The sequence below is a fragment of the Amycolatopsis echigonensis genome, from assembly GCF_014174495.1.
GTDB classification, from domain to species: Bacteria; Actinomycetota; Actinomycetes; order Mycobacteriales; family Pseudonocardiaceae; genus Amycolatopsis; species Amycolatopsis echigonensis.
Map to the genome: position 1 here is coordinate 1 of NZ_JACJHR010000058.1, position 55263 is coordinate 55263.

At 69.5% G+C, this 55263-nt stretch carries 59 protein-coding genes and 1 pseudogene (1 of these 60 only partly in view); 23 read left to right on the top strand and 37 right to left on the bottom strand.

Features of this window, described 5'->3' with window-relative positions; genetic code table 11:
- Positions 1-22 precede the first annotated feature (22 nt).
- Together H5411_RS31560 and H5411_RS31565 are read right to left on the bottom strand one after the other, a co-directional pair.
- Entirely contained in the window at positions 23-595 is a 573-nt protein-coding gene (locus tag H5411_RS31560; RefSeq protein ID WP_183125925.1) for a TetR/AcrR family transcriptional regulator, read from the bottom strand.
- A 113-nt stretch (positions 596-708) separates the two neighbouring features.
- A complete protein-coding gene (locus tag H5411_RS31565) occupies positions 709-1980 on the bottom strand; it encodes a CynX/NimT family MFS transporter (RefSeq protein WP_183125926.1) in 1272 nt (423 codons plus the stop codon).
- A gap of 48 nt (positions 1981-2028) precedes the next feature.
- Here H5411_RS31565 and H5411_RS31570 point away from each other — a divergent pair, with 48 nt between their 5' ends.
- Positions 2029-2703: a FadR/GntR family transcriptional regulator gene (locus H5411_RS31570; RefSeq protein ID WP_167441859.1), complete on the top strand. Its 675-nt coding sequence runs from the start codon at positions 2029-2031 to the stop codon at positions 2701-2703.
- Here H5411_RS31570 and H5411_RS31575 read toward each other — a convergent pair whose 3' ends face one another.
- The 4 genes from H5411_RS31575 to H5411_RS31590 all read right to left on the bottom strand — a co-directional run bounded on the left by H5411_RS31575 (position 2704) and on the right by H5411_RS31590 (position 6257).
- Positions 2704-2967, bottom strand: coding sequence for a hypothetical protein (locus H5411_RS31575; RefSeq protein WP_143271359.1), 264 nt, complete (start codon positions 2965-2967; stop codon positions 2704-2706). It abuts the gene before it with no gap.
- Positions 2968-3004: 37 nt separating this feature from the next.
- Positions 3005-3862 carry a type I methionyl aminopeptidase gene (map, locus tag H5411_RS31580; RefSeq protein WP_037366779.1) on the bottom strand — a complete coding sequence of 286 codons (858 nt, stop codon included), beginning with the start codon at positions 3860-3862 and terminating at the stop codon, positions 3005-3007.
- A gap of 42 nt (positions 3863-3904) precedes the next feature.
- Positions 3905-4759, bottom strand: a complete 855-nt coding sequence (locus H5411_RS31585; protein WP_037366776.1) for a GNAT family N-acetyltransferase — start codon at positions 4757-4759, stop codon at positions 3905-3907.
- A gap of 172 nt (positions 4760-4931) precedes the next feature.
- A complete protein-coding gene (locus tag H5411_RS31590) occupies positions 4932-6257 on the bottom strand; it encodes a glycoside hydrolase family 27 protein (RefSeq protein WP_246369487.1) in 1326 nt (441 codons plus the stop codon).
- Between the two features lie 235 nt (positions 6258-6492).
- Between H5411_RS31590 and H5411_RS31595 the strand changes: the two genes are divergently transcribed.
- On the top strand, positions 6493-9102 hold the full coding sequence (locus H5411_RS31595) for a fibronectin type III domain-containing protein (RefSeq protein ID WP_183125928.1): 2610 nt from the start codon (positions 6493-6495) through the stop codon (positions 9100-9102).
- Positions 9103-9147: 45 nt separating this feature from the next.
- Here H5411_RS31595 and H5411_RS31600 read toward each other — a convergent pair whose 3' ends face one another.
- Positions 9148-10086, bottom strand: coding sequence for a GlxA family transcriptional regulator (locus H5411_RS31600; RefSeq protein WP_101435086.1), 939 nt, complete (start codon positions 10084-10086; stop codon positions 9148-9150).
- A gap of 71 nt (positions 10087-10157) precedes the next feature.
- On the opposite strand from H5411_RS31600, the gene H5411_RS31605 reads away from it, so the two are divergent.
- Complete coding sequence (locus H5411_RS31605; RefSeq protein WP_101435087.1) at positions 10158-10493, top strand: cupin domain-containing protein; 336 nt, start codon at positions 10158-10160, stop codon at positions 10491-10493.
- Here H5411_RS31605 and H5411_RS31610 read toward each other — a convergent pair.
- Entirely contained in the window at positions 10490-10882 is a 393-nt protein-coding gene (locus tag H5411_RS31610) for a VOC family protein (protein WP_101435088.1), read from the bottom strand. The two genes, H5411_RS31605 and H5411_RS31610, sit on opposite strands and share 4 nt — an antisense overlap.
- Positions 10879-11703, bottom strand: coding sequence for a helix-turn-helix domain-containing protein (locus H5411_RS31615; protein ID WP_101435089.1), 825 nt, complete (start codon positions 11701-11703; stop codon positions 10879-10881). Before H5411_RS31615 ends, H5411_RS31610 begins: the two co-directional genes overlap by 4 nt.
- A 74-nt stretch (positions 11704-11777) precedes the next feature.
- Here H5411_RS31615 and H5411_RS31620 point away from each other — a divergent pair, with 74 nt between their 5' ends.
- Positions 11778-12032, top strand: a complete 255-nt coding sequence (locus H5411_RS31620; protein ID WP_101435090.1) for a hypothetical protein — start codon at positions 11778-11780, stop codon at positions 12030-12032.
- 284 nt (positions 12033-12316) lie between these two features.
- On the opposite strand, the gene ispG is transcribed toward H5411_RS31620, so the two are convergent.
- The 3 genes from ispG to dxr form a co-directional block, all read right to left on the bottom strand.
- Entirely contained in the window at positions 12317-13468 is a 1152-nt protein-coding gene (gene ispG / locus H5411_RS31625) for a flavodoxin-dependent (E)-4-hydroxy-3-methylbut-2-enyl-diphosphate synthase (protein WP_167441860.1), read from the bottom strand.
- 118 nt (positions 13469-13586) lie between these two features.
- On the bottom strand, positions 13587-14789 hold the full coding sequence (locus H5411_RS31630; RefSeq protein WP_183125929.1) for a M50 family metallopeptidase: 1203 nt from the start codon (positions 14787-14789) through the stop codon (positions 13587-13589).
- Between the two features lie 171 nt (positions 14790-14960).
- Positions 14961-16157 carry a 1-deoxy-D-xylulose-5-phosphate reductoisomerase gene (gene dxr, locus H5411_RS31635; RefSeq protein ID WP_183125930.1) on the bottom strand — a complete coding sequence of 399 codons (1197 nt, stop codon included), beginning with the start codon at positions 16155-16157 and terminating at the stop codon, positions 14961-14963.
- A 93-nt stretch (positions 16158-16250) separates the two neighbouring features.
- Here dxr and H5411_RS31640 point away from each other — a divergent pair, with 93 nt between their 5' ends.
- The 3 genes from H5411_RS31640 (at position 16251) to H5411_RS31650 (ending at position 17530) form a co-directional block, all read left to right on the top strand.
- Positions 16251-16505 carry a DUF2631 domain-containing protein gene (locus H5411_RS31640; protein ID WP_037366742.1) on the top strand — a complete coding sequence of 85 codons (255 nt, stop codon included), beginning with the start codon at positions 16251-16253 and terminating at the stop codon, positions 16503-16505.
- Between the two features lie 41 nt (positions 16506-16546).
- On the top strand, positions 16547-17221 hold the full coding sequence (locus tag H5411_RS31645) for a peptidylprolyl isomerase (RefSeq protein ID WP_183125932.1): 675 nt from the start codon (positions 16547-16549) through the stop codon (positions 17219-17221).
- Positions 17222-17314: 93 nt separating this feature from the next.
- Positions 17315-17530 (top strand): DUF1737 domain-containing protein, encoded by a 216-nt coding sequence (locus H5411_RS31650; RefSeq protein WP_183125933.1) that lies wholly within the window; start codon positions 17315-17317, stop codon positions 17528-17530.
- Here the strand turns inward: H5411_RS31650 and H5411_RS31655 are convergent.
- Both H5411_RS31655 and H5411_RS31660 read right to left on the bottom strand, forming a co-directional pair.
- Positions 17496-19262 (bottom strand): MFS transporter, encoded by a 1767-nt coding sequence (locus H5411_RS31655; protein WP_101435095.1) that lies wholly within the window; start codon positions 19260-19262, stop codon positions 17496-17498. The two genes, H5411_RS31650 and H5411_RS31655, sit on opposite strands and share 35 nt — an antisense overlap.
- Before the next feature lie 146 nt (positions 19263-19408).
- Positions 19409-20782: an FAD-binding oxidoreductase gene (locus tag H5411_RS31660; protein WP_183125934.1), complete on the bottom strand. Its 1374-nt coding sequence runs from the start codon at positions 20780-20782 to the stop codon at positions 19409-19411.
- 103 nt (positions 20783-20885) lie between these two features.
- On the opposite strand from H5411_RS31660, the gene H5411_RS31665 reads away from it, so the two are divergent.
- Both H5411_RS31665 and H5411_RS31670 read left to right on the top strand, forming a co-directional pair.
- The gene (locus H5411_RS31665) at positions 20886-21137 is read left to right on the top strand and encodes a hypothetical protein (RefSeq protein WP_183125935.1); all 252 of its coding nucleotides are present in this window, start codon (positions 20886-20888) and stop codon (positions 21135-21137) included.
- A 41-nt stretch (positions 21138-21178) separates the two neighbouring features.
- Positions 21179-21673 (top strand): MarR family transcriptional regulator, encoded by a 495-nt coding sequence (locus tag H5411_RS31670; RefSeq protein ID WP_183125936.1) that lies wholly within the window; start codon positions 21179-21181, stop codon positions 21671-21673.
- 58 nt (positions 21674-21731) lie between these two features.
- Here the strand turns inward: H5411_RS31670 and H5411_RS31675 are convergent, their stop codons facing one another.
- The 7 genes from H5411_RS31675 to H5411_RS31705 form a co-directional block, all read right to left on the bottom strand.
- The gene (locus H5411_RS31675) at positions 21732-22313 is read right to left on the bottom strand and encodes a class F sortase (RefSeq protein ID WP_101435099.1); all 582 of its coding nucleotides are present in this window, start codon (positions 22311-22313) and stop codon (positions 21732-21734) included.
- Positions 22310-23143: a choice-of-anchor P family protein gene (locus tag H5411_RS31680; RefSeq protein WP_183125937.1), complete on the bottom strand. Its 834-nt coding sequence runs from the start codon at positions 23141-23143 to the stop codon at positions 22310-22312. The genes H5411_RS31675 and H5411_RS31680 overlap by 4 nt, the downstream gene beginning before the upstream one ends.
- A 1079-nt stretch (positions 23144-24222) precedes the next feature.
- The gene (locus H5411_RS31685) at positions 24223-24453 is read right to left on the bottom strand and encodes a hypothetical protein (RefSeq protein ID WP_183125938.1); all 231 of its coding nucleotides are present in this window, start codon (positions 24451-24453) and stop codon (positions 24223-24225) included.
- A 28-nt stretch (positions 24454-24481) separates the two neighbouring features.
- Positions 24482-24928 (bottom strand): GreA/GreB family elongation factor, encoded by a 447-nt coding sequence (locus H5411_RS31690; RefSeq protein ID WP_183125939.1) that lies wholly within the window; start codon positions 24926-24928, stop codon positions 24482-24484.
- An 88-nt stretch (positions 24929-25016) separates the two neighbouring features.
- The gene (locus H5411_RS31695; RefSeq protein WP_183125940.1) at positions 25017-25193 is read right to left on the bottom strand and encodes a hypothetical protein; all 177 of its coding nucleotides are present in this window, start codon (positions 25191-25193) and stop codon (positions 25017-25019) included.
- Positions 25194-25200: 7 nt separating this feature from the next.
- Positions 25201-26463: an NAD(P)/FAD-dependent oxidoreductase gene (locus tag H5411_RS31700; protein ID WP_183125941.1), complete on the bottom strand. Its 1263-nt coding sequence runs from the start codon at positions 26461-26463 to the stop codon at positions 25201-25203.
- A gap of 118 nt (positions 26464-26581) precedes the next feature.
- Positions 26582-28120, bottom strand: a complete 1539-nt coding sequence (locus H5411_RS31705; protein ID WP_183125942.1) for a PucR family transcriptional regulator — start codon at positions 28118-28120, stop codon at positions 26582-26584.
- 49 nt (positions 28121-28169) lie between these two features.
- On the opposite strand from H5411_RS31705, the gene H5411_RS31710 reads away from it, so the two are divergent.
- On the top strand, positions 28170-28577 hold the full coding sequence (locus tag H5411_RS31710) for an MmcQ/YjbR family DNA-binding protein (RefSeq protein ID WP_101440702.1): 408 nt from the start codon (positions 28170-28172) through the stop codon (positions 28575-28577).
- Between the two features lie 53 nt (positions 28578-28630).
- Positions 28631-29245 carry a VOC family protein gene (locus tag H5411_RS31715; RefSeq protein ID WP_183125943.1) on the top strand — a complete coding sequence of 205 codons (615 nt, stop codon included), beginning with the start codon at positions 28631-28633 and terminating at the stop codon, positions 29243-29245.
- Positions 29246-29296: 51 nt separating this feature from the next.
- Here H5411_RS31715 and H5411_RS31720 read toward each other — a convergent pair whose 3' ends face one another.
- Both H5411_RS31720 and H5411_RS31725 read right to left on the bottom strand, forming a co-directional pair.
- Positions 29297-29701: a nuclear transport factor 2-like protein gene (locus H5411_RS31720; protein WP_183125944.1), complete on the bottom strand. Its 405-nt coding sequence runs from the start codon at positions 29699-29701 to the stop codon at positions 29297-29299.
- A gap of 54 nt (positions 29702-29755) precedes the next feature.
- Positions 29756-31291 carry an HD domain-containing phosphohydrolase gene (locus tag H5411_RS31725; RefSeq protein ID WP_183125945.1) on the bottom strand — a complete coding sequence of 512 codons (1536 nt, stop codon included), beginning with the start codon at positions 31289-31291 and terminating at the stop codon, positions 29756-29758.
- Positions 31292-31373: 82 nt separating this feature from the next.
- Here H5411_RS31725 and H5411_RS31730 point away from each other — a divergent pair, with 82 nt between their 5' ends.
- Positions 31374-33545, top strand: a complete 2172-nt coding sequence (locus H5411_RS31730) for a molybdopterin-containing oxidoreductase family protein (RefSeq protein ID WP_183125946.1) — start codon at positions 31374-31376, stop codon at positions 33543-33545.
- On the opposite strand, the gene H5411_RS31735 is transcribed toward H5411_RS31730, so the two are convergent.
- Entirely contained in the window at positions 33542-34117 is a 576-nt protein-coding gene (locus H5411_RS31735) for a TetR/AcrR family transcriptional regulator (protein WP_183125947.1), read from the bottom strand. The genes H5411_RS31730 and H5411_RS31735 overlap by 4 nt on opposite strands.
- Positions 34118-34202: 85 nt before the next feature.
- Between H5411_RS31735 and H5411_RS31740 the strand changes: the two genes are divergently transcribed.
- Both H5411_RS31740 and H5411_RS31745 read left to right on the top strand, forming a co-directional pair.
- A complete protein-coding gene (locus tag H5411_RS31740; RefSeq protein ID WP_183125948.1) occupies positions 34203-35114 on the top strand; it encodes an alpha/beta fold hydrolase in 912 nt (303 codons plus the stop codon).
- Positions 35115-35169: 55 nt separating this feature from the next.
- The gene (locus H5411_RS31745; RefSeq protein WP_101435109.1) at positions 35170-35775 is read left to right on the top strand and encodes a TIGR03086 family metal-binding protein; all 606 of its coding nucleotides are present in this window, start codon (positions 35170-35172) and stop codon (positions 35773-35775) included.
- Here H5411_RS31745 and H5411_RS31750 read toward each other — a convergent pair.
- The 7 genes and pseudogenes from H5411_RS31750 to H5411_RS31780 form a co-directional block, all read right to left on the bottom strand.
- Complete coding sequence (locus H5411_RS31750; protein ID WP_183125949.1) at positions 35762-36034, bottom strand: hypothetical protein; 273 nt, start codon at positions 36032-36034, stop codon at positions 35762-35764. The two genes, H5411_RS31745 and H5411_RS31750, sit on opposite strands and share 14 nt — an antisense overlap.
- A gap of 28 nt (positions 36035-36062) precedes the next feature.
- A pseudogene (locus H5411_RS31755) lies at positions 36063-36251 on the bottom strand (dual-specificity RNA methyltransferase RlmN); the annotation flags it as partial.
- Positions 36252-36581: 330 nt separating this feature from the next.
- Positions 36582-37385: an alpha/beta fold hydrolase gene (locus H5411_RS31760; protein ID WP_183125950.1), complete on the bottom strand. Its 804-nt coding sequence runs from the start codon at positions 37383-37385 to the stop codon at positions 36582-36584.
- Positions 37382-38653, bottom strand: coding sequence for an LLM class flavin-dependent oxidoreductase (locus H5411_RS31765; protein ID WP_183125951.1), 1272 nt, complete (start codon positions 38651-38653; stop codon positions 37382-37384). Before H5411_RS31765 ends, H5411_RS31760 begins: the two co-directional genes overlap by 4 nt.
- A 24-nt stretch (positions 38654-38677) precedes the next feature.
- Entirely contained in the window at positions 38678-39283 is a 606-nt protein-coding gene (locus tag H5411_RS31770; protein WP_220817763.1) for a flavin reductase family protein, read from the bottom strand.
- Positions 39284-39304: 21 nt separating this feature from the next.
- Positions 39305-40219, bottom strand: a complete 915-nt coding sequence (locus H5411_RS31775; RefSeq protein ID WP_101435113.1) for a catechol 2,3-dioxygenase — start codon at positions 40217-40219, stop codon at positions 39305-39307.
- A gap of 14 nt (positions 40220-40233) precedes the next feature.
- Positions 40234-40575 (bottom strand): 2Fe-2S iron-sulfur cluster-binding protein, encoded by a 342-nt coding sequence (locus H5411_RS31780; protein ID WP_183125952.1) that lies wholly within the window; start codon positions 40573-40575, stop codon positions 40234-40236.
- Between the two features lie 211 nt (positions 40576-40786).
- On the opposite strand from H5411_RS31780, the gene H5411_RS31785 reads away from it, so the two are divergent.
- Together H5411_RS31785 and H5411_RS31790 are read left to right on the top strand one after the other, a co-directional pair.
- Positions 40787-41617, top strand: coding sequence for an alpha/beta fold hydrolase (locus tag H5411_RS31785; protein ID WP_183125953.1), 831 nt, complete (start codon positions 40787-40789; stop codon positions 41615-41617).
- 50 nt (positions 41618-41667) lie between these two features.
- On the top strand, positions 41668-42663 hold the full coding sequence (locus H5411_RS31790) for an AraC family transcriptional regulator (RefSeq protein ID WP_183125954.1): 996 nt from the start codon (positions 41668-41670) through the stop codon (positions 42661-42663).
- 748 nt (positions 42664-43411) lie between these two features.
- Here H5411_RS31790 and H5411_RS31795 read toward each other — a convergent pair.
- On the bottom strand, positions 43412-43678 hold the full coding sequence (locus H5411_RS31795) for a hypothetical protein (RefSeq protein WP_183125964.1): 267 nt from the start codon (positions 43676-43678) through the stop codon (positions 43412-43414).
- Between the two features lie 33 nt (positions 43679-43711).
- Positions 43712-44818, bottom strand: a complete 1107-nt coding sequence (gene rlmN, locus H5411_RS31800; protein ID WP_101435118.1) for a dual-specificity RNA methyltransferase RlmN — start codon at positions 44816-44818, stop codon at positions 43712-43714.
- A 390-nt stretch (positions 44819-45208) separates the two neighbouring features.
- Here rlmN and H5411_RS31805 point away from each other — a divergent pair, with 390 nt between their 5' ends.
- Together H5411_RS31805 and H5411_RS31810 are read left to right on the top strand one after the other, a co-directional pair.
- Entirely contained in the window at positions 45209-45784 is a 576-nt protein-coding gene (locus H5411_RS31805; protein WP_183125955.1) for a papain-like cysteine protease family protein, read from the top strand.
- Between the two features lie 3 nt (positions 45785-45787).
- Positions 45788-46555, top strand: coding sequence for an LPXTG cell wall anchor domain-containing protein (locus tag H5411_RS31810; protein ID WP_183125956.1), 768 nt, complete (start codon positions 45788-45790; stop codon positions 46553-46555).
- Between the two features lie 245 nt (positions 46556-46800).
- Here H5411_RS31810 and H5411_RS31815 read toward each other — a convergent pair whose 3' ends face one another.
- Complete coding sequence (locus H5411_RS31815) at positions 46801-47529, bottom strand: SDR family NAD(P)-dependent oxidoreductase (protein WP_183125957.1); 729 nt, start codon at positions 47527-47529, stop codon at positions 46801-46803.
- 15 nt (positions 47530-47544) lie between these two features.
- On the opposite strand from H5411_RS31815, the gene H5411_RS31820 reads away from it, so the two are divergent.
- Positions 47545-48114: a TetR/AcrR family transcriptional regulator gene (locus H5411_RS31820; protein WP_281377442.1), complete on the top strand. Its 570-nt coding sequence runs from the start codon at positions 47545-47547 to the stop codon at positions 48112-48114.
- 6 nt (positions 48115-48120) lie between these two features.
- Here H5411_RS31820 and H5411_RS31825 read toward each other — a convergent pair whose 3' ends face one another.
- Positions 48121-49023 (bottom strand): LysR family transcriptional regulator, encoded by a 903-nt coding sequence (locus H5411_RS31825; protein WP_183125958.1) that lies wholly within the window; start codon positions 49021-49023, stop codon positions 48121-48123.
- 86 nt (positions 49024-49109) lie between these two features.
- Here H5411_RS31825 and H5411_RS31830 point away from each other — a divergent pair, with 86 nt between their 5' ends.
- Positions 49110-50375, top strand: coding sequence for an aspartate aminotransferase family protein (locus H5411_RS31830; RefSeq protein WP_101435122.1), 1266 nt, complete (start codon positions 49110-49112; stop codon positions 50373-50375).
- Between the two features lie 109 nt (positions 50376-50484).
- Here the strand turns inward: H5411_RS31830 and H5411_RS31835 are convergent, their stop codons facing one another.
- On the bottom strand, positions 50485-50883 hold the full coding sequence (locus tag H5411_RS31835) for a hypothetical protein (protein ID WP_101435123.1): 399 nt from the start codon (positions 50881-50883) through the stop codon (positions 50485-50487).
- 217 nt (positions 50884-51100) lie between these two features.
- Here H5411_RS31835 and H5411_RS31840 point away from each other — a divergent pair, with 217 nt between their 5' ends.
- Both H5411_RS31840 and H5411_RS31845 read left to right on the top strand, forming a co-directional pair.
- Positions 51101-52309 carry a sensor histidine kinase gene (locus H5411_RS31840; protein ID WP_312878660.1) on the top strand — a complete coding sequence of 403 codons (1209 nt, stop codon included), beginning with the start codon at positions 51101-51103 and terminating at the stop codon, positions 52307-52309.
- Positions 52294-52938, top strand: a complete 645-nt coding sequence (locus tag H5411_RS31845) for a response regulator transcription factor (RefSeq protein WP_101435125.1) — start codon at positions 52294-52296, stop codon at positions 52936-52938. Before H5411_RS31840 ends, H5411_RS31845 begins: the two co-directional genes overlap by 16 nt.
- A 43-nt stretch (positions 52939-52981) precedes the next feature.
- On the opposite strand, the gene H5411_RS31850 is transcribed toward H5411_RS31845, so the two are convergent.
- Complete coding sequence (locus H5411_RS31850) at positions 52982-54634, bottom strand: glutamate--tRNA ligase (RefSeq protein ID WP_183125960.1); 1653 nt, start codon at positions 54632-54634, stop codon at positions 52982-52984.
- A gap of 172 nt (positions 54635-54806) precedes the next feature.
- On the opposite strand from H5411_RS31850, the gene H5411_RS31855 reads away from it, so the two are divergent.
- Positions 54807-55263, top strand: partial view of a PadR family transcriptional regulator gene (locus H5411_RS31855; RefSeq protein ID WP_183125961.1) — the 5' portion only. It continues 200 nt past the right edge of the window; only the first 457 of its 657 coding nucleotides appear in the window; the start codon lies at positions 54807-54809; the stop codon falls past the right edge of the window.

Genomic DNA, 55263 nt, shown 5'->3' on the forward strand with positions numbered 1-55263 from the left:
GGGAAGGCCCGACCCGCTCGGGTCAGGCCGGAGAAGGCGCGGAGCCGGTGAGTGCTCCGCGGGTGATCATCTGGACGCCGGCCGCGAGTTCCGCTCGGACGGCGTCGACGTCGCGCAGGTCGTCCTCCAGGCCGCGGGTGAAGGTGAGCAGAACGGCTGCGGCCTGCCGCGCGGTGTCCGGGACCACCTCCGCCAGGGCCGAGGCCAGGAGTTCGGCCAAACCGTCGGTGTAGGACGTGACCAGGCCGGGCGCCTGAGCGGTGGCGGCCGACAGCAGTTCCTGGGCGTGCGACGGACTGTCCTGCCACAGCCGGATGGCGACCTCGAGCTTCACCGTGAGCACGGCGAGGACCTTCTCCCCCGGTGTGCTCGCGGCCTCGGCCGCCGTCCGCGCCGCCGCCGCGGCCTGCTCCAGCAGGGACTCGACGACCTTGACTATCGCGTCTTCCTTGCTCCCGACGTACTTGTAGACCGTCGGGCGCGACATCTGCGCCTCTTCGACGAGGTCGGAAATCGTGGTGCGGCGATAGCCGTTGCGGCAGAAACACCGGTAGGCGGCGTCGAGGACGAGCTGTGCGGAGGAGACCTTCGGCATGCCTACATTTTTAACACGATTACGCAAAAGTGTAAAGCACGCGGTGCCTCAGACCACACCCTGAAACGACAAATGGGCGGCCGGCAGAGCACCGGCCGCCCACTCTTCCCAGGTCAGACGAAGCGACGCCGCCCGGCCAGCGCGCCGAAGACCATCTGCGTCACCATCACCGCGAGCAGCACGATCAACGACACCGTCCAACCGCCCGTCGCGTCGTGCAGCAGGCCGAACACGAACGGCCCCACGGCCGCCAGCAGGTACCCGATGCCCTGTGCCATCCCCGACAGCCGCGCCGTTTCCGCACCGGTCCGGGCTCGCAGGGCGATCACCGTCAGGGCGAGCGAGAACACGCTCATCCCGATTCCCAGCAAGAGGCTCCACAGCAGCGGCGAGAACGCGGGCGCGATGACCAGTCCGAGCATCCCGGCCGCGCCGAAGACGCCCATGCCGACGATCCACGGGCTCTGGCTCTTCTGCCGCGCCGCGATCGGCGGGATCACCAGGCTGATCGGCACCGCGATCACCGAGATCAGGCCGAGCAGCAGGCCGGCGTCGCCCTTGCTGACGCCCGCGTCGATGAAGACCTGCGGCAGCCAGCCCATCACGACGTAGGCGATGAACGACTGCAGGCCGAAGAAGATCGTGACGATCCACGCCAGCGGGCTGCGCATCAGCGACCGGGCGGGTGCGGAGCCCGCGGCCGGACGCGGCGGACGGCCCGCGCCGCGCGAAGCGATCAGCCACGCGACCAACGCGATCGCCGACAGCACGCCCCACGACCCGAGCGCGGCACGCCAGCCGCCGAGGGCCGATTCCAGCGGCGGGCTCAGCGCGGAACCCGCCGCGCCGCCGCCCTGCAGCGCCGCGGTGTAGACGCCGGTCATGAGCCCGACGCGAGCCGGGAAGGAATCCTTGATCACCACCGGGATCAGCACGTTGACCAGCGCGATCCCGGCGGTGGCGACGAGCGTGCCGCCGAGCACGACGTACGGTCCGTCGAGTACCCGGACCACCAGGCCCGCGGTCAGCACCGTCAGCGCGAGGCCGATCGCCGGGCCGATGCCGAGGCGGCGCGACAGCACGGGAGCGGCCAGGCCGGCCCCGGCGAAGCAGAGGCCGGGCAGGGTCGTGAGGATGCTCGCCCACACCGTGGACGCGCCGAGGCTGCCCCGCATTTCCGCGAGCAGCGGGCCGACGCTCGTGATCGCCGGCCGCAGGTTCATCGCCGTCAGCACCACCGCGATCGCCAGCAGCACGCCGCCGGCCACCACACCCGGCCGCCGACCGGCGGGCGCCTCCTCGAGGCTGCCTTCCAGCTCGAGCTCGAGCCGGTCGGAATAGGTGGCGGTGGACACGGCTGCGGCGTCTCGGGAATCGGCGGACATGTGCGCTACTATTCCATACGTAGGATGATTGGATGAAGGGATCAGGCTGTGCCGTTGGCCACCACCCGCCGCGCCGGACTCGTCGACCAGGTCATCGACCAGCTGCGCGAGGCGGTCACCGCAGGAGAATGGCCGATCGGGCACCGGATCCCGACGGAGCCGGAGCTGTCCGCGCAGCTGGGCGTCGGACGCAACACGGTCCGCGAGGCCGTGCGGGCGCTGGCGCACACCGGGATCTTGGAAGTCCGCCAGGGTGACGGCACGTACGTGCGCGCGACGAGCGAGGTGTCCGGCGCGATCCGCCGCCTGTGCGGGACGGAACTGCGCGAGGTACTGCACGTACGACGGCTGCTGGAGGTCGAGGGCGCCCGGCTGGCCGCGACCGCGCGGACTGACGAAGACCTCGCCGAACTGCGTGTCCTGCTCAACCGGCGCGACACCGACTGGGACGAAGGCCGCCTCGACGATTTCGCCCGCAGCGACGCGGAATTCCACCAGGTCGTGGTCCGGTGCGGGCACAACGGGCTGCTGCTGGAGCTCTACCGCGGCCTGATGGAGGCGATCACCGCGAGCGTGGCGTCCACTTCGGACAATCCGGAGCACGCGGAGATGATCCGGCACCGGGAACTGGTGGACGCGATCGAAGCCCGCGACGCCGAACGGTCCGCCGCCGAAGCGGCGGGATTCCTGGACGAGCTGATCGCGCGCGCCGAAGGCTTGTGATCAGTCGACCGGGGCGAGCGCGTCAGCCAAGCGTTCCGCACCGCGGCGCGTCGCTTCGGCAGCGTTCTTTTTCAGCGCCTCGCACTCCCGCAACGCCGCGTCCGGTTCGTCGGTGCACAGCACGAACACGTCGTCCACCGCGGTATAGATCCAGTCAGCGTGGTCCGGGTCGGCGTCGGCAAAGGCGGTCGCGACCACCTCGAGCCCGGCCGAATCGTCGCGGCCGAGCAATGCCTCCGCTGGTGACGAACGTGTCCGCCGCACCCAGCACGAGCCGCAGCAGTGGCCCCGGGGAGAAGCCTTACGGCAGCGTCAGGATCTCCGCGCCGTCCGCAGTCACCACGAGCGTGTGCTCGAACTGGGCGGTCCACTTCTTGTCCTTCGTGGTGACCGTCCAGTCGTCGTCCCACAGGTCGTACTCGATGGTGCCGAGCGTGATCATCGGCTCGATCGTGAAGGTCATGCCCTCTTCGATCAGCGTCTGCACCGAGGGCTCCTCGTAGTGCAGCACCGTCGGCGCGGTGTGGAACGCCGGGCCGACGCCGTGGCCGGTGAAGTCGCGGACCACGCCGTAGCCGAACCGCTTCGCGTACGCCTCGATCACGCGGCCGATCACGTTGAGCTGACGGCCGGGCCGGACCGCCTTGATCGCGCGCGCGGTCGCCTCGCGGGTGCGCTCGACCAGCAGCCGCACCTCTTCCGAGACGTCGCCGGCAAGGAACGTCGCGTTCGTGTCGCCGTGCACGCCGCCGATGTAGGCCGTCACGTCGATGTTGCAGATGTCGCCGTCCTCGATCACGGTCGAGTCCGGGATGCCGTGGCAGATCACCTCGTTCAGCGAGGTGCAGCACGACTTCGGGTAGCCGCGGTAGCCGAGCGTCGACGGGTACGCGTGGTGGTCGAGCAGGAACTCGTGCACGACCTTGTCGATGTCGTCGGTGGTCGCGCCCGGCTTGACCGCCTTGCCGCCCTCCTCGAGCGCCTGCGCGGCGATCTTCGACGCGACCCGCATCGCCTCGATGACCTCGGGCGTGCGCACTCCGTTGCCGGTGTCCCGTTTCGGCGCCGGACGGTCCACGTACTCGGGACGGGCGATGTCGGCGGGGACGGCACGGCGCGGCGTCTGGACGCCGGGCTTCAACGGGGCGCGAACGGACATGTCCCCCAGCCTACGACCTCGTCCGGCCGCGGCGCAGCCAGCTCAGAACAGCACCGTCGCGTACTGCCCGACCTGTTGGAACCCGATCCGCCGGTACGCCGCGAGCGCGGGCGCGTTGAACCCGTTCACGTACAGGCTCGCGGTCCGGCCCAGGCCGTGGACCAGGCGATTCACCACCGCCGCGGTGCCCGCGGTGCCGAGCCCGCTGCCGCGCCGGTCCGGATGCACCCAGACGCCCTGGATCTGGCCGACCCGCGCCGACATCGCGCCGATCTCGGCCTTGAACACGACCTCGCCGTCCTCGAATCGCGCGAACGCGCGGCCGGTGGAGATCAGCTCGCTGACCCGGGCCCGGTAGCTGGCCCCGCCGTCGCCCGCGCGCGGGTCGACGCCGACCTCCTCGATGAACATCGCCACCGCCGCGGGCAGATAGCGGTCCAGTTCGTGCGGGCGGACGGTGCGGACCTGCGGATCAGCGGGCACCAGCGGGTCGCCTTCGAGCGCCATCAGCGGCTGGTCGCCGCGTACCTCGCGGGCCGGTCCCCATTCCGGCGACAGCTCGTCCCAGAGCCCGAGCACCTGCGGCGCCGGTCCGACGAGCGAAGAGCAGGTGCGCTGGCGGCGCAGCGCCCGGTCAGCGAACGACCGCAGCGCCGAAGCGTTGCCGCGCAACGGGATCAGGTTGGGGCCGGCGAAGCACAAACCGGTGAGCCGTCCGGCGCGCACCGGACGGGAATCGGCCGCCCACAGCTCGCCACCGAGCCGCCACGGGTCGAGACCGGCCGCCTCGACCCGGGCGCTGACCATGCAGCTGCCCACCGGGTCGGCGGCGAGTGCAGCGCGCACCGCCGGATAGTCCCGATCGTCGAGCAGCCGTGCACCTGCAAGCCGCAACACAGGGTCCAGAGTGCCAGATGAACCGGGTGAACGGAACGCGAGCCGGCCGACACGCTGAGATGAACGGCCCTCGCACCCGAACGGCGGAGCCTCTTGCCCAGCGGTCCGTGAAGGGCTCCTTGAGGGAATCAGATTCCCTCAAGGAGCCCTTCACGGAGCTTCAGTCGTCGGCTCAGTGCTGCCGCGGGACCAGGTGCAGCAGCCGCGAAGCGTGCGGGGCCAGTGTCGCGGTGAAGCTGTCCCGGCTCACGCCCAGGTTCCGGTGCGTCCACAGATCCCGCACCGCCGCCGGGCCACGCAGCCCTAGGTCCTGCCACGACGCCGTGACCGGGGCTTCCGTCGAACCGAGGTTGAACAGCGCGACCGTCACCCCGCCCCGGCCGTCGGGGCTGAACCACACCTGCTGCTGCGTTTCCTGCGAGACCGGACGCGCTGGTCGGCCCGCCTGGTCAACGGCCAGCACTTCGCGGTTGGTCAGCAGCTTCAGGTCGTCCGGGTCCAGCTTGGTCAGGTCGGTGCCGAGCAGCAGCGGCGAGGCTTCGATCGCCCACAGCGTCATCACGCTCTGCCGCTCGTCCGGGGTGATGCCGTTCGCATCACCGTTGCCGACCTCGATGGAGTCCAGGTCGTTCCAGTGGCCGGGGCCGGCGTATTGCGTCCACTGGGGAGCGTCGGCGAAGCGGAGCTTGACCCGCACGTCCCAGTTCGTGAGGCCGACGCAGTGCGAGTAGCACTCGATGTCGCCCTCGATCCGCCAGCCGTTGCTGTAGCGCTGCCAGGTCGCGGCCTCGGCGATGCTGAGCGAGTTCGACAGTTCCAAGTGGATCGGCCGGCCGGTGGCCTGGATCGCCGCGTGCCACTGCCGGATGTCCTCCCGGTTGTCCGCGGGGATCTTTCCGCCGCCGGGGCCGACGAAGTCCATCTTGACGTAGTCGACGCCCCACGAGGCCAGCTGCCGCGCCTGCGAGCGGACGTACGCGGCCGCGCCGGGCTTGCTGAAGTCGAGTTTCGCGGATTTGTCGTCCGCGGTGTTGCCCGCGCCGGGCATGACGATGTCGTGCACCCGGTACGGCGTGCCCTCGACCGGCGAATCGGCCGCGACCGCTTGCGCCGGGACGCCGGGCACCAGGTAGATGCCGAATTTCAGGCCGCGCTGGTGCAGGTACCGAGCCAGCGAGGCGATGCCGCTGGGGAATTTCGCCGGATCCGGCGCGACCCGGCCGAACTCGTCGACGTGGTCGGTCCAGCCCGCGTCGATGTTGAGGTACCGGTACCCGTAGGCGGCGAGCCGGTCGTGCAGGACGTCGGCCTGGGCCTTGAGCGTGTCCTCGGTGAACTTCCGGCGCAGCGAGCTCCAGCTGCTCCAGCCCATCAGCGGCGTTCTCGCCACCGGCGTCCAGGACTCGATCGACTGATCGTCCGCCGCCGCGGTACCGGCGAGCGCTCCGAAGAGCACCGCTACCGCCGAGGCCAGCACACCGATCCGACTTCGCTTCATCGCGACCACCTCTCCCGGGGATCGCTTCGTTGTACGCGCGCCAGAGCTCCGACAGCAATGATTCATCGGATCAATGACCGCTAGCCGGGACGGAAGCCGCCGACCGGATCAACCCTGTTCACCACCGTGAATGCGGAGAATTCTCGCCAGCGGCCTCTCGACACGACGGCGAATAGATCCTATCTTTCTCTCGGCGCGGACTCGCGTCGTTCACTGGCGAACACGGAGGTCCCGGATGAAGCTCAGACCAGCGCGCTCCCTCGGGTTGGCCGCGGCGGTGGTGGCCGCGACCGCGCTGCTGCCCGCCGGTGCGGCCGCGGCGTGGCCGGGCAGCCAGGACGTGTACGTCTCGCCGTGGGGCAACGATTCCGGGTCCGGCGCCGTCTGGTCGCCGGTGCGCACTCTCCCCCGCGCCCAGCAGCTCGTCCGGCAGCGCGCCGCGCACCTGAACTCCGACCTGACCGTGCACGTCGCGTCCGGCACCTACCGGCTCGACAACCCGCTCGAACTCGATGCGACCGATTCCGGCACGAACGGCCACCGGGTGGTCTGGCAGGGCTCGCCGGGCACCGTGGTCAGCGGCGGCAAGCAGGTCACCGGCTGGCGTCCCGTCGCCGGACGTCCTGGTCTCTACTCCGCGCCCGCGCCCGCCGGGCTGGACAACACTCGCCAGCTGTACGTCGACGGCGTCCGCGCGCAGCGAGCGTCCGGACGGCTTCCGGTGAGCGTGCAGGCGACCGACACCGGGTACACCGCTTCCGCGGACACCATGGCGCACTGGCGGAACCCGAGCGACCTCGAGCTCGTGTACACCAGCGGCGAGGCCTTGTGGAACGTCGAACGCAACGGCCTCGGCCAGTGGACCGAGCCGCGCTGCCCGGTCGCTTCGGTGCAGGGCACGACGATCACCATGGCGCAGCCGTGCTGGGACAACTCGACCCGCCGCGTGATGTTCGCCGACATCCCCGGCCGTTCGGTCAACATGGTCGGCCCCGGCGATCTCACCAACGGACGCCAACCGTCCTATGTGGAGAATGCCTTCGAGCTGCTGGACACCCCCGGCGAGTGGTATCTCGACCGTTCCGCGCACACCGTGTACTACCTGCCGCGCAAGGGCGAGAACCTGCACCGGGCCGACGTCGAGATGCCCGCGCTGGAGAAGCTCGTGGACGGCCGCGGCACCGCCGAAGCGCCGATCCACGACATCTCCTTCCGCGGTATCCAGTTCTCCTACGCGACCTGGCTCGAACCGTCGTCGCCGGAAGGCTTCTCGGAAATCCAGGCCGGCTACCGGATCACCGGCGACCGCGGCTGGGCCACGCAGGGCCTGTGCCAGTTCACGCCCGGCGGCACCTGCCCGTACGCGGACTGGACGAAGGAACCCGGCAACGTCTCGATGTCGCACGGGCAGCGGATCGAGTTTCAGGACACGGTCTTCGCACACCTCGGCGCGGCCGGGCTCGACCTCGGCGAAGGCGCGCAGGACAGCAGCGTGTCCGACAGCGTGTTCACCGACATCTCCGGCAACGGCGTCGAGATCGGCGGGGTCAGCAAGCCCACCGCGGCCGGCGCGGACCTGACCGCGCGGGTCAAGGTGACCAACAACCACCTGTACGGCATGCCGCGCGAATTCACCGGCGGGGTCCCGATCGTCAACGGGTACTCGCAGGACAACGTCGTGTCGCACAACCAGATCGACCACGTCGCGTACTCCGGCATCTCGATGGGCTGGGGCGGCTGGCCGGACAAGATCAAGCAGGCCGCGACGCCGAACGTCTCGCGCAACAACGTGGTGTCGGACAACCTGATCCACGACTACATGCTCTCGCTGGACGACGGCGGCGGCGTCTACACCCAGGGCATCACCGGTCCGTCGCAGGCCGAGGGCGAGAAGGTGACCGGGAACGTCATCTACGACCAGTGGGGCCTCGGCAAGTCCGTCTACACCGACAACGGCTGCACCTACGAAACCGTTTCCGGCAACGTGCTCTACCACGCGGCGTACGCCAACGTCGCCTCCACGCACGTGGACTACCGCGACTCGCTCGGCAACAACGACCCGACGGTCATCTCCGACAACTACTGGGAGCAGGGCGATCCGGACGGCGCCAAGAAGGGCGTCCTCACCTCGGGCAACCACCTGCTGAACAACCCGGCCGCCGCACCTAAGTCCATTGTGGACAACGCAGGCATCGAACCGGGCCATCGTTCGGTGCTGAACCGCCGGATCGACGGTGACTCCACTCCGCAGGCTCCCACGCGGATCGGCACCTTCTCGGTGTCCGGCCAGCTTTACGCGACCTGGAACCCGACGGTCGCGGAGAACGGCGCGCCGGTGCAGGACTACCTGCTGACCGCTTCGGACGGCAAGAACAGCGTGACGAGTTCGGTGTCCGCCAAGGACTTCGCGCGCACTGGATATGCCGTGATCCCGGAGCTGACGGACGGCCAGACGTACACGGTCACGGTCGCCGCGCGCAACCGGTTCGGCACCGGTCTGCCGTCGCTGCCGTCGGCGCCGATCACCGTCGGACAGCCGGGCACCCAGCTCGCTGCCGCGCCGACCGGGGCGAAGGTTCTGCCGAGCGCGGACGCGGCGAGCATCCACTGGACGCCGCCGAAGGAAACCGGGTCCACCCCGGTGATCGGCTACCGGATCACCGTGTCCGACGGCCGCATCATCGAGGTCACCGGACGCGACACGATTGTCAGCCAGCCCACGCAGAAGGGCATGACCCGCGTCGTGGACGGGCTGAAGTCCGGCACCGCGTACACGTTCACCATCGCCGCCGTCACCGGAACCGGCGTCGGCCCCGCGGTGACGGTGCAAGCCACCACCGCGTAACCCGGTGATCGGCGCGTACCGGACCTCCCTGCCGGTGCGCGCCGATCATCCCAGGCGGAACGCCCTCCGGTACGCCCCCGGAGTCGTCCCCACCTGCGCCCGGAACCGGCGGCGCAAGTTCACCGCGGACGCCAAGCCGACTCGCACCGCGATCGCGTCCACCGGCAGGTCCGTCTCCTCCAGCAATCGCCGCGCCTCGGCCACTCGCCGCGACAAGAGCCACGCACCCGGACTCGTCCCGAGCTGACCGGCGAACCGGCGGGCCAGCGTCCGCGGGGAAATCCTCAAGCGGGCAGCCAAATCCTCGACCGACAGCGGCGTGCCCAGACGTTCTCCCGCCCACTCGAGCAGCCCGTCCAAGGACGCGTCCGCGGACACCGGCCGCGGCACGTACTGCACCTGGCCGCCCTCGCGGTGGGTCGGCATCACCATGTGCCGCGAGATGAGCGCCGCGTGCGCCGCGCCGTGATCGCGCCGGACCAGGTGCAGGCACAGGTCGATGCCCGCTCCCGCACCCGCGCTCGTCGCGACGTCGCCGTGGTCCACGTAGAGCACATCCGGTTCGACCCGCACTTCCGGGAAATCCCGGCGCAACTGGTCGATCCGCGCCCAGTGCGTCGTCGCGGTTCTGCCGTTCAGCAGCCCGGTCTGGGCCAGCGCGAATACGCCCGAGCAGATCGTGACCAGCCGCGCGCCTCGTTCGTGCGCGCGCAGCAATGCCCGGCGCACCTTCGGCGAAAGCGGCGTTTCGACGGGCGTCCAGCCGGGGATCAGCACCGTGTCGGCCTTCGAGAGCGCGGAAAGCCCGCTGGACACGTGGATCTCATATCCGGCCGTGGTCGGCACCGGACCGGGGTTTTCCGTGCACACCTCGAATTCGTAGTGCTGCGGCACGCCGTCCCTGACCGTGCCGAACACCTCCATGCCGCAGCCGAGTTCGAACGTCGACTGCGCCGGCCGGACGAGAGCCACCACGCGATGCATGGCAAGAAAGTACTCTATGACGTCTTTCCTGACACTGTCCCGCGTTCGCCGGGGAAGCCAAGCTGGGGCCCATGCACTCCGAAATCCTTGCCCAGCCGGGCTACACCTCGGTCCCGGTCGGCGAAGCACCGGTGAAGCACCTGTTCCCCGGCATCCGCCTCCGTCCGCTGTGGAAGGGCGAAAACGGCGCGCACGCCAACGTGGTCGAGTTCGATCCCGGCAGCACCTGGCCCGAACGCGACGTGCACGAGCCCGGTCCCGAAGAGGTCTTCGTCGTCTCCGGCACCTTCAACGACGGCGCCCGCGACTACCCGGCCGGCACGTTCATCCACGCCCCGGCCGGTTCGTGGCACGTCCCGGCGACGGAGACCGGCTGCACGTTGTTCGTCTTCTACCCCGAGGGCTAAGCGCCGCGGTAACTCCCGACCGTCCAGGCGTTCCCCTCAGGGTCGCGGACGGTGAACGTGTGCGAGCCGTAGCCGGTGTCGTGCAGCTCCAGGCTGATTTCGGCACCGGCTTCGCGCACGCGGGCGTAGATCTCGTCCACGCGATCGGAGACCACGTACGCCGCGCTGGCACCGGGTTTCATCTCGTCGTGGACGCCGTCCGCGGGGCCGCCGCAACTGCCCAACATCACGGCCCCGCCTTCCGGCCACCGGAGTTCAGCGTGCGCGACGCCGTTTTCGCCGGGTACCACGAGGGTCTCTTCGAAGCCGAGAACGTCCGTGAGGAAACGGATCGCGCCGCGCGCGTCGTTGTAACGGAAGGCGGGCCATACCGTCGGTTGTGGTGTCATGCCCCAGATTCTGCGGCGGCGGACTTCGTCTCGTCTTGGAGAAACGGGAGCTCCTCCGCCATCCACGTCCGCGGCGAGCAACCCGCCAGCGCGCGCCACTCGTTCGAGAAGTGCGCCTGGTCGTAATACCCAGCGGCGTAAGCGATTCCGGCCAGATCACGGTGCCCGGCACGCAGCAAGCGGACCGCGCGCTCGAACCGCAGCACGCGCGCTGCCTGCTTCGGGGCCAGCCCCAGCTCGGCGCGGAACCGCTCCCCCAGATGCCGTCGGCTCCAGCCGACCTCGTCCGCCAGCTCGCCGACGCGCAACTGCCCGCCGCTGCGGCGCAGCTCGTGCCACGCGCGGTCCAGCTCCGGCGGCGTATCAGCGGGTTCGACCGCCCGCGCGGCCAGCACCTGGTCGACGATCGCGAACCGGGCGCGCCAGTCCTCGGCCTCGGCCAGCCGGTCCGGCAGACGAGCGAGGTCGCCGCCGAAGTCGGCGAGGTCGGTCACCCGGCCGGTCAGCTCGGCGGCCGTGACACCCAGCAGCGTCCGCGCTCCGAGCGGATCCAGCTCCAGCTGCACGCCGCGCTGCACACGGTCCTGCGTGATCAGCGCGGGTTCGGTGTGCAGGCCGCCGACCACGCTCTGCAGCTCTCCGGGCCCGGCGAGCCCCGCGTACCGGATGGGCTTCTCGAGGCTGATCACGAGCGTGAGATGCCGCGACGGCAGCCCGCGGTGCACTTCGAGGGTGACGTTCTCCTGTGCGTAGCCGACGTAGCGCGTGACCAGCCCCCGCAACACCGGATGCGGCGGACGGGCGGCCCAGCTGTGACTCACGCGACCAGGCTAGCCCGGACCGGCCGGGATTCTGCTACCACGGGAGAGCGGTCCCCACGATGAGGAGAAGCCCGATGACGATCCAGGAACAGGCGCAGCAGCTCGAACTGCTGGCCGACCAGGTGCCGACCGGAATCGCCCTCGCCACCAAAGGCGAGCTGGAAGATCTGCAGGCTCAGGTCGTCGGCCTGCTCGGCGAAACCGGCAGCGCGACGGCGATCCAGGGCTCGGTGCAGATCGCGATCCGGCAGATCGACGAGGTCGCGGCCTCGCTGGAAAACGTGCGGATCCAGATCCGCGAAGCCGCGCAACATCATTTGCGCGGCTGAGTCGGTGTCCGGCGGCGACTGGCTGTTCCCGTCCGGCAACGCCTCCCGAGGCTCCGCCCGCCGATTCTCGCGCACCACGTCGGGGCCCAGTTGTCGCACCGCAATCTCACGGCGAATCCGCGGACCGTCGCCACGGCGGCGCGGAACAGATCGCGCGGGGCCTCGAAATCGGCCGAGCCCGAGGCCGCTTCCGGACGCCAGATCCCCGTCGTCCTGCTGGAACGCCGCTCAACCAGCGAAGGGCTCCCCGGCCAAAACCGAGGAGCCCTTCCGCACCCCAAAACTCAGCCGACGGTGACGCTCGGCGAACCCTCGCCGATCGACTCGCCGGATTCCTCGGCGATGCGCATGGCCTCTTCGATCAGGGTCTCCACGATCGCGTGCTCCGGCACGGTCTTGATGACCTCGCCCTTCACGAAGATCTGGCCCTTGCCGTTGCCGGAGGCGACGCCGAGGTCGGCCTCGCGGGCCTCGCCGGGGCCGTTCACGACGCAGCCCATCACCGCGACGCGCAGCGGGATTTCCATCCCCTCCAGTCCGGCGGTGACCTGGTCGGCGAGCGTGTACACGTCCACCTGCGCGCGCCCGCACGACGGGCACGACACGATCTCCAGCTTCCGCGGCCGCAGGTTCAGCGACTGCAGGATCTGCGTGCCGACCTTGACCTCCTCCACCGGCGGCGCGGACAGCGACACCCGGATGGTGTCGCCGATGCCCTGGCGCAGCAGCGCGCCGAACGCGACGGCGGACTTGATCGTGCCCTGGAACGCGGGCCCGGCCTCGGTCACGCCCAGGTGCAGCGGGTAATCGCACTGCTCGGCGAGGATCTCGTAGGCACGCACCATCACGACCGGGTCGTTGTGCTTCACCGAGATCTTGATGTCGTGGAAATCGTGCTCGGCGAACAGCGAGGCCTCCCACATCGCCGATTCGGCGAGCGCTTCCGGGGTGGCCTTGCCGTGCTTCTCGAGCAGCCGCTTGTCCAGCGACCCGGCGTTGACGCCGATCCGGATCGGCGTGCCGTGGTCCTTCGCGGCCTGCGCGATTTCCTTGACCTGGTCGTCGAACTTGCGGATGTTGCCCGGGTTCACCCGCACCGCGGCACAGCCTGCCTCGATGGCGGCGAACACGTACTTGGGCTGGAAGTGGATGTCGGCGATCACCGGGATCTGCGACTTCTTCGCGATCGCGGGCAGCGCCTCGGCGTCGTCGGCCGACGGGCACGCGACGCGCACGATGTCGCAGCCGGCCGCGGTCAGCTCGGCGATCTGCTGCAGGGTGGCGTTGACGTCGGAGGTCAGCGTCGTGGTCATCGACTGCACCGAGATCGGGTGGTCGCTGCCGACTCCCACCGATCCCACCATCAGCTGGCGGGTCTTGCGGCGCTCGGCGAGAACGGGCGGGGGCAGAGCGGGCATACCTAGCGCGACGGTCACGCTTCCAGCGTACCCACCTCGCCCGGGTCCGGTTCAACGAAGTCAGCCGACGCGGTGAGCAGCGTTACCCCCGGTCGGGCGGCCGGGCACGGACGCGTGACCCGGCCGATGCGCGCGGTTACTGCAGGCGGATCGGGTTGACGATGTCCGCGGTCACCGTGAGCAGCGTGACGCCGCCGCCGATCACGACCAGCACCATCGTGATCGCGGACAGTTTCGTGTAGTCGACCGGGCCGCCCGCGGGTTTGCCGCGCAGGCCGCGCAGCCAGTCGCGGACCCTCTCGTACCAGACGATCGCGATGTGCCCGCCGTCCATCGGCAGCAGCGGGAGCAGGTTGAACACGCCGATGAAGAAGTTCAGGCTGGCCAGCAGCAGCAGGAAGACCTGCCAGAGCCCGGCCTCGACCGCCTCGCCGCCGAGCCTGCTCGCGCCGACCACGCTGACCGGGGTGTTCGGGTCGCGCTCGGCGCCGAAGATCGAGTTGAAGACCGCCGGGATGCGCTTCGGGAAGGCCATCAGCCCGTCCCACGTGCGGGCGAACATGTCGCCGGTGAACGAGGCCGCGCCGCCGAACGCGCCGACCGGGCTGTAGTGGATGGTCTTGGCCACCCCGACGCCGACCGCGCCGACCGATTCGGTGCCGCCGTTCGCGGCGGGGCGGGTCACCTTCGGCACGTCCACAACGAACGTCTGCTGCTTCCCGCCGCGCTCGACGACCACCGGGACCGGTCCGGAGACCGCCTTGACCTGGGTCACCATCTCGTTCCAGGTCGGGGTGGGCTTGCCCGCCACCGAGACCACGACGTCGCCGGGCAGCAGGCCCGCCTTCTTCGCCGGGGCCGGGTCGCCGGGCTGGCAGACCGGGTTGTTGACCTGGTCGACCGTGGTGCCGCCGCGCACGCAGTCGGAGATGGTCGAGACGATCGGCTTCTGGTCCACGTTCGGCAAGCCCATCGTGGCCGCCATGGCGAACAGCACGACGAAGCCGAGCAGGAAGTGCGTGATGGAACCGGCCGACATCACGACGGTCCGCTTCCACGCCTTGAACCGCCACATCGCGCGCGGCGCCTCTTCCGCGGTGACCTCGTCGAGCGCGGTCATGCCCGCGATGTCGCAGAAGCCGCCGAGCGGGATCGCCTTGAGGCCGTACTCGGTCTCGCCGCGCCGGAAGGAGAACACCGTCGGCCCGAAGCCGACGAAGTACCGGCGGACCCGCATCCCGAACATCCGGGCGGTGACCATGTGGCCCGCTTCGTGCAATGCGACCGAAACACAGATCGCGAGCGCGAAAAGCACCACGCCGATCACATAGGCAAGCACGGGCCTTGCACCTCACCCCTCAGCCGCGGCCCGCGATGCGGTGGCGGCAGGTTCGTCGTCTTCCACGGCTTCAGGCGGTGAGACCACCCGGGAAGTTCCGGGTTCGAGTATCCGCCGCCAGCGTGAAACCAGTGTTGCATCGACCGGCGCGGCTCCGCGCACCGGTCGCGCTCATCCCAGCAGCTCGGCGGCCCGCGTGCGAGCCCACTGCTCCGCGGCCAGCACGTCCGCGACGTCGCGGGGTTCGCGCCGCCATTCGTCCGCGTCGGACACCACCTGCGACACGGTGTCCACAATCGACAGGAAACCGGCCTTGCCCGCCAGGAACGCGGCCACTGATTCCTCGTTCGCCGCGTTGAAAACGGCGGGAAGGCAACCGCCCGCGGTACCCGCTTCGCGAGCCAGCTCCACGGCCGGGAACGCGTCGTTGTCGACCGGCTCGAACGTCCAGCTCGCCGCCTTGTCCCAGGAGCACGCGGCGGCCGCGCCGGGCACGCGGTGCGGCCAGTTCAGCGCCAGCGCGATGGGCAGCCGCATGTCCGGCGGACTCGCCTGGGCGATCGTGGAACCGTCGGCGAAGGTGACCATCGAGTGCACGATGGACTGCGGGTGCACCGTCACGTCGATCCTCGCCGGTTCGATGCCGAACAGCAGCGACGCCTCGATCAGCTCCAGGCCCTTGTTCACCAGCGTCGCCGAGTTGATGGTGACCAGCGGGCCCATCGACCACGTCGGATGCGCCATCGCCTGCTCGACGGTGACCTCGCCGAGGTCCGCGCGCTGCTTTCCGCGAAACGGCCCCCCGGACGCGGTGAGAACGAGCCGGGCGACCTCGTTGTCCTCCCCGGAACGCAGCGCCTGCGCCATCGCCGAATGCTCGGAGTCGACCGGCACCAGCTGTCCCGGCTTGGCCGCGGCGAGCACCAGCGGGCCGCCCGCGATGAGGGATTCCTTGTTGGCCAGTGCGAGCGTCGCGCCGGTGGCGAGCGCGCGCAGCGTCGGGTCGAGGCCCTGGGAACCGGGCACCGCGTTGAGCACGACGTCGACCTGCACCGATTCGATCAGCTCGGCCACCGCGTCGGTGCCGGCGAGGATGCGCGGGAGGCGGAACTCACCCTTCGCGTATCCCCTGCGCTGGGCCTCGGCATACAGCGCGAGCTGCACGTCTTCGACCGCCGTGGGCTTCGTCACGGCGATAGCCGCTACTTCGTGCGCGATCGCCTGCTCGGCGAGCGTCGCCGGGTCGGATCCGCCGGCGGCGAGGCCGGCGATCGTGAACAAATGCGGGTTACGTGCGGCGACGTCGAGCGCCTGGGTCCCGATCGACCCGGTGGAACCCAGCACGAGGACGCTTCGCGAAGTAGTCATCAGCAAGCATTATGGCCCGGGTCCTGTCCGTGCGGCGGCCAGCGGTGTGGGATCATGCGGGGGCACAATGTCAGGCGGTGTGAAGGAGTGGTCGTGGCAGGCAAGGCGGTCGAGAAGCGCCCCGAGGTCGACCCGCGCGACGAGCCGTCGGCGGAGTGGGGCTGGCACGGCTCGTTCCCGAAGGCCACCCGCATCGCGGGCTGGGTCTCCGCGGTCATCCTGCTGCTGATGCTCAAGGGCAACCACGAGAACAACACCGAGAACGTGTGGCTCGTCGGACTGGCCGCGTTCATCGTCCTGCTCCTGCTGCTCGACCTGCGCAAGAGCCGCACCGCCTGGCGCAAGTAAGCAGTGGTGCCCGGACCGCGCTTTCGCTAGTTTCCGGGCCCATGAAGCCACGCTGGGCCGCACTCGCGGCCGCCGTCACCGCCGGTTTTTCCCTGTGCGCCGCGGCCCCGGCCAGCGCTGCCCCTTCGGCGAAGCCGCCAGTGGTGAGCTGCACCTTCACACCGACGCCGGACAACCCGGCCGCGCGCCCGGTGCTGCGTCCGCTGCCGTTCGCGCTCACCCGCGGGACGGTCGACGTCACCTTCCACTACAACTACGGCCCGGTCACCGTGCGGCTCAACCGCGCCGGGGCGGCCCCGTGCGCCGTCGCGAACATGACCAGCTTGGTGCTGCAGCACTTCTACGACCGCTCGCAATGCTGGCGGCTGACGAACTCGGCACGCCTCGGCGTCCTGCAGTGCGGCGACATCTACGAGGTCGAAAAAGGCGGTCCGGGCTACAAATTCCCGGACGAGGTGACCGGCGCGGAGACCTATGAGCGCGGCACCGTCGCGATGGGCAACCAGGGTCCGGGCACCAACGGGTCCGAGTTCTTCATCGTGCACTCGTTCGCGCACATCCCGGCGAAGTACTCGGTGCTCGGCAAGGTGGTGCGCGGCATGGAGGTCCTCGACCGGATGGTCGCCGACGGCATCATCCCGACCGACCCGAACGGCCCGCTCGACGGCGCGCCCAAGCATCCGGTGAAGATCCGCTCGGTCAGCTTCGGCTGGTGACTGCCGGCCCGTAAGCGTGGACTCGCCGGGGCGGCGGAAGTCCGTAGCGATCTTCGTAGCCGCGACAGCGGCACCCCTGGAATCATGACCGGCATGAGCACACCCCCGGACGGGCTGCCCGTCTACCGAGTCCTCACCGGCCCCGACGACGCCGCCTTCTGCCGCCGGGTCAGCGAAGCCCTCGCGCTCGGCTACCGCCTGCACGAGGGCCCCGCATTGACCTTCAACGGCGAGAACGTGATCGTCGCTCAGGCCTTGCTGTGGCCGGAAGGGGCTAGCGGTCGCTCCGCGGAGAAACCAGCTCGCTAGGGCCGCCACCGGATTCCCCGGCCACCGCGGCCAGTTCCTCGCCCACCGACTCCGACGACTTCTTCTTGTCCTTCGTCAGCAGCGACGCCACCGCGCCGATCAGGCACACCACGATCGCGAAGCCGAACGCCACCGCGAGGCCGTCCTGGAACGGGCCCGAGATCAGGTTCGGGAAGAAGCTGCGTCCGGTCAGGAAGTTCGCCTGGTCCGCGGGCAGGTGTGCGAGCTGGCCGCCCAGCAGCTGCTGGATCGGGTTGTAGCCGAGGAACGCCGCGAACAGCACCGCGACCGCCGGCAGGTGGGCGACCTGTTGCGCGGCCGCCGCGGGGACGCCGTGTTCGGTCAGGCCCTGCGACATCGCGACCGGCAGGTGGTCCGACAGACCGGCGATGATCAGGCTGAAGAAGAAGCCGATCGACAGCACCATCGCCGCGTTCTGGAAGGTCGTCATCATGCCCGCGCCGGACCCTCGCGCGTCGGCGGGCAGGCTGTTCATCACCTCGGCCCGGTTCGGCGAGGAGAACATGCCCATGCCGATGCCGTTGAGCAGCAGGATCCCGGCGAACGCCCAGTAGTCGAAGTTCACCGGCAGCAGCGTCAGCAGGAGGAAGGTCGCCGCGGTGATGACGAGGCCGCCGGAGGCGAGCGCGCGGCTGCCGATCCGGTCGGACAGGACGCCGGACGTCGGCGCGGCCACCAGGAAGCCGATGGTCAGCGGCAGCATGTAGATCCCGGCCCACAGCGGCGTCTGCTCGAAGGTGAAACCGTGCTGCGGCAACCAGATTCCCTGCAGCCAGATGATCAGCACGAACTGCAGCCCGCCGCGGCCGAGCGACGCCGTCAGGTTCGCCAGGTTGCCCCAGCTGAACGAGCGGATCCGGAACAGCGACAGCCGGAACAGCGGGTTCGGCACCTTCGTCTCGATCACGACGAACGCGATCAGCACCGCGGCCCCGCCGATCAGGCAGGACAGCACCATCGGGCTGCCCCAGCCGGTCTGCGAAGTGCCGTACGGCTGGATTCCGTAGGTGATGCCCACCAGCACCGCGATCAGGCCCGCGGCGAAGGTGATGTTGCCCCACCAGTCCATCTTCGCGTGCTGACGGACGCCGGTGTCGTGCAGTTTGACGTACGCCCACACCGTGCCGATGAGGCCGAACGGCACCGAGACGAGGAAAATCAGGTTCCAGTTCACCGGTGCGAGCACGCCGCCGACCACGAGGCCGAGGAACGAGCCCGCGATGGCCGCGACGCCGTTCATGCCGAGCGCGAGCCCGCGCTGGTTGGCCGGGAAGGCGTCGGTGAGGATGGCCGACGAGTTCGCCATCAGGAACGCGCCGCCGACCCCCTGCACGATCCGCCAGCCGATCAGCCACAGCGCGGCCGCGTCTCCGCCGAACCAGGTGATCGCCAGCATGATCGAGGAAACGGTGAACACGGCGAAGCCGAGGTTGTACATCCTGGCCCGGCCGTACATGTCGCCGAGCCTGCCGAACGCCACCACCAGCACCGCGGTGACCACGAGGAAGCCCATGATCATCCACAGCAGGTAGCTGGTGTTCGACGGTTCCAGCGGGTTGATGCCGATGCCCTTGAAGATGTCGGGCAGCGCGATCAGCACGATGGAGGAGTTGATCGTCGCGATCAGCATCCCGAGCGTCGTGTTGGACAGCGCGATCCACTTGTACCGCGGACCGAGTTCCGCGATCGAGTACGTCCTGCGCTCCGCCACTGTCGAAAACCCCTCTCTCAGCTGTTCCCTTAGCTAGGCTAAGCAAGTTGCTTGCGGTAGGCAACCAACAAATGAAAACGACTGGGAGACAAGGGTCACAAACGGATGACTATCCTTTGTGGACTGTTTACTTTCACTCGGTCGAGTTACCGCTGGACGGGACCGCCGACGACCTTTCCGGGATTGAGGATCCCGTGCGGGTCGAGGGCGTTCTTGACCGCGCGGTGCAGGTCGAGCACCGCCGGTCCCAGCTCTTTCTCGAGCCCGGGCCGCTTCAGCAGGCCGACGCCGTGCTCGCCGGTCACCGTCCCCCCGAGTTCGAGCGCGTCGGCGACGATGTCGTCGAACGCGGCCTGCGCGCGGCGCTGCGCGTCGTCGTCCCCGCTCGGCGTAATCAGCAGCGGATGCAGATTTCCGTCGCCGATATGCGCGATATTGGCGATTTGCGTATTATGCCGCTGCGCCGCCAGATCGATCCGGGCGAGCATTTCCGGCACCAAATGCGTCGGCACGCAGACGTCCTCGGTGAGCACCGGGCCGAGCCGTTCGAGCGCCGGGTACGCCAGCCGCCGGGCAGCGAAGAGCGCGTCCGCTTCGGCCTCGTCGGTCGACTGCGCGGCCCAGGTCGCGCCCGCTTTTTCGAAGCACTCCACCATCACCGCGGCCTCCTGCCCGCCCGGCACGTCGCTGCGGCCGAGCAGCACGACGTTCGCGTCGGCGGACAAGCCCATGTTCTTCCAGGCGTCCACCGCGGCCAGGCAATGCCGGTCCACCAGCTCCAGCGCCGAGGGCACGATCCCGGCCGCCCGGATCGCCGCTGCCGCCTCCCCCGCCGCGACCGTCGAGTCGAAGTACCCGGCGACGGTCGCCTCCGGTGCGCGTTTCGCCCGGAGCCGCACGGTGATTTCGGTGATGACGCCGAGCGTTCCCTCCGATCCGACCATCAGCCCGGCGAGGTCGTAGCCGGCCACGCCCTTGGCCGTACGGCGGCCGAGCCGGACGAGTTCGCCGGTGCCGGTGACGACCTGCAGCCCGAGCACGTAGTCGCGCGTCACGCCGTACTTCACGCAGCACACGCCGCCCGCGTTGGTCGCGACATTGCCGCCGATGGTCGACCACGGCGAGCTGGCCGGGTCCGGCGGGTACCACAGCCCGTGTTCCGCACACGCCGCGCGCAGATCGTCGTTGACCACGCCGGGTTCGACGACGGCGAGCCGTTCCACCGGGTCGATCTCCTTGACCGCGGTCATCCGGTCGGTCGCCAGCACGACGCATCCGCCCAGCGCGTTCGCGCCGCCGGACAGTCCGGTCCCCGCGCCGCGCGGCACCACCGGCGTGCCGTGTTTGAGGCACTGCCGCACGATCGCCTGCACCTCGTCCGCCGTGCGCGGGCGGACCAGAACCGCAGGTTCGCCGTACGGGGCCCACTCCGCCTCGTCGTGCGCGTAGCTGCGCAGCACGTCGGGATCCCGCACGATCCGGTCGTCCGGCAGGACGGTGTGCAGGTCGTCGATCAGCATGGGGGCTCCCGCGTTGTTCCGGTGTGCTTTCCCCGTCAGGTTAGGTCGAAATCCGGGCTGCTCGTTCGACGTATCAGTGAGAGCGAGCTTCGAGGAGGCAGCCATGGACAGCACCGTCACCACCGTCACCCGTCGCGGGATCTCGATGCTGCGTGCCGTCGCCGCCGGGCGCGGACGGCTGACCTGCAGTTGCGAGCCGGATCTGTTCGTGGACGGCCTGCCGTGCAGCGACCAGTTCACCGCGCACGCACTGGCGCACGCCGGTCTGCTGCGTGCGAAGGAATCGGGGCCGTTCGGGCAGCCGGTGCCCGCCGTGCTGACGCCGGCCGGGGAAGCGCTGCTCGCCGCTGCCTGACCCGGCTACGCTGACCAGCGAGAAACGGGAGGGCGGAGCAGATGGCGTCCGGAGCATCCGGAACGGAGTCGGCGCGGCGCAGGCGGCGCACCACAGTGGCCCTCAAGGAGTCGCTGCGGGAACTGCGCAATCAGCTGTCGCTGCTGAACCATCAGGTCGGCGGACGGCTGAACCTCAAGGACGTCGACCTCGACTGCCTCGAACTGATCTCGACCGGCGGACCGCTGAGCCCGAGCGCGCTCGCCCGCCGCGCGGGCCTGCACCCGGCGACCGTGACCGGCATCCTCGACCGCCTGCAGCGCGGCGGATGGGTGGTGCGGGAACGCGATCCCGACGCGGCCGACCGGCGCGCGGTCACCGTGCGGGCGGTGCCGGGACGCACGCTGGAACTGTTCCGCGTGTACGGCGGGATGAACTCGGCGATGGACGAACTGTGCGCCGGCTACACCGAAGACGAACTCGTGCTGATCGCCGGATTCCTGCGCCGCACCGCCGAAGCGGGCCGGGCCGCGACCGACGAACTCTCCGCGGAATGACAGAAGGGCCCCGCCGCTTCGCCCGAGCGCGAAACGACGAGGCCCCGGTACCAGTCGCTCAGCTGTCGAGCGTGCCGTACACGATGATGTTGTCGAGATAGCTCTTCTTTTCGGCGTCGAACGCGCCGCCGCAGGTGATCAGGCGGATCTCCGAGTCGGCGGTGTTGCCGTAGACGGCCTCGGTGGGGAACGTCTTCTTCGCGATCTGATCCACCTTGGTCACCGTGAACGAGGCCTTCGACCCGTCCTTGCGCCCGATCAGGACCTTGTCGCCCTTCTTCATCTCGTGCAGCCGCCAGAAAATGCCCTTCTGGTGGTTGCCGTCGATGTGGCCGAGGACGACCGCCGGTCCGACCTGGCCCGGTTTGGGGCCGAAGTGGTACCAGCCCGCCTGCAGCGGCTGGTCCACCGGCGGCACCTGGACGGTCTTGTCGTCGTTGAGGCCGAGCGGCACCAGCGACGAATGCGCGTCGATGCTGGGAACGTCGAGCGAGACCGGGTCCGCGACGTCCTGCACGGCCGCCGCGGAACTCGCCGGGGCCGCGGCGGGCGGGGTATCCGCCGAACCGCAGCCCAGCAGGGCGAAGTTCGCGACGAAAGCCAGCAGGAGCGCGAAAAGCCCGAACCGGGAACGCGTCACCGGGCGGTCACCGCGGCCAGCGTGCCGTCGCCGGTCTCCGGCGCGCCGACCGGCACGACCTTGACCTGGCCGGGGCCCTGCGCGGGCGGGGTGCCCGGCTTGCTCGGCTCGGTGGGCTGGGTGGTCGGCGGCGCGGTGGTCGGGTTGCCCGCGACCTTGGCGCAGGTGGCCGAGGCGAGGACGATGTCGCCCTTGCCGAGCGCGCCGGTGACGTCGCCGCCGAGGAGCTTGATGTGCAGCGCGTTCACGGTGAGGCTGCCGTCGGAGTGCTTGATCTGCTCGTTGACGATCACCTGCACCACGCCGTCGATGCCGAGCTTCTGGTTCGGGTTGGCCGAGACCGGGAGCTTGAGCTTGCCGATCTTGCCGAGGTTGAGGTCGGCCAGATCGGCCGAGGCGGTGATGCCGTCCGGAGTGGACTTGCACTCGGAGCTGATCACGCGGGCCGTGGGGGTGGAGCCGGCGAGCGGGGCGAGCACCGGGAGCGCGGCGTCGACGATCGAGGCCTTCGCGTCGACCGGGCCGCTGCTGCCGTCCTGCTTCGAGGAGCTGCTGATCGCAGTCGCCGTGACGAGGCCCTTCAGCGGCACGTCCGCCACCTGAGCGGACGCCTGGCCCTCGGTCGAGGAGGACGCGAGCTTGCCGGTGTCGACCGTGATCCCCTTGCCGCCGAGCACGCCGGGCAGGAGCGAGACCGACGCCGACGCGCCGTAAGCCGAGCCGGCGGGCGACTGGGCGGCGAACGCCGACGGGGCGACGGCGGTGGCGAGCAAAGCCAGCGCGGGCACGGCGACCGCGACGGTCCGTCCGCGCAGCAGGGCAGAACGCATGAATTGTCCTTCCGAACATCAAGAATGAAGCCGCCGCACGGATCCCCGAATCCACGCGCGACCGAGCACAACTGTCGGTCACCGGCAGGCCGCGACATTATCAAGCCGCCCGGGAAACGCAAAGCAAGATCCGTCGCACAGAGCGCCCACCCGACGGTTCAGTGACCACAATTATCGCAATTTCACCACTAAAGAGTGATGTAACGCGGCGGCCTCCCGGCCGCTATCTCACGCTGAGCTACCGGAACCGGGGCCCCGATGGCGGATTGCCCCGCGCTCCACCCAGAGGGGTGATCCTTCGGAGGGTTCCCACCGGGCACCCGCCGTAATGTGACCGCTACGACAGTACGGCAACCATTCCACGGTTCGCCAATTCGTCCCGCAACCGGCGCCCGCGCGGACGGAAATTGTCCACAATGGAATCAGCGGGAGCTGAACGAGCGAACGGGAAAAAGGGTACGGTTCTCTTTCCCACGTCGGTGACCAGGGACAATGCGCGATTGCGGACAGTCCGAAAAGGACTCCGGGCGCGTTCTGGCGCTTCCTCGGCCACTCCACGGTGCCGGTGACCTGAGAGAAAATCCCGTTCCGGTCCGGAAACCCCGGCGCGCGCCCCGTTCGTCGACCATCTTCCACAGCACGCGGCAGACGCCGGTGCCGGTCGGCGTCGCCGGGACGCTCATCTCGACCAGCTGCCCCGGTTCGACATCCGGAACCGGCACGCGCGGCGGCGACGGGCACAGCACCGTGGTGCCGCCCGCGACCTGCAGACAGCGGCACCACGGGACCGAGCCGGTGTTCTTCAGCCACCCTTCGACCGCTCCTGCCCAGTGCGCTGGGCCACTCGCGTCGCTGCCGACAGAGCGGATTTCGACGCCGCCACACCGACTTCCGTGCGCATGCGGTAGTAGGACGGGTCCCCCGCTTCCCGCTTCAGGTCCAAGAACGCGCACCAGAAACGGGAGCCAGGGGCGGCGCAACCCCGGCCAGCCCGCCGGTTCTGCGCTCATCCCAGCGCGCCGTCCGTTTTGCCCTCAACCGATCGCTGTCCACGGTCAAGAGCAGGCGTTGACCACGGCTCAGTCAGCCGGACCGCGCAGGGTCAGGACGACCCGTAAGACGTGTTCGACGGCCGACTCGAACATCGCGCCGCGCAGTTCGCCGCGCGTCTCGAGGTTGCGCGCGGCGAAGCCGAGCATCTGGTCCGGTCCCACGCGGCGGACGAGGAGAGCCGCGACCTCCTCGAGGTCGAGGCTCGGGTTGTCGAGCCGGGCGAGGGCGAACTCGATGATGAGCTCTTCGTCGGTCACACCTGCCAGGATAATCGCGAACCGGACGTCAGCCGTGGCTCTGATAGCGCCCGTACGGATAAGCCTCGACCAGGGTGACGCGCACGAGCGCGCCGCTGGGCACCTCGTACTCCCGTCGCTCCCCCGGTTTGGCGCCGTGCAGCGCCCGCCCGAGCGGTGAGTCCGGCGAGCAGACCTCGATGCCGGTCCCGACCTCGTCGCGCGCGGCCAGCAGGAATGTATCGGTGCTTCCGTCGTCGTAGCGGACGGTCAGAACCATCCCGGGCTCGGCGATCCCGTCGTCGGGCGGGTCCTCGCCGACGACGGCGTTGTGCAGCAGGTCTTCCAGTTGCCGGATCCGTGCCTGACGGTGCTGGTCGCGCACGAAACGGTCTTCGTCACCGAAGTCGGGTTCGCGTCGCAGGGCGGCGAGTTCCGCGACGAGGCGGGCGTGCGCGTCGGCGGTCAGCCAGGGACGCGAAGAGGTCGTCGACATGAAGGGGTGCCTTTCGGAGGACGTCCGTGGGGGCCGGGCAAGCGGGAGGCTTCCGGCCCCCACGGACTTTCGAGGAGTCCCGCGGCGGTCAGCGGGGCTCGGGCTCGGTGCGGCGGTCGAGCACGCCGGCGTCGGCGGCGAACCAGCCCGCCGCTTTCACCAGGATGTCTCTTTCGGTGCGCAGCAAGGCGTTCTCCGCGCGGAGGAAGAGCAGTTCCGCGTGCTCGTCCTCGCTCAGCGGCTGCCCCACGGGCTCGGCGGACATGCGCGGGTCACCGCAGCGGGTCGAACGGCCGCAGCGCTTCGGGCTGCCTGCCGGTGACGATCTGCTCGGCGAGCAGCTTCCCGGTGATCGCGCCGTGGGACAGGCCCCACATGCCGTGCCCGCCCGCGACGTACATCCCCGGCGCGCCGGTCTGGCCGATCACCGGCCGCCCGTCGGCGCTGACCGGGCGCGAACCGACCCAGGCGTCGGTGCGCTGGTCCCAGCGCAGGCCCTTGAGCAGCGGCCGGGCCGAGGCGACGATCGCGTCGACGCGCGCCGGGTACAGCGGGTCGTCCGGCTTGCGGAACTCCATCGTCCCGGCCACCCGCAGCCCGCCTTGGTACGGCGTGCACGCGACCCGGATGTCCGGCAGGTACATCGGGCCCGGCACCGGCTCGTCGGTCGGCACGGTGAAGGAGTACCCGCGGCCGGCGCGCACCGGGACGCGTACGCCCCACTTCTGCGCCAGTTCGCCCAGCCACGCGCCGGTGGCGAGCACGACGGCGTTGGCGTTGACGGTCTGCCCGTTCGCCGACAGCACGGTGTAGGCGTACTCGTGCCGGCGGATCGCGGCGACCTCGAACCGATGCCGGATCGTGCCACCGCGGCTGACCACCGCGCGGGCCAGCGATTCGACGAACCGGCCCGGGTCGACATAGCGCTGGCCGTCGATCCGGAGGCCGGCCCCGATCCGGTCGGTGACCTGCGGGAAATGCTCCCGCAGTTCCGGTCCGGCGAGCTGGGTCCAGGACACCTTCTGGCCGGCGTCGCCGAGCCGGTCCAGCTCCTTGACCAGCGTTTGCGCTTTCGCGGAGGTCTCGAAGAGGGCGGTGATGGGCGCGTCGACGGTCGGTGCTTCCACGCCGTTCGCGGTCAGGATGTCAAACGCTTCAAGGCATTCCTCGTTGAACGGCAGGTTCGCGCGCACTGCCCGGGTCCAGGACCGGTGCGTGCAGTTCGCCGCGAAACGGGCCAGGAACTGCCACAGCCGCGGGTCCGGGCTGGCCGGGACGTGCAGCGGTGCCTGCCGGTCGAGCAGGGTGCGCAGGCCGTAGCGGAGGACGGCGGGTTCGTTGAGCGGAATCGACAACCCGGGCGAAAGCCAACCGGCATTGCCCCACGACGAGCCCGCCGCGATGCCCTCGCGGTCGACGACCGTCACCCGCACACCGCGTTCCTGCAGGAACCAGGCAGTCGACAAGCCGACGATGCCCGCGCCGACCACGATCGCCGAACGCGGTCCGCCGTCCAACCGGTCGAGATCGCCCATGTGTTCCTCCGCCGAAGCCGTGCCGCTGGTGGTGCTGCTGCGGCCAGGATGACCCGGATCCGGCGGCCGGTCTTTGTCGAGTTCGGCCAAACGGGGCAGGCCGGTTTGTCCGGATCGGTCAATCCTGCGGATCGGCGACGGCCAGCTCGATGATCATCGCCAGCCGCTTCGCGGGCAGATCGAGCCGCAGCGGCGTCACGTCGGCCATCTTCCGCAGCCGGTAGCGGATGGTGTTGGGGTGCACGCCGAGCCGTTCGGCCGCTTCGGTGAGGTCGCCTTGGGTCTCGAGCCACGCGCGCAGGGTCGCGACGTAGCTGGTCGAGTGGGCCGCGTCATGCCTGGCCAGGTCCGCGATGGGACCGCGGGCCGGGGCTCGTCCCGCTGCCGCCGCCGCGCGCAGGCGGAGGATCAGGATGTCGTCCCAGGACTCGTCGTACGCGACGGTCGCGCCGGGTTTCGGACGGACGTCGTGCAGCGCGAGGCACTCGTCGGATTCCCGCCTGCTGGCGGGCAAATCCGCGGTGGACGCGGGCGCGCCGATGCCGGCCGCGACCGTGACGTGCGCGGGCAACGCGTCGCGGATCCCGTCGATCCACGCGCGGGCGGTCTCGACGTCCTCGCCGGGCAGGACGGTGTAGACGGTGTTGCTGAACAACGTGCTCCGGCCCGGCCGCGACCAGCCGAACCCGGTGGTCGCGCGCTCGAACGCGAGCAACAGCGCGGCGTGCCGTTCGTCGGCGATGTGCGCCTGGAGCGCGACCACGCGGAACCGCCCGGGCGGCAAGCCCAGCCTGCTCAGCACGGCCGCCGCGTCCGGAGTGCCTTCCAGCAGCCGGATCACCAGGTCCGACTCGACCTGCCGTTCGAGGTCAGCACTCGCCCGTGACCGCAGCAAATGCAGCCCGACCGTGCGGGAACTGTCGTGCAGGACAGTGCGCCGGACGTCCGACAGCGGCTCCTCGCATTCGACCCAGATCGACCCGAGCGTCTCGCGCCCGGCCCGGACCGCGACGACCATGCGTCCGGTGAGCCCGTGCTCGGGATCGGGTTCGACGAACAACGGCTCGTCCGAAACGGCGAGATGCGCGAACACTCCGCGGCGCTCGAACAGGTCGCGCACCTGGTCCGGCACTCGCCGCCCGAGGATCGTCTCCAGCCGCACCCGGTCCGCGCCCTGCTGACGGCTGGAGTACGCGAGCACCCGAGACAGCTGGTCCTCGATGGTGACCGCGCTGCCGAGTGCGTCGGCGAGGCTGTCGGCCAGCGCGAACAGGTCAGTCGGGCCGCGGCCGGATTCCGTCTCGCGCCCTTCGAGCACCAGGCCGTAAACCACACCCGCGAGCTGGCCCCACGACACTTCCGGGTCGACGAGCAGCACCGCGACCGGGCCGTTCTCCGCTTGCGCGACCTCCTCCGGCCCCGGCGGCGTTGCTCCCCGCACCAACACGACCGACGCCCGCGCCGAGGTGGCCCGTTCGATGGCTTCCAGCATCGATTCGACGCCCACCGCCAGGTAAACGTCGCCGCGCAGCCCGCGCGGATCGGCGGGGTCGTCCATCACCACGTCCCGCAACGCCGCCTCGCGCGCGACGGGACAGCAGCACAACCGCGCGCCGTACCCGCCGAGGACGTTGACGAGCCGATCCAGCGTGACCATGCCCTGTTCATACCTGACGCGGCGCGCCCGGAGTCGTATCGTGCAGGTCATGCGGGCGCGGGTCGAGGACGTGCACGAGCTGGCGCTGGGGATGCCCCACGTCACGGTGGTGCGCGGCTCGCAGGAGAACCCCGTCTACCAGGTCGGCGGCAAATCGTTCGTGTTCTTCCGGACACCGCGGCCGGACGCCTTCGACCCGGAAACCGGCGAACGGTATCCGGACGTGATCGTGTTCTGGGTGCCGTCCGAATCGGACAAGCAGGCGCTGGTCCAGGACCCGGACAGCCCGTTTTTCACCACCCCGCACTTCAACGGCCACCTGTCGGTGCTGGTCCGCGCCTCCCGCCTCGGCGAACTGACGCGGCAGGAGCTGGCCGAGGTCGTCGAGGACGCCTGGCTGTCCCGTGCGTCACCGCGCCGTCGCGAGGCGTGGCTGGCGGGGAACCGGTCTCGGTAAGCGATCAGGAATCAAGAAGCATCCGGGCTGGCGCCCGACTTAGCGTTTACGGCATGACTTCCTTCGACTTCGTCACCCTGGACGTTCCCGATGTCGCCGCCGCCGAACGCTTCTACACCGCCGCGTTCGGTCTGGGCGACCGTCTCCGCTTCCGGCAGGCCACCGCGCCGAGCACCGGCTTCCGCGGATTTACCTTGTCGCTCACCGTTTCCCAGCCGGCCAACGCCGTCGCTTACCTGGACGCCGCTCTCGCCGCGGGCGCTACTTCCCTGAAACCGGCCGCTAAGTCGTTCTGGGGTTTCGGCGGAGTGGTGCAGGCCCCGGACGGCGCGATCTGGAAGGTCGCGACGTCCACGAAGAAGGACTCCGGCGCGGGGGTCCGGGAATACGACCAGATGGTGTTGCTGCTGGGCGCGTCGGATGTGGCGGCGACCAAACAGTTCTACGTCTCGCACGGGCTCGCGGTCGGCAAGAGCTACGGGCGCAAGTATGTGGAATTCGAGACCAGCCCGATCAAGCTGGCCCTTTACGGCCGGAAGGCGCTGGCGAAGGACGCCGGGGTGCCGGAGGCGGGTTCGGGCTCGCATCTCCTGACCATCGGCGGGAACGCCGGACGGATCACGGACCCGGACGGATTCGCTTGGGAGACTTCGGTTCTGGCCTCGTGAGTGTTTGTCCCGGTTAGAACCGGGACAAACTCACTAGAAGGTAACCGGCGTTCAACGAGCCCCGTCCTCCGGGCAATAGCCGGAACACAGCAGCACCATCCGCGAAAACCGCCCGTCCGCGTCATCGTCTACATACGCCTGTTGTTCCACCGCGAACCAGCCGTCGCCGAGCCGTTCCGCGCGCACTCGCGCTCGCCAGCGCAGGTGCAGGCGCGGGCCGACCCGGTCCACCTCGCCCTCGGCGAGTTCGAAATCGTCGACCTCGCCGAACCAGTGGGTGAACGCGGCGGTGATCTCGGCCGGTCCGTGGAACTCGCGCAATCCCGGCGGCAACAAGGCCGTCAGCTCCACCGCACTGTCCATTGCGGACGACATCCGCGCGAAATCCTGCCTGCTCAATGCTTCGATGAAGGCGCCCGCCCGGGAGATGCGGGAGGCCTGGAGTTGTGTGGTCATGCCTCAGGTTTACGGCTCGACCCAAGCCGCCGGATCGGGTAACTGCCCGATCTTTCACCCGGTCAGACCGCGGTGCATCGCGACGAGCGCGGCCTGCGTCCGGGTCGTCACGCCGAGTTTCGCGTAGATGTGTTCCAGATGCGTCGAAACCGTCTTTCGGGAAACAGTGAGCGCGGCGGCGATCTCCGGATTCGACAGCCCGCGAGCCAGGTGCAGCAGGACCTCGGTCTCCCGGGCGGTCAACCCGGCCGGCGTGCGGCGGACTCGTTGCCCCGCCGCAACCAGAACCGCGCTCACCGCATCGGCATCGAGGCGTCCGGAGTGGGCTTCGGACGTGAGCAGCCGCGCGGCCGCGTCGGAAGCGAGCGCGGCGCGGTGCGGGCGCGGTTCGCCGAGCGCGTGGTAGACGTCGGCGGCGGCGAGGACCCGCGACGTCATCGGCAGGGCGTCGCCGGAAAGTCCGTGCGGGTAGCCGGAACCGTCGAGTCGTTCGTGGTGCTGGGCCGCGCAGCGGGCGACCGCGGCGAGGCCGGGCATTCCGGCGAGCATCCGTTCGGTCAGGTACGGATGCGTGCGGGCACGTTCGGCCTGCGCGAGCGTCCACGGCTGGGTCGCGTTCCAGATCGCGCTCGGAACCCCGATCATCCCGATGTCGTGCACCCAGCCCGCGCGGCGGACCAGCCGGACGTCCGGCGCGGGGAGGCCGAGCCGGGTCGCGCCGTCCGCGGCCAGCGAAGCGACTCCGCGGGAATGCCCGAGCCGCGGCGGCGATTTGAGGTCGGCGAAGTCGGCGAACGCCTGCAGGGCGCGGTCGAGCTCGTCCTCAGCCAACGCCGCGCCGAGCCGCGGGTCCAGGGCGATCACCTCGTCCCATGCCCTGATCCGGTCCAGCCCGGCCAAGATGTCGCCGCGGTGGTTCAGGAAGCAGTCGACCAGCGCCGGGTCGAATTGGGTGCCCCGGCGTTCCCGGGCGACGGCGACCGCGCCGTCGACGCCCGCGGTGTCGTGGAAAGCCTCGACGTTGTCGGCGAGCTGGACCAGCCGGATCGCCAGGTCGAGGTCCGCGCCGCCGGCGTCACCGGGGACCCCGCGGCCGTCCCAGCGTTCGAAGGACTGCAGCAACGGACGGCATACGTCCTCGCCGAGGTCGAGCCGTCCGGCCAGTTCGCTCGCGCTTTGGCAGTGCGCCTGCATGATCTGCTGCACCGACCGGCCGGCTGTGGCGAGAAACCGGCCGACGAGCGCGGCGCGGCGGAGTCGCGGACCGCCCCGGCCGAGATGCCGCAAGACGAACATCGCCATCGCGACCCCGGCGAGGTCGCCGTCGTGACTGTCGGCATACAGCTCGGTCTCGTCGCCGAACAGGGCGGCCAGTTCGCTGGTGTCGGCGGCGCAGCCCACCCAGGTCAGCAACGACGTGTAGTAAGCCGCCGCGCGCACGCTGTCGTCGGCACCCGCCGCGTCGGCCAGTCGCAGGGCGATGACGGTCTGCCGCAGCACGCGCTCCATCGGGCGGCCCATGCCGAGATCGGCCACCAGAGACAGCGTGGCGACCAATTCGGACAACCGCACCGGCGCGGCTCTGCTCACGCCGGGAAGGTCGCCGTTGAAATTCCGGTTGTTACGCCGGACCGCACAGTCCCGACTTCCAGGCAGAGTCCGGAGGTGCGCGATGGCGACCGAAGTGCCGACGTTCTGCCCGCTGTGCGTGTCGAAGTGCGGGGCCACCGCGACGGTCGAGGACGGGCGGCTGCTCGCGCTCGGTCCGCTGCCCGGCCATCCGACCGGTGCCGCGATCTGTGTCAAAGGCAAGGCCGCGCCGGAGATCGTCGCGCATCGGGACCGGTTGCTCCATCCCCTTCGCCGCACCGCTCCGAAAGGCGCGGCCGACCCGGGCTGGGAGCGCATCAGCTGGGACGAGGCAGTGGCGACGATCGCGTCCCGGCTGACGACGATCGCGGAGGAATCGGGGCCGGAAGCGGTGGTGTTCGGCACCGCCTCGCCGTCGACGTCGGCGATGTCGGACACCATCGAATGGCTGACCCGGCTCCGGCGCGCCTTCGGCAGTCCCAACTTCGCCGTCTACATGGAACTCTGCGGCTGGGGCCGGCACCTCGGCACGCTCTACACCTGGGGCGAGCCGGTCCCCGGCGCGTACCTGCCCGATCTCGAGAACGCGCAGTGCATCCTCTACTGGGGCTACAACCCGTCGGTCTCCCGGCTCGCACACGCCACCGCGACCACCGCCGCGCTGCGCCGCGGAGCCAAGCTCGTCGTGGTCGATCCCCGGCGCGCCGGGCTGGCGAGCAAGGCCGACCAGTGGCTGCGCGTCCGCCCGGGCACGGACGCGGCGCTGGCGTTGTCGCTCACGCACGTGATGATCGACAACGGTTGGTACGACAAGGAGTTCGTCGAACGGTGGACCAACGCGTCTCAACCGGTCGGCGAGTCCCGGCGGGTGTGGGACCTGATTGCCGAGGAGTGCGCGAAGTACCCGCCCGAGACCGCTGAGGAAATCACCGGCGTGCCCGCGGACCAGATCGTCGCCACGGCTCGACTGCTGTGGGAGCAGCGTCCGGTCGCGTTCTACACCTGGAGCGGGCTGGAGCAGCACAGCAACGCGACCCAGACCGTCCGCGCGATCGGCCAGCTCTACGCGCTCACCGGATGCATCGACGCACCCGGCGGGAACGTGCTGTTCACGCCGGTGCCGACCAACCCGGTCGACGGCCGGGAGCTGCTGGCGCCCGAACAGCGCGCCAAGACCATCGGGGTGCAGGAGCGTCCGCTCGGTCCGGCGAGGTTCGAGTTCGTCACTGGCGAGGATTTCTACCGCGCGGCGCTGGACGGCGTGCCCTACCGGGCCCGGGCGCTGGTCAACTTCGGCGGCAACCTGGTCATGGCGCACGGCGAAAGCGCACGAGGCCGCGACGCTCTCCGCGCACTGGATTTCTTTGTCCACACGGATTTGTTCCTGAACCCGACGGCGGAGCAGGCGGACCTCGTGCTGCCCGCGGCAAGCGCGTGGGAAGCCGAAGCGCTGCGGATCGGTTTCGAGACGAGCCAGGCCGCGCAGTCGACTGTCCAACTGCGACAGCCGTTGGTCGCCGCACGCGGCGAGGCCCGGTCGGATCTGCGGATCGTCTTCGATCTCGCCGTCGCGCTCGGCCTGGGCCATCAGTTCTTCAATGGAGACATCGAGTCGGCCTGGCTCCATCAACTCGCGCCGAGCGGTATCACGCTCGACCAGCTGCGCGCCGCACCGGGAGGAATCCGGCTGCCGCTGGAAACGGTGTACCGCAAATACGAACAACGCGGCTTCCGGACGCCGTCCGGCCTGGTCGAGTTGTACTCGCAACCGTTGCTGGAACACGGATATCCGCCGCTGCCGACCTTCACCGAACCGTCGATCAGCCCGCTGTCCCGACCGGATCTGGCGACGCGGTACCCGTTGATCCTCACCTGCGCGAAGTCGCTGTTCTTCTGCGAAACCCAGCATCGGGAAATCACCAGCCTGCGCAAATCCGCGCCCGAACCCGCCGTCGAACTGCATCCCGAAGCCGCCGCGGCCCGAGGAATCGGCGCCGGGGATTGGGTGCGGCTGGAGATGCCGTTGGGGAGCGTCCGCGCCAAGGCGAAGTTCAACGTCAACCTGCGGCCGAACGTCGTATGCGGACAGCATGGCTGGTGGCAGCCCGCCGGTGAACTCGGCCTGCCTGGCTATCCGCCGTTCGGCGACGGCAGCGCGAACCTCAACCTCGTGCTGGGCCAAGGCCCGAGCGATCCGGTCAGCGGCAGCTCGCCGTTGCGCGCTTCCCTCTGCGAGATCGCCAAAGACGGCTAGTTCCGCGTCTGCGAAAGGGCATTCAGGCTGACGTCGACGATCGCGCGGAGCTGTTTCGGACTCGTCCCCGCCCGGCTCATCACGGCCAGCGACTGATTGACCGCCGCGAGATGAACGGCGAAGTCGTCGGCCTCGGCCACCTTCGCGGCGCGCAAGGCGGTCCGCAGCCGCGCACGCTGAAGGCCCAGAGCTTCGGTCGCGCGCGCCGCGATGTCCGGGCTCAGCACCGGTATCGCCATCGCGGTCTGGGCGACTAAGCAGCCATCCGGCACGCCGGGGTCGGCGATGCGGTTCAGGGTGACTTCGAAGAACTCCCGGATCGCCCGCAGCGGGTCCTCCGCCGCCTTCGACAGGGCTTGCTCGTACCTCTCTCCGTAGCGGGTGGCGTAGCGGTCCAGGCAGCGCAGGTACAGGGAATCCTTGTCGCCGAGCGAAGAGTAGATAGAGCTGCGGTTCAATCCGGTCGCCTTGGAGAGGTCGTCCAGCGAGGTGTCCGCGTACCCGGCTCGCCAGAATTGGACCATCGCCGCGTCGAGCACGACGTCCATGTCGAACTGCTTCTTTCCGGCCATCGCGTTCGCCTCTCGTGAGCCCTGCCGTCGTGACCAGCCTAACTCATCTTGAACTGATCGGTTCAAGATGAGTTAGGCTCGAGCCATGACTGACGCCGCGAACCCTCTCCCCGAGTTGCCGCTGCCCGACCTGCCGGGATTCACTCACCGCTGGGTCGACGCGGAAGGCATCCAGCTGCACGCCGTGGAAGGCGGCAACCCCACCGGCCCTGCTGTCGTCCTGCTCGCCGGATTCCCGCAGACCTGGTGGGCCTGGCGCAAAGCGATGCCAGGCCTCGCCGAGCGGTTCCGCGTGCTCGCCATCGACCTGCCCGGACAAGGCCACTCCGACCGTCCGCACGACAGCTACGACACGCACACCGTCGCTTCGCGGGTCCAGGCCGCGGTGAGCGCGCTCGACGTGCCGCAGTACTGGCTCGTCGCGCACGACATCGGGGCCTGGGTCGCCTTCTCGCTGGCCCTGAAGTACGAAGAGCGCCTGCACGGTGTCGCGCTGCTGGACGCCGGCATCCCCGGGATCACCCTCCCGGACTCCGTCCCCACGGATCCCGAGCGGGCCTGGAAGACCTGGCATTTCGCGTTCCACCTGGTGCCGGAGCTTCCCGAGACCCTGCTCTCCGGTCGCGAACGCGACTACGTCGACTGGTTCCTGAACGCCAAAGCCTTGTCCCCGGACACGTTCGACAGCGCCGAAACCGAGCATTACGCCGCCGCCATCGCAGCTGAGGGCGGTCTCCGCGCGTCTCTCGCCTACTACCGCGATGCCGCGGAATCAGCGCGGAAGAATCGGGACGCTCTCGACCGGCAGCGTTTGACTGTCCCCGTCCTGGGAATTTCCAGCTCCCACGGCTCGATCCCCGACATGGGCGCTTCCCTCAGCCCGTGGGCGGACCAAGCGACCGGCGTCGTCCTCCCGGACGCCGGACACTTCATTCCGGACGAGCAGCCCGACGCGGTCGTGGCCGCCGTGACCTCGTTCATCGACCACGCGGGGTAATGCCACGTCGGATTTGCGCCAGCGAGAACGTCCTCGCGGCCAAAGACTGGCGGACATGATCCTCGGCCGCTTCCTCGCCGCCAGCACCGAATTCGACCAGCGCCTGACGTCCGTCCGCCCCGACCAGTGGACCGCCCCGACGCCCTGCACGGAATGGAACGTGCGTCATCTCGTCAACCACATGGTCCGAGGCAATCTCAACTACGTCGACCTACTGGCCGGCGGCACCCGCGAGCAGTTCCTGCACCTGCGCGACACCGACGCCCTTGGCGACGACCCGCTCGCCGCCTACACCGCGTCGGTGCAGCTAGTCGCCGAGGCCTTCAGCCGCCCCGGCGCGCTGGACCAGGTGCTCGACTACCCGCTCGGCAAGGTGACTGGCCGCCAAGCGCTGGCCGTGCGTGCCACGGATTCCGTCATCCATGCCTGGGATCTCGCCCGAGCTGTCGGTGCCGACGACCGTCTCGACCCTGATCTGGTCGCGTGGATCAGCGACAACCTCGAGACGATCTACGCCGGACTGGCGGAATCCCCCATCGCCGCGGACACAACGCACCGGTTCTTCGCCGAGCCGGGGACAGCGGTCAGCGAATCGGCCACGCGGCAGGACCGGTTGCTGCGGTTGATGGGCCGGGATCCGCGGCGATTCAGCGAGCGGTGAGCCAGGGGGCGAGGAGCTTCTCCAACGCGTCGTCCGGCAGCGCCGCCGCTCCGCCGTGGAATTCGTGCCACCGGGAGGCCTCGCGGTAGTCGACTTCGAAGGCGCGCATCAGGACGTACATGAAACTTCCCGAATCGAACCGCTCGCCCAGCAGGGTGCGGGCGGTCCGGGCCACGTCCACGGCGGTCTGGCGGCCGTTGACGTCAGCCAGCTTCAGTTCCTCAGCCGCCGGATCGAGCAGGCTCGGCGCACACAACAAGACAACTACTCCACTCTGAACTGTTCGCTCAACCCTCGGCGGCGAGCTGTCCGCAGGCCGCCGCGATGTCCTGACCACGGGTATCCCGCACGGTGCACGCGACCCCGCCCGCATTCACCAGCCGCACGAACTCCCGCTCCACCGGCTTCGGCGACGCATCCCACTTCGAACCCGGCGTCGGGTTCAACGGGATCACGTTGACGTGCACCAGCTGGCCCGAGCCGAACGTGTCAAGCACCTGCACGATGCCGCTGGCCCGCAGCGGCAAGCAACTCTTCCGGATCGTGCAGCGGCGTTGTGACCGGCAACGCAGGCGAACGTGGTTCCAGGGCGGGCAGGCCTGCCGCGGGTGGTTCTGGCCGCCCGCCCCGGGGTTTTCGGGACCTCCGCTTGCCTAGCAAGCCTCACGGCGCGTCGCGCGGTCAGGCTGTTTCCCGCTGCGTCGGGAAGTCCGGCATTCCGCTTGCACATCGCGGCGGTGATCTGACCCCGCGACAAGCCGATCCTTTGCGATCACGGTACGTGTCCCGGGCGGTCGAGGGATCAGTCAGTGCAGGAATCCGTTGACGAGGGCGAAGGTGGCGTCAGTGGCTTCGACCTGGGGGATGTGCCCGGCACCGGGCACGATCGCGACTTTGCTTCCGCTGATCCGGGCGGCGAATTCGTCGGCGTAGACGGCCGGGACGAGTTTGTCTTCCTCGCCCCAGACGATCTGCGTGGGCGCGCTGATCCGGTGCAGGCGCCGTTCCAGTCCCTTGTCGGGGATGGGCCAGACGAACTTGCCGGTGCAGCCGAGCGCCCAGACCAGGCCCGCGCCCGCGGCGATCGCCTCCTCGGGGTCTTCGGGCGGGGTCAGCATCGCTTTCGCGGCGTCCCCGTCGGGGTCGGCGAACAGCAGTTCGGGGAGCGCGGCGGGCGGGGCGGCGATCCAGTTCGCGACCGGGTGCTCGTCGCGCCAGAGGCCGATCGGGTCGAGCAGGACCAGCCGGGAGAACCGGTCTGGGTAGGCGGCGGCTAGTTCCGCCGCGAGCATTCCGCCGAAGGACTGTCCGATGAGGACCGGGGTGCCGATGTCCAGTTTTCGGATCGCCTCCTCGTAGATGAGCACGACTTGCCACAGGTCGTCGACCTTGTGGACGGCGTAGGGGTCGGCGGGCGAGGTGCCCGGGAATTCGGGGGCGTAGACGGTGAAGTCCTGGGCGAGGCGGTCCAGGAACGGGTCCCAGGCCAGCCCGGCGGCCGGGTGCAGGTAAACCAGGCCGGGGCCTTGGCCGGCGACCTTGACCCGGAGCTGGATCTCTCCGCCCCAGACGTCGACGGTTTTCTCGGTGAAGTCGAGGGTGCTGGTCATGCGAGGGCTCCTGTCAGACGGGCGGAATCGGCCAGCGGCGTGCCGCCGAGTCGTTCGGGCCACCAGTGGTGCGGGTAGCGCTCGTCGGTCCACAGTTGCTGCAGGCGCGGCAGGACGGCGCTGGCGAACAGGTCGATGTTGTCTTTGGCCAGTTCGTGCGGCATGGAACCGAACTGCAGCATCGCGTGCAGGTTGCCGATGCGGTACTCCCGGGCGTAGGCGAGCAGCTGTTCGGCGACGGTGTCCGGGGAGCCGCAGATGACCGAGCCGGCGTCGACCAGTTCGGCGAAGGTCGCGGTGCGCATCTTGCTGTAGATGCCGAAGTCCCCGGGGTCGCGCATGATCGCTTCGACGCCGCGGATGTCGATGCCGCCGGGTAGCGCGAGGCGCTCCATCGGGATGGAGCCGATGCCTTTCTGGAAGAAGTACTCGGCGTGTTCGGCGTAGCGCGCTTCGGCCTTCGCGTCGGTGTCGGCGACGCAGATCGTCTGCATGAAGCCGAGCCGGTACGGGTTGGCGTCCTTGCCGAGCCGGTCGGCGATTTCCCAGAACCGGTCGAAGATCCGGCGGCCGGTGACCTTGAGCCCGAACCAGCCGAAGTAGTTGAACCCGAATTCGCGCTCGAGGGTCATCTGCATGGTGCGCGGGTTGCCGATGCCGGTGATCCACACCGGCGGGTGCGGCGCCTGCTGCATCGGCCGCGGCCAGATGTTGACTGCGGGGTACTGGCCGAATTTGCCGTTCCACGGGAACGCGTCGCCGCGGTGGGTCCACGCTTTCAGCACCAGTTCGAGGTTTTCGTCGAACCGTTGCCGGGTCTGCGCGGGCGGGACGCCGTTGTTGAGGTTGGCGTCGTAGGCGAGGCCGACGGGGAACCCGCTGACCAGGCGGCCGTTCGACATGCAGTCGATCATGGCCAGTTCCTCGGCGGCGCGCAGCGGTTCCCGGCTCTTGCCCAGCGATCGGCCGACCGGGTAGATCGCGGTGTCGATGTTCTCGACTTCGGTGGCGTAGGCGAGGGCGGATTCGATGATGTCCGGGTTGGGTGCCATGTCGTAGGAACTCTGGCCGTGCTCGGTGACCGCCAGCCCGTCGAATCCCGCGCGCGCGGCGTGCATCAGCTCGTCTATCGCCTCGCGGAACGCCGCGGCGACGTGCCGCGGCTCGGTGACGTCGTGATACGGGGTGGTGATGACGGATTCGAAGCGCTGTTCGAAGTCGTCGGCCAGGTGCCGGTAGGGAACCTGTTGGAAGTACGTGACTTTCACGGTGTTCTCCAGTTCTGTCGAAGCTCAGATGTCGAGCGGCTCGCCGCTGTTTCCCGCGTCGGACAAGGCATGCAAGTCGTGCACCCGGCCGACCCACTCGCCGGCCGGAGCGCCGCCGAAGGTCACGGTTCGCGGCAGCTGCGGCAGTTTCAGGCCGGAGCGGCGGAACTCGCCGCGGTGGAAAATCAGCGGGTCGAGCCGGCGCGCGTCGTGGCATTCGACCTGGCCGAGCACCAGCACGTGATCGCCGCCGTCGTAGGTGCGCCACGGCCGGCATTGCAGCCACGCCGCCGCTCCGGTCAGCCGCGGCGGTCCGGATTCGGGCTCGTGCCAGGAAATCGGGCCGTTCTTGGGTTTTCCGGCGAAGTGCAGGGCGACGTCGAGCTGGTTGGCGGCGAGGACGTTGACGGTGAACTCGTTGTCCGCCAGCCCCGCGCACGCCTTGGCCCGGCGCGCCACGGACACGAGCACCAGCGGCGGATCCATCGACACCGACGTGAACGAGTTCATGGTCGCGCCTCGAGGTTGACCGTCGGCGTCGCGGTAGGTGACCACCGTGACGCCGGTGGAGAATTCACCCAGGACCGTGCGCAGTCTCTTGGGGTTCAACGGTGTGCTCATGGCGGTCATGGCGGTTCTCCTGTCCCTGGGTCAGGTGACGACGTTGAGGAAGTCGGGATCGAGTTCGCGGTGGGTGTAGTTGATCCCCCTCGCGGCGTTGTCCATCGTCCAGGTGATCGTGCGGAAGTCCGGGCCGGTGCGGTAGCCGCCCGCGAAGACCTCGTTGCGGTTGCCCGCCGGGTCGAAGAAGTAGATCGTTTCGCCGCGGGTGATGCCGTGCCGGGCCGGGCCGAAGTCCACGGGCACGTCGTGCATCGAGAACAGGTCCCCGGCGCGCAGCAGGGTGCTCCAGTCGTCGACGTGGTAGGCGAAGTGGTGCAGTTTTCCCTGTTCCCCCTTCACGAACGCGATGTCGTGCGGTTGTTCGCCGCAGAACATCCACGAGCCGACCAGCTGGTCGTCGTCCTCGCCGCCGACCAGCCGTTCCGCGGCCCGGAATCCGAGCACCTCGGAGAAGAACCGTTCCAGCAGCGCCGGGTCTTCGGTCGTGATCAGCGTGTGGTCCAGCCGCGGCACGCCGAGGCCGCGCAGTCCCGAACGCGGCCAGGGATCGGGATTCCAGTTCCCGGTCGCGTTGCCGAGGTACTCGACGTCGCTGTACAGCTCCAGGGTGTGTTCCGAAGGCAAGGTCAACCGCAGGCCGTCGCCGACGCCCTCGTTGTCGCCCTTGCTCATCCGTTCCACCCGGACGCCGAACGACGCCGCCCGGTGCTCGAATTCGTCGAGGTCGCTGGATTTCTCGACCTTGTAGCCCAGCTTGACCAGGCCGACGCCGCCTTCCTCGAGCACGACTGAATGGTGGTCGTGCTCGTCCCAGGACTTGAGGTAGAGCCGCCCGTCCTGTTCGGCGACCTGGTCCATGCCGAGCGTCTCGCGGTAATGCTCGGCCGAGCCCGCCAGATCGGTGACTCGCACGTGGACATACCCGAGTCTGATCACACCCATGTTCGCTCCCGGTTTCAGCTGGCGGGCCGGAAAGTTCCGAAAACCCGCGTCAGAGTGTCCTTTTCGGACAGTCGAATGACGACCTCGCCGGCGGGCTGTGCCCGGCAAGGAAGGCATTTGCCCGCGGCGCGCTCTTCCGCGCTCAGCACGGACTCGGCGATCGGGACGGGATAGCCGACCTCTCCCTCGACCAGATCGGCCTTGCAAGCCCGGCAACCGCCTCGCCGGCAGCAGTAGCGCGTCCGGTACCCGTGCCTGCGAACCGCATCGACGATCGTTTCTCCGATGTGGACGGTGAGCCGCACCCCGGCGGGAAGAATCCGCACCGCCCCGGAAACCTCAGGTTGGCCGCTCATCGGCACCGCCGCCTCGTCGTCGAGTCGATTCGTTCACGCTGTCCGACGGACTGTAAGCGGGTCCCGGGCCCGATTCGATCCGCTGCGCGCGAACCCCATCCGGTTCGCGCAAGCATTTGTGCCGAACAGCACGCGACCCGTTGCCCGGCGGTTGTCGCGCATGTCAGATTCGCGGCAACCCACCGCTGAGGCACCGAAACAGGGAGTCGCGATGACCGGAGAATCACCCGAGATCGGCCTGACGATCGACGTCCGCGGCGTCGCCACGAACTACCACGACCAAGGATCCGGCGATCCGGTGCTGCTGATCCACGGCTCCGGGCCCGGCGTCTCCGCGTGGGCGAACTGGCGCCTAGCCCTTCCCGAACTCGCGAAGCGGCACCGCGTGCTCGCCCCGGACGTCCTCGGCTTCGGCTACACCGAACGCCCCGAAGCGGCCGTCTATGACGCCGAGAGCTGGCTGGACCATCTGGTCGGCTTCCTCGACGCGCTCGGCCTCGACCGGGTGTCGGTGGTCGGCAACAGCTTCGGCGGCTCGCTGGCGCTGCGGCTGGCCACCCGGTGTCCGGACCGCGTGCACCGGCTCGTGCTGATGGGCAGCGTCGGCGTGCACTTCCCGATCACCCCGGGACTGGAAGCGGTCTGGGGCTTCGAGCCGTCCGTGGAGAACATGCGCCGCCTGCTCGACGTGTTCGCCCACGACCCGCGCTTCGCCACCGACGAACTCGCGGAGCTCCGCTACCGCGCCGCGACCCGGCCGGGCGTGCACGAAGCGTACGCGGCCATGTTCCCGCCGCCGCGGCAGGACAAGGTCGCGGCCATGGCCGTCCCGGAGGACGCCATCGCCGCGCTCCCGCACGAAACGCTCCTCGTGCACGGCCGCGACGACCAGGTCATCCCGCCCTCCACCAGCCACCGGCTGCTGGACCTGATCCCGAACAGCCAGCTGCACGTGTTCGCTCGCTGCGGGCACTGGGTCCAAATCGAACACGCCGCCGCCTTCGCCGCGCTTGCGGACGCCTTCCTCTCCGGGGCACTCTGAACCACGCCCCGTCACCACGTGGACAACGACGACTGCGTCAGGTGATCACCATGACCGCGACACCGAACCGGCCGCTGCCCGGCACTTCGCCGAGGTGGTCGACCGACGTCGTGCGCACCGCGGACCGGGACGAGGCCCAGCAGGAAATCTCGCAGGTATTCAGCCCGCACACCCTCGAGGTCGTCGGCCCGGGCCAGGACCTCGACGTCGCGCTCCGGGCGCGCCGCACCGACTCGATCACCGTCGCCGACATCCGGCACGGCACCGAAGTCGTCGTCCGCCCCGGACGGCTGCACTCCTACTACGAGATCAACGTCCCGCTCCGCGGCCACACCCTCTCGCAGTGCGGACCCGACGAAATCGAGTCCGGTGCCGGACGCGCGGCGGTGCTCACCCCCACCGAGGAATCGAGCATGCACTGGAGCGCCGACTGCGCCCAGCTCGCGGTCAAGGTGAGCCGGCACGTGGTCGAGCGCACCGTCGAAGCGGCGCTCGGCTCCCCGCCGGACGAAGCGGTGCACTTCGCCGTCGGATTCGACCTCACCGGCTCCCCCGGCCGCAACTGGCTCCGGGCAGTACTGCTCCTGCGCGACGCCGTCGACTCCGGCGCCCCCGACCTCGTCCTGCGCCCGCTGGAAGAACTGGTCGTCGGCCAACTGCTCGCCGCCCAGCCCAACAACTTCTCCGACCGCCTGCTCCACGACGCCGCCCGCCCCGCCCGGCCCCGCATGCTCTCCCGCGTCATCGACGTGATCGACGCCGACCCAGCCGCCCCGCACACCGTCGCCGACCTCGCCCGGATCGCCGGAACCAGCGTCCGGTCCCTGCAGGCCGCGTTCTCCGAACACCTCGGGCTCACCCCGACGGAATACCTCCGCCGGGTACGGCTCGCCCGAGCACACCAGGATCTGCAAAACGCAGCCCCCGGCGACGGCCTCTCGGTCTCCGACATAGCCTTCCGCTGGGGATTCGGCCACGTGCCCCGCTTCGCCGCCGCCTACCGGGAACGCTACGGCCAGCTGCCGTCCCAGACCCTGCGCACCTGATCCGGGCAGCGGCCACAGCCAACCGGCTAGCCGATCAGCACACCGTAGAGTGCGAGGACTCTGGTCCTGACACGGCGACGCTCCGGTCGATACCACCGTGCTGGTCCACAAGAACCGGCGTCTGATCAGGACCTGTTACGCCCAGCCCGAGCACTACTACCGCGCCATGCACTTGTCCGCGGAGCTCGATCAGCGGGTCCGCTCGCCGAGATCATCAAGCATCACCGCGACATCGACGCTGTCCAGGACGATCTCGCCGTGAAGGGGACATCGGCCCGACGGACACAGGACACTGAGCGACCGCAGAGGCGACGAGGGCCACCGCTGAGACCGTCACCGCAGCCGCAGTCGGTAACCCAGTACCTCCACTACATCTCTACCCTCAGCAGCGACGGAATTTCCGGTGAGAGATAACGCGATAACGCCGACGAGCGCCCGGAACGGTGAGCTGTTCGAGAGGCTGGAAACGATCCGCGCGCCGCTGCGTCCGCCGTCGGATTCGTGCCCCGCCCGGCGCAAGGCGCATGCTTCAACGCGACCTCGTCGCGCGGCTGATCGACCGCACTCGCACGTGCAGCTCCCGCTCATAGCCCGTGAGCAGGGTTGCAGCTTTTCCCGAAGCGAGGAGGCACCGGCGAACCGGCTCCTGCGGACAGGTGTCGAAACCGCGCTTCGAAGGATCCGGAGCAGACCAGCCACTCGCCGCTCACGCGGGCGCCCCCGCTCTCGGACCGGCTGATCGGAGTGGTCAGCGGGCGAGCCAGGGGGCCAGCAACTTCTCCAGATCAGCGTCCGACAACGCCCGTGGGCCGCCGTGGAACTCGTGCCACCGCGAAGCGTCCCGCGCCGCCGTGTAGTCGACCTCGAACGCGCGCATCAGCACGTACATGAACGTCACCGAGCTGAACCGCTCACCCAACAGAGTCCGCGCCTCGCGGGCGACCTCCGTCGCGCCCGTGAAGTCGGCGAGCCGGAGCTCCTCCGCAGCCGGTTCCAGCAGGCTGGGGGCATACATCACGACAAACACTCCATCATCGAATGAACAAACTCAGCCTTCAGCAGCCAACTGGCCACACGCCGCAGCAATATCCTGACCACGCGTATCCCGCACCGTGCACGCCACCCCGCCGGCGTTCACCAGCCGCACGAACTCCCGCTCCACCGGCTTCGGCGACGCATCCCACTTCGAACCCGGCGTCGGGTTCAACGGGATCACATTGACGTGCACCAGCTGGCCCAGATGCTTCCGCAACCGCTTCGCCAGCAACTCCGCCCGCCACGGCTGATCATTGATATCCCGGATCAACGCATACTCGATCGACACCCGCCGCCCCGAAGTATCCGCGTAATACCGCGCAGCCGACAGCACCTCATCCACCGACCACCGGTTGTTCACCGGCACCAACGTGTCCCGCAGCTCGTCGTCCGGCGTATGCAACGACACCGCCAAACGCACCTGCATCCGCTCATCCGCCAACTTCCGAATCGCCGGAGCCAACCCCACCGTCGACACCGTCACCGAACGCTGACCGATCCCCAGACCACCCGGCGCGGGATCAGTGATCCGGCGCACCGCCGCCACCACACGCTTGTAATTCGCCAACGGCTCACCCATGCCCATGAAGACGATGTTCGACAGCCGACCCGGGCCGCCGGGCATGGAGCCGTCGCGCATGACCGCGGCGGCGTCGCGGACCTGGTCCACGATCTCCGCGGTCGACAGATTGCGGTCGAGACCGCCCTGGCCGGTCGCGCAGAACGGACACGCCATCCCGCAGCCCGCCTGACTGGAGATGCACAGCGTCGCGCGGTCCGGGTAGCGCATGAGCACGCTCTCCAGCAGCGTCCCGTCGTGCGCGCGCCACAGGGTCTTGCGGGTCGCGCCGCCGTCCGCCGCCAGCGCGCGCACCTCGGTGAGCAGCGGCGGCATCAGGTCGGCCACGAGCTTCTCCCGCGAGGCGGCCGGGATGTCGGTCATCTCCGCCGGGTCGACGGTGAGCCGCGAAAAGTAGTGGTTCGACAACTGCTTGGCGCGGAACGCCTTCTCCCCCAGTTCGACGACGGCCTCGGCTCGCTCGGCCAAAGTGAGGTCGGCGAGATGGCGCGGCGGCAGGCCGCGCTTGGGCGCGTCGAAAACAAGAGGGAGGGCAGTCATGACCGATCAAGTGTCTCATACGCGCGAAGGCCGGCGACCCTCCCCCTCGGGCGCTCAGGCGAACCGGGGCAACGGCGGGCGCCGGCGCGGTCCGGCCAACGGGTCGCCGGAATGGCGGCCGACGAACGACGGGCCCGCTTCAACGGAAAAACACCCTACTAAGGTCGGATTGCCGAATGCTTTCCGCGGTGAATTCCCTTATAATCGATGCTGGACGCGCACCTAATCGGCTGGCGCGGAAATATTCGCCGCGACACTTCGGCAACGGAATACCGCCGTTAGTCGGTAGTCGCCGCAAACTTCGCGCGCGTACCGTTCCGGGCACATCTCCCCTTCCCCACCGGTCCGGGAATTCCCCGGACCGGCCGGTCTTCCCCGTTGGAGGATCCCGTGAAAGTGCGCTCTTCGATTCCGCGCGGAATCGCGGCGGCCGCCCTCGCCGCGTCAGCCGCGTTCGCCGTTCCCGCCGTCGCGGACGCGGGCGAAACGAACATCTCCATGCAGGCCCAGCAGAAAGACAACTGGTGCTGGGACGCCAGCGGCAACACCATCGCCTCGTTCTGGGGCTATTCGCTGACCCAGACCCGGTTCTGCCAGGTCGCGCACAACGAATCCGGCAGCGACTGCGCCGACAACCAGGGCTACCTGAGCGACCAGCAACGAGTGTTCCGCTACCTCGGGTTCCGCAACGTCGGCACCTACAATTCCAACGGGTATCGCCTCTCCTTCTCCGGCATCAAGAACCAGATCGACGCCGGACAGCCCATCGGCACCCGGATCGGCTGGACCTCCGGCGGCGGCCACATGCACGTTCTCTACGGTTATGACGATTCGAACGGCAGCAGCATCGTCGAATACGGCGACCCGTGGCCCTCGAACGACCGCTACAACTCCATGAACTACAGCACCTACGTGTCCAACAACCAATTCTCCTGGACCCACACCGTCTACGGAATGGTGGGCTGACTCATGCCGCGAACCGTCCTCCGTGCCACTGTCGCCTCCGGAGCCATCGCCGCGGCGGTGTTCGCCGCGAACCCCGCGTCCGCCGCGACAGTGCCGACGGCACCATCCCCGTCGGACACGGCCGCGATCTCCGGCCTGCTCGCCAGCCCGGACACCGCCGCCCGCCTCTCGCACACGAAGTTCCCCGGCGCGGCACCGGCGGCCGCGCACGCCATGCGCGCCGCGGCCGACGCCAACACCCAGATCCCGGTCTACGAGCCCACAGCGGCCTTCATCAACGGCGAATCCGACGTCCCCGCCGCTCTGGCCTACGTCGCCTCCCCCGCCCACCTCGCCGACGGTCGCGAGGCGACCGTGTGGGCGCAGCCGAGCAAGGCCGGGTGGCAGGTCGTCAACGTCGCCTCCGGCAATGACGAACAGGTCCACGCGGCAGCCGCGCACGGCGGCTACCTGCTGCACGAACCCCAGGTCAACGCCTGGTACTCCGTCACTGGCGACACCGTGACGGTCCTCGACGGCGCGGTCTCCGGCGTCCCCGCAGGCACCCGGGTCACCCTGGCGGCCTACCGGGCCGAACTGCAGAAACGCTACGGCGACAAACTTCCCGGCTCCACGTATGACAAGACCGGCGCGGGCGGAGGCTATGCCGTCCCCGCCCCGAACACCGGCACGGACGGCAGCTCGGCCATCGCACTCGCCATCGGCGGGGCGGCCGCGGCAGCCGCGGGCGGCGCGTTCTTCCTGCGCCGCCGTTCTCAGCCCAGCAAGTGACTACTCGGCGGCAGGGGTACGCCCCTGCCGCCGATCACTCTCCCCCGTCGAGAGACGCCGCCCGAAGAGATCGCGCGCAACGCTGCTGGCCGGGCACCCGAATCCTGGCCTCACCGAAGCGGCGACCCGCGATTCCCATACCCGCTGCGCAGTGTCCGGCCAGACGCGCCGCACGCTCTCCCCATGGGAAGCGGCGGTCGAACTGCGATGGCGACGACACGATCCCCGCGCCGGGCAACCGCCGTTCAAGCCCGGGTATAGCCACCATCGGCGAAGAGTTCAGCTCCGGTGACGAACGACGAAGCGTCCGAAGCCAGGAAGAGCGCGGCCTCGGCGATTTCCTCGGGATCAGCCAGCCGCCCCAGCGGGACGACGGCCTCAGCGAACCGATCGGCCTCCGCCCCCGCGGCACTCAGCAGACCGGGGGTCCGCGTGGGTCCCGGGCTGAGCACGTTGACCCGGAACCGGCGCTCCCGCGACTGCCGCGCCCAGTTGTGCACGAGGTTGCTCAGCGCTGCCTTCGAAGCGCTGTAGATCTCGAGATTCTCGTTGGGCCGCAGGCTGTTGCTCGAGCCGACCACCACGATCGAAGCGTTCTCCGCCAGCAGCGGAAGCGCCTTCTGCACGGTGAACAGCGGCCCCTTGACGTTGACGGCGAGCGTGCGGTCGACGTTCGCTTCGGTGTGGCCGCCCAGCGAGGCGTCCGCGGCGATTCCCGCGTTGGCCACCAGTACGTCGATGCGGCCGGCCTCCGCGCGGACTCGCTCGTAGAGCGCGTCCAGGTCGGCGAGAACCGAGACGTCGGAGCGCACGCCGGTGGCCGCGGGCCCGAGCTCCTCGACTCCCGATTCGAGACGATCAGCGTCCCGACCGGTCACGAAGACCGTGGCCCCTTCCCGCACGAAGCGGCGGGCGACGGCCAGCCCGATTCCGCTGGTCCCTCCGGTGATCACGGCGACCTTCTCCTGCAACACGCCGAACACCAGGTCCTGGAGCGAGCCCGGGAGCAGTTCTGGGCGACGGGGTACGCCGGAACCCGGATGGACGACATCGCCCAGGCGACCGGACTGGGCAAAGGCAGCCTGTACGGCGCGTTCGGCGACAAGAGCAAGCTGTTCCACCGTGTGTTCGGCGACTGGTGCACCGCTGTCGTCGAAGTCGCCGAAGGACGGCTGACCGGCGGCGGCGACTCGAAAGCCCTGGCCCGGCTGTCGGAGTACGTGCACCTGATGGCGGAGAACACCGCCTCCGACACCGAACGCCGCGGTTGTCTTCTGGCTAAAGGCGCGGCGGAACTCTCCCAGCTCGATCCGAAGGTCGCCGAGCGGTCGGCAGAGACCATGACGGCGTTGCTGGCCCTGCTGCGCAAGGAGATCAGCGCCGCCCAGCGCCACGGCGACATCGACGACGCGGCGGATCCGGAGGGGTTGGCGGCGCTGCTGCTGGCGGTCGTCCGCGGGGTCGAGGCGGTCGGCAAGGCCGGGCTGGATCCGCAGACGCTGCGGAACACCGCGGACACCGCGCTGGCGGTCCTGCCCAAGGGCCGGAACAGGCCCTGATCCGCCCTAAGCCTGTTCCACCGCCGCCGGAAGCTTCACCGGCTGCCGCAGCGCCTCAAGCACCGCGTTCACCGCCGCCCGCCGCGGCGAACCTCGCCGGGTGACCGCGACGATCGTGCGCGTCACCGGTGTCGCCAGCGTCTTCGTTGCCACCCGATACCGCGGATCCACCGCCAGCCCCGGCAGCAACGCGATCGACAGCCCGGCCTCGACGTGCTGCAACGTCATCAGGTAATTGCTGAACCGGCACACCACGCGCGGCTCGAAACCCGATTCGCGGCAGAGCCGCAACGTCAGATTCGCCATGTAGGACTGGGGAATGTCGAGCGCCCACGGTTCGCCGGCGTAGTCCGCGAGCACCGCGGGTCCAGGCGGTTCCGGACGGTCGACGGCGGTCACCAGCACGATCGGGTCGGTCGCCAGCCGGATGATCTCCAGGTCGGGCCCGAGCGGGAGGTCGGCGAAGTCGGTGGTGGTGATGATGACGTCGCTGTCGCCCGCCCGGAGCGCCGGAACGCTTTCGTGCGGTTCCCGTTCCGCCAGTTCGGTTTCCAGCCGCGGATAGGTCTGCGCGAGACGGGTCGCGGCGGGCACCGCGAAGGTGTGGATCGCGCTCTGGAACGCGCCGATCCGCACCAGCCCGGCCGGTTCGTCGCCGCGCAGTTCGGCCTCGACCGCGTCGAGATGGTCGAGGATCGCGCGCGCCTGCCGGGCCAGTTTCTCCCCGGCAGGAGTCAGCCGGACCCGACGGCCGGTGCGCTCCAGCAGCCGGGTGCGGGTTTCGGTTTCCAGCAGCGCGAGCTGGTGCGACACCGTGGAGGCGCTGAGATTCACGTCCTGCGCGACCGCGCGAACGGTGCCCAGCACAGCGAGCCTGCTCAACAGCCGCAACCGCCACGGGTTCAACATGGCCCCATCGTTGTTCGATGAAACCGCACAGGCAAGCGCAAACTGTGAGATGGACGCGGCGCTCGCCGCGGCTCTACCGTCGAGTCATGGCCACCGACACCTTCTGGTCCGACGTCGACCGGCACCTCGTCCGCTACGCCGGCCCCGGCTCGTTCACCGGCGAGATCATCGACCGCGCCGAGGGCAGTTTCGTCTTCGCCGAGGACGGACGGCGGATCCTCGACTTCACGTCCGGGCAGATGAGCGCGATCCTCGGGCACGCGCATCCGGAGATCGTCGAGACCGTCCGGAAGCAGGCCGCGAAGCTCGACCACCTGTTCAGCGGGATGCTGAGCCGTCCGGTGGTCGACCTCGCGCGGCGGCTGGCCGAAACGCTGCCGGACCCGTTGGAGAAGGCTCTGCTGCTGACCACCGGCGCCGAGTCCAACGAGGCCGCGCTGCGGATGGCCAAGCTGGTGACGGGCAAGCACGAGGTCGTCTCGTTCGCCCGGTCCTGGCACGGGATGACGCAGGCCGCGGCGAGCGCCACCTACAGCGCGGGCCGCAAGGGCTACGGTCCGGGCGCGCCCGGCAACTTCGCGATTCCGGTGCCCAGCGGGGCGGACTGGCAGCAGCAGCTGGACCTGGCGTTCGACCTGATCGACGCGCAGTCGGTCGGCAGCCTCGCCGCGTGTTTGGTGGAGCCGATCCTCAGCTCCGGCGGAATCCTCGTGCCGCCGCCGGGTTATTTCCCGGCGCTGCAACGGAAATGCCGGGAACGCGGCATGCTGCTGATCCTCGACGAAGCCCAGACCGGGCTGTGCCGCACCGGAACCTGGTACGCCTTCGAGCACGACGGCGTGGTCCCGGACATCCTCACGGTGTCCAAAACGCTCGGTGCCGGTCTGCCGCTCGCCGCGGTGCTGACGAGCGCGGAAATCGAAGAGGAAGCCCACGAACGCGGGTATCTGTTCTTCACCACGCACGTCTCGGACCCGCTCCCGGCGGCGGTCGGGAACACCGTGCTGGACGTGCTGATCCGCGACCGCCTCGACGAACGCGCCCTCCAGCTCGGCGCCCGGCTGCGCACCGGACTCGAGGAAATCGCGACGCGCCACGAGGCGGTCGGCGAGATCCGCGGCCGGGGACTGCTCGCCGGACTGGAACTGAGCGGCGGAGGACCGGACGCGGACAAACTCGGCGCGCGCGTGACGCAGCGGTGCCTCGAACTCGGGCTGCACATGAACATCGTGCAGCTGCCCGGGATGGGCGGGGTGTTCCGGATCGCGCCGCCGCTGACCGCTGCCGAAAGCGAGATCGACCTCGGACTGTCCATTCTGGACGAAGCGATCGGAGACGTCTCGCGGAGCTGACCACAGCGGGGAACGGTCGCCGCCGTCTGGACGACGCAGCAGCTCTTCGCGGCGCGGCCAAACACGACAAGCTGCTCCTCGGCACCCGGATCCGGCTGGTCCCGAGGGTTCACTTCGGGAACGTAGCCCGCAGCGAGACGAGCGGGACCGCGGCACCCGCCAGCACGACCGCACAGCCGGTCTGCGCCAGCAGGAACCAGAGCGGGCACGCGCCGGGGATCAGGTCGACACCGACGATCGCGACCGGCGCGACGATCGCGATGAGCCGCATCCGCAGATAAGCCGCGCGCGATCCCCGCGCCGCGGCCGAAACCAGCCACCACGAGACGGCGGCGCTGACGACCACGACCCCCGACCGGATCCACATGAAGCTGGACACCTCTCCGCCGGAAAGGGCCCGCGCCGCGATCGCTCCGAGGACGACCGCGCTCACCACTCCGTAAGCCGCGACGAACCCCTTCGCCAAGACGAGCCGATCCCGGTCGGTGGGTCGTTCGATGGTCTGCATCGGCGTTCTCCCTTGTGGTTTCCCGTTGTGCCAGCAACGCTAGGAAGCCGCGGCCAGGCCCGGTATGCGCCTGGACGCACAAGGGGGTGGGCCTGGACCCACTCCTGTCCCGCGGTGGCGGGAATCCGGTGTTTCGTGGTGCACAGTGGACCGTGAAGCCGGAGAACGAGGGGGCGAACCGATGCGATTACTACGGTCCTGGTTACGCGGGTGCGGGGTGGGACTAGGCCGAGCCGCCAAGGCCGCGGGCGTGGCCATGCTGGTCCCGGCGGTGTGGGCGGCCGCGGTGGGCCTGTGGCTGTTCTGGGGCGGCGGCCCGTGGGCGTGGATCGCGCCGGTCGCCTGGGCGGCGATCGGGACGCTGCTGCTGGCGCGGCCGGTGTGCCGGATGACCCGCGCGCTGGTCGCCGGCTGGACCGGCGTCGTGCTCCCGCCCGGATACCGCGAGCTGCCGCCGGTCACCCAGCTGTCGACCGGATACTGGTGGAACGGCCACTCCTATTCGCGCACCAGCAAAGACGCCCGGCGCGAACAGCGGCGGAAGAACTGGCGCCACGACCCGGCGAACTGGCGGGACCTGCGATTCCTCCTCATCGCGCCGTTCTCGTTCGGCCTGGTCGCGCTCGTGCCGCTGCTCGGCCTCGTCGCGGCCTTCCTGGCGCTGACGAACCTTCCCAGCGGATACTTCGCCGGTCTGCTGGTCACGATCGCGACCGCGCCGTACGCGTGGCGGAGCGTCATCCCGGTAGCCACGCGGTTCCTGGGCGCGTCCGCGAAGATGGAGCTGGCCGACCGGGTCGACACGCTGACCGCGTTGCGCGCGGACACGACCATCGCGCAAGCCGCGGAAATCCGCCGTATCGAACGGGATCTGCACGATGGTGCCCAAGCTCGGCTGGTCGCGCTCGGCCTCGCACTGGCGACGGCGGAGAAGCTGATGGAGACCAATCCCGAGCAGGCCAAGCAATTGCTGCGTGACGCTCGGGCCGGTGCCGCCACCTCGCTCACCGAACTACGCGAACTGGTCCGCGGCATCAGCCCGCCGGTGCTGAACGAACGCGGCCTCGTCGACGCCGTCCGCGCGATGGCGATGGACCTGCCGGTGGACGTGACCGTCGAGGCCGACTTGCCGCAGCCGCTCGATCCGCCGATCGAATCCGCGCTGTACTTCGGAATCGCCGAGTTGCTCGCCAACACGGTGAAGCACGCACGCGCGTCGCACGTGCGAGTTTCCCTTCTGCAGGAAGGAAATCGGGTGTGTGCCGAGGTCGAGGACGACGGTCTCGGCGGGGCGGACATCCGCCCGGACGGCGGGCTCGCCGGACTGCGCCGCCGCCTCGCGGTCTTCGACGGCACCGTGGAGATCACCAGCCCGGAGGGCGGGCCGACCCGAGCGTGGATGATGGTGCCATGCGCATCGTCGTAGCCGAGGACCTCTACCTGCTGCGGGACGGCCTCGTCCGGCTCCTGCAGGCGTACGGCCACGAGGTGGTGGCGACCGCGACGACCGGTCCGGAAACCGTCGCCGTACTGCGGGAACACCGGCCGGACGTCGCCGTGGTCGACGTCCGGATGCCGCCGACGCAAACCGACGAGGGCCTGCGTGCGGTGCTCGCTGCGCGACGCGAGACGCCCGGGCTGCCGGTGCTGATCCTGTCGCAGCACGTCGAACAGCTCTACGCCCGCGAGCTCCTCGCCGACGGGGCCAGCGGCGTCGGATATCTGTTGAAGGACAGCGTTTTCGAGGCCGAGCAGTTCATCGACGCCCTCGAACGCGTCGCGGCCGGCGGCACGGCGATGGACCCGGCGGTGATCTCGAAACTGCTCACAAGCGGGTCGCCCGACCAGCGCCTCGGCTCGCTGACCGAGCGCGAGCGTTCGGTGCTGGAGCTGATGGCGGAAGGCCTGTCGAACGCGGCGATCGCCGGACGGCTGTTCCTGAGCGAAAGCGCGATCAGCAAGTACACGACGTCGCTGTTCGGCAAACTCGGCATCACCGACGACGACACCGGCAACCGGCGCGTCCTGGCGGTGCTGACGTATCTGAACTCGTGAGTGTTGATCACGGTTCTCAACCGTGATCAACACTCACGAGGGCTCAGCCGACCAGATTGTCGAAGCGGCGCAACGTTTCCTCCGCGCCCAGCGCCTGCGTGATCGAGTGCAGGTCCGGGCTGCGGGTCGACCCGGTGATCGCGATCCGGATGATCTGCGACGCCTCGCGGATCGAACCGGGGTAGGCGTCCGGGTCCTTCTTGTATTCCTTGGCGTTCTTGGCGAATCCGTGCTTCGCCGCGACGTCGCGGATCTGCTGGAACCACTCCTGGCCGTCGTCGAGCTGCTGGTAGGCCGACACGAAGTCCGACGCCACCGCGCGCACGACGTCCGCCGGAACGCCGAGCGCCGCGATCCGCTCGTCGTCGGGACCGGTCGCCGCCTGGTGCAGTTGCGGGAAGAAGAACCCGTAGACGGCGCGGAATTCGCTCCACTTCTTCAGGTCCTTGCGCGGGTTCTCGACGCCCTCGCGTTCCACCGCCAGCGCGCGCAGCGCCAGCTCGCGCGAAGACTCCAGGACCGCCTTCAGCTCCGGGTCGAACCGCTCCGCCCACTCCAGCACCGACGCGAGAATCTCCTCGCCGGACAGCGTCGCGACGTAGTCGGCGGCGAGGTCGTCCAGCTTCACCAGGTCCACGAGCGGACCGGCGACACCGCACTCGTCGAGATTGATCGGCGCGTCGAGCGCTTCGGCGAGCGGCATCTCGGCGAGCCGTCCGTTCGCCAGGCCGCGCAGGTAGTACAGCACCGCCGGAACCGGGTAGCCGGCTTCGAGGTAGAAGTCGACGGACGCTTCCGGGTCCTTGCGCTTCGACAGCTTCCGCTTGCTGCCGCCCTCCTGCTTCATCAGCGGCGCGATGTGCGCGTACTGGATCGGCTCGAAGCCGAGCGCCTCGAACAGCTGCTGGTGGGTCGGCACCGACGAGATCCACTCGTCGCCGCGGATCACGAGGTTCACCCGCATCAGGTGGTCGTCGACCGCGTGCGCGAAGTGGTAGGTCGGCAGCCGCGGGCTCTGGTCGGAGCTCTTGAGGATCACCACGTCGTTGCGGTTGGCCTCGGCCTCGATGGTGCCGCGGATCGCGTCGGTGAAACGCACGCGCTGCCCGGTGTCATCCGGCGCGCGGAAACGGACCACCCACGGCTCGCCCGCGTCGAGCTTCGCCTGAACGTCGGCCGGGTCGGCGTCGCGCCAGATCGCCCAGGAGCCGTAGTAGCCCGTCGGCAGCTTCGTCGCCTGCTGCCGTGCGGTGATGGACGCCAGCTCGTCCTTCGTCGCGAAGTCGATGTACGCGCGGCCTTCACGCAGAAGGTGCCGTACGTAGGTCAGGTAGATCTGCTCGCGCTCGGACTGCCGGTACGGGCCGTACTCGCCACCGCGTACCGCGTCCTCGTCGGCCTGCAGCCCGAAGTACGCGAAGCCGCGTTCGAACTGCTCGAGCGCGCCCTCGACCTCGCGCGACTGATCGGTGTCCTCGACGCGCACCAGGTAGCGGCCTTCGGAGCGGCGCGCGACGTCCTGGTCGATCGTCGCGACGTAGATGCCGCCGATGTGCACGAAGCCGGTCGGCGACGGGCCGAACCGGGTCACCTTCGCGCCGTCGGGCAGCTGCCGGGCCGGATAGCGCTGTTCCCAGTGCTCGGGCTCGGGCAGATCCGCGGGGAACAGGGCGTCGATGACCGCACGGTCCAGCATCGGAGGTCGGGTCTCCCAGGTCGTTCGGGTGTTTTCGCTAGTGCTTCGAGTATCGCCGACCGCCGTCTTCCCCGGTCGTTCAGGTCCCCGGGTTGTCGGTACGGTTGCTAAGCGACCGGTTCCGATATATCGTGAACGTGTCGCAACAGTTCGGGAAAGGAAACCAAGACCCATGAACCGACGACGACACCCCTTCCCCGGAGGACGCTCGTTCCCCGGCGGACATCACGAACACGGAGAGCACGAACAGCACGGCCGGTCCTCCTTCGGCCCGTGGGGCCGGGAATTCGGCGAGTTCGCCTTCGGACCCGGCGGTCGCGGACGACGCGGCCACGGTCCGGGCGGACGCGGCGGCTCGCGACGCGGCCGGCGCGGCGACGTGCGGGCAGCGATCCTGACCTTGCTCGCGGAACAGCCGCGGCACGGCTACGAGATCATCCGCGAGATCGGCGAGCGCAGCGGCGGGCTTTGGAAGCCCAGCCCCGGCTCGATCTACCCGACCCTGCAGATGCTGGCCGACGAGGGCCTGGTCGTGAGCCGCGACGAGAGCGGCAAGAAGCTCTTCGAGCTCACCGACGAGGGCCGCACCACCGCCGAACAGCAGACCGGCACGCCGCCGTGGGAGCACT

Bases quoted from the DNA above. Each gene is read 5' to 3' on its own strand.
- H5411_RS31740 (WP_183125948.1), top strand. From the start codon at position 34,203: ATGACTGACGCCGCGAACCCTCTCCCCGAGTTGCCGCTGCCCGACCTG.
- dxr (WP_183125930.1), bottom strand. From the start codon at position 16,157: ATGACTACTTCGCGAAGCGTCCTCGTGCTGGGTTCCACCGGGTCGATC.
- H5411_RS31710 (WP_101440702.1), top strand. From the start codon at position 28,170: ATGCGGGCGCGGGTCGAGGACGTGCACGAGCTGGCGCTGGGGATGCCC.
- rlmN (WP_101435118.1), bottom strand. From the start codon at position 44,818: ATGACTGCCCTCCCTCTTGTTTTCGACGCGCCCAAGCGCGGCCTGCCG.
- H5411_RS31690 (WP_183125939.1), bottom strand. From the start codon at position 24,928: ATGTCGACGACCTCTTCGCGTCCCTGGCTGACCGCCGACGCGCACGCC.
- H5411_RS31695 (WP_183125940.1), bottom strand. From the start codon at position 25,193: ATGTCCGCCGAGCCCGTGGGGCAGCCGCTGAGCGAGGACGAGCACGCG.
- map (WP_037366779.1), bottom strand. From the start codon at position 3,862: ATGTCCGTTCGCGCCCCGTTGAAGCCCGGCGTCCAGACGCCGCGCCGT.
- H5411_RS31835 (WP_101435123.1), bottom strand. From the start codon at position 50,883: ATGCAGACCATCGAACGACCCACCGACCGGGATCGGCTCGTCTTGGCG.
- H5411_RS31760 (WP_183125950.1), bottom strand. From the start codon at position 37,385: ATGACCAGCACCCTCGACTTCACCGAGAAAACCGTCGACGTCTGGGGC.
- H5411_RS31600 (WP_101435086.1), bottom strand. From the start codon at position 10,086: ATGCATCGCGTGGTGGCTCTCGTCCGGCCGGCGCAGTCGACGTTCGAA.
- H5411_RS31650 (WP_183125933.1), top strand. From the start codon at position 17,315: ATGAGCACACCCCCGGACGGGCTGCCCGTCTACCGAGTCCTCACCGGC.
- H5411_RS31780 (WP_183125952.1), bottom strand. From the start codon at position 40,575: ATGAGCGGCCAACCTGAGGTTTCCGGGGCGGTGCGGATTCTTCCCGCC.
- H5411_RS31715 (WP_183125943.1), top strand. From the start codon at position 28,631: ATGACTTCCTTCGACTTCGTCACCCTGGACGTTCCCGATGTCGCCGCC.
- H5411_RS31745 (WP_101435109.1), top strand. From the start codon at position 35,170: ATGATCCTCGGCCGCTTCCTCGCCGCCAGCACCGAATTCGACCAGCGC.
- H5411_RS31670 (WP_183125936.1), top strand. From the start codon at position 21,179: ATGGCGTCCGGAGCATCCGGAACGGAGTCGGCGCGGCGCAGGCGGCGC.
- H5411_RS31605 (WP_101435087.1), top strand. From the start codon at position 10,158: ATGCACTCCGAAATCCTTGCCCAGCCGGGCTACACCTCGGTCCCGGTC.
- H5411_RS31680 (WP_183125937.1), bottom strand. From the start codon at position 23,143: ATGCGTTCTGCCCTGCTGCGCGGACGGACCGTCGCGGTCGCCGTGCCC.
- H5411_RS31785 (WP_183125953.1), top strand. From the start codon at position 40,787: ATGACCGGAGAATCACCCGAGATCGGCCTGACGATCGACGTCCGCGGC.
- H5411_RS31645 (WP_183125932.1), top strand. From the start codon at position 16,547: ATGAAGCCACGCTGGGCCGCACTCGCGGCCGCCGTCACCGCCGGTTTT.
- H5411_RS31850 (WP_183125960.1), bottom strand. From the start codon at position 54,634: ATGCTGGACCGTGCGGTCATCGACGCCCTGTTCCCCGCGGATCTGCCC.
- H5411_RS31590 (WP_246369487.1), bottom strand. From the start codon at position 6,257: ATGAAGCGAAGTCGGATCGGTGTGCTGGCCTCGGCGGTAGCGGTGCTC.
- H5411_RS31565 (WP_183125926.1), bottom strand. From the start codon at position 1,980: ATGTCCGCCGATTCCCGAGACGCCGCAGCCGTGTCCACCGCCACCTAT.
- H5411_RS31845 (WP_101435125.1), top strand. From the start codon at position 52,294: ATGCGCATCGTCGTAGCCGAGGACCTCTACCTGCTGCGGGACGGCCTC.
- H5411_RS31595 (WP_183125928.1), top strand. From the start codon at position 6,493: ATGAAGCTCAGACCAGCGCGCTCCCTCGGGTTGGCCGCGGCGGTGGTG.
- H5411_RS31790 (WP_183125954.1), top strand. From the start codon at position 41,668: ATGACCGCGACACCGAACCGGCCGCTGCCCGGCACTTCGCCGAGGTGG.
- H5411_RS31720 (WP_183125944.1), bottom strand. From the start codon at position 29,701: ATGACCACACAACTCCAGGCCTCCCGCATCTCCCGGGCGGGCGCCTTC.
- H5411_RS31810 (WP_183125956.1), top strand. From the start codon at position 45,788: ATGCCGCGAACCGTCCTCCGTGCCACTGTCGCCTCCGGAGCCATCGCC.
- H5411_RS31705 (WP_183125942.1), bottom strand. From the start codon at position 28,120: ATGGTCACGCTGGATCGGCTCGTCAACGTCCTCGGCGGGTACGGCGCG.
- H5411_RS31560 (WP_183125925.1), bottom strand. From the start codon at position 595: ATGCCGAAGGTCTCCTCCGCACAGCTCGTCCTCGACGCCGCCTACCGG.
- H5411_RS31735 (WP_183125947.1), bottom strand. From the start codon at position 34,117: ATGGCCGGAAAGAAGCAGTTCGACATGGACGTCGTGCTCGACGCGGCG.
- H5411_RS31730 (WP_183125946.1), top strand. From the start codon at position 31,374: ATGGCGACCGAAGTGCCGACGTTCTGCCCGCTGTGCGTGTCGAAGTGC.
- H5411_RS31660 (WP_183125934.1), bottom strand. From the start codon at position 20,782: ATGCTGATCGACGACCTGCACACCGTCCTGCCGGACGACCGGATCGTG.
- H5411_RS31620 (WP_101435090.1), top strand. From the start codon at position 11,778: ATGACGATCCAGGAACAGGCGCAGCAGCTCGAACTGCTGGCCGACCAG.
- H5411_RS31665 (WP_183125935.1), top strand. From the start codon at position 20,886: ATGGACAGCACCGTCACCACCGTCACCCGTCGCGGGATCTCGATGCTG.
- H5411_RS31795 (WP_183125964.1), bottom strand. From the start codon at position 43,678: ATGTATGCCCCCAGCCTGCTGGAACCGGCTGCGGAGGAGCTCCGGCTC.
- H5411_RS31825 (WP_183125958.1), bottom strand. From the start codon at position 49,023: ATGTTGAACCCGTGGCGGTTGCGGCTGTTGAGCAGGCTCGCTGTGCTG.
- H5411_RS31830 (WP_101435122.1), top strand. From the start codon at position 49,110: ATGGCCACCGACACCTTCTGGTCCGACGTCGACCGGCACCTCGTCCGC.
- H5411_RS31610 (WP_101435088.1), bottom strand. From the start codon at position 10,882: ATGACACCACAACCGACGGTATGGCCCGCCTTCCGTTACAACGACGCG.
- H5411_RS31700 (WP_183125941.1), bottom strand. From the start codon at position 26,463: ATGGGCGATCTCGACCGGTTGGACGGCGGACCGCGTTCGGCGATCGTG.
- H5411_RS31770 (WP_220817763.1), bottom strand. From the start codon at position 39,283: ATGACCGCCATGAGCACACCGTTGAACCCCAAGAGACTGCGCACGGTC.
- H5411_RS31775 (WP_101435113.1), bottom strand. From the start codon at position 40,219: ATGGGTGTGATCAGACTCGGGTATGTCCACGTGCGAGTCACCGATCTG.